The organism is Flagellimonas sp. CMM7 (genome assembly GCF_021390195.1).
Classification (GTDB): Bacteria; Bacteroidota; Bacteroidia; order Flavobacteriales; family Flavobacteriaceae; genus Flagellimonas.
Genome location: NZ_CP090003.1, coordinates 2,377,129 through 2,434,799 on the forward strand (window position 1 = coordinate 2,377,129; position 57,671 = coordinate 2,434,799).

The window sequence follows — 57,671 nt, forward strand, 5'->3', positions numbered from 1 at the left end:
CAAGGCTTCAACAGCATGCACAACATAGCCATCTTCTAAAAAAAGCCAAATAAAAACTTGACTAAAGAAAGCTAAGATTCCAATAATAAGCGCTTTTGTCTTAATACTTTTTAAACTGTCCCAGAAAACCTCACCTGTGGCAATCAATAAAAACCCATAGAAAAATAGAACTATGCTAAAGCTTATGTTGAACCAGTCATCAATTAGCGCGTGTGTAACATCAAAAAAAGGCTCAACAAAGGTTTCTAACAGATATAAAGGAATTACAAAAACGTAAAGTCGAGAAGGCCTTTTAATCAGATTTTTCAGCCATTGGATGAATTTTGTGTTGTTTTGACGTAAGTAAACCAAAATAGGAGAAAGCACCAATGAAAACAGAAAAAGGTACGGCAAAAACCAAAGGTGGTGCCAGCTAATGTTCCCTTCAGGATAGATTCCATCAAAAGCAACGGTTGTAAAATATTCTAAATAAGAGCCTATAAATTGTCCATTTGCCATACGTTCAAAATATACTTGAGGTGGAACAATGAGTAACATGCCTATTGCTAAAGGAATTCCCAAACGCAGATAACGTTCTAAATTAAATTTCCATATGTTTCTTTTGCCCAACGCGTAGTATGTTCCCATCCCTGAAATAACAAATAAGACGGGAAGTCGCCATTGGTTTAAGAACATCATTGGCCACCGTAACCAATCATAAATAACATTGTTTTTAACATGCCAGCCCCATGGCACAAAAAACATTCCTACGTGATAGAAAATGAGCAATCCAAAAACGATTACTCGCAACCAATCTAAATCGTAACGTCTAACCTTTGTTTCCATCTTAAAGTTATTTTAGTCAAAGATGAAACGTTGAGGATAAATTCTCATGTTTTTTGGATCTTGAAACGTCTTGAATTACAATTCTGGAGAAGAAAACGCGATTTAACCCGTTTTTTGTTTCATAAACATGGATGGTGAAGTACTCGTATGCTTTTTGAAAGCGGTGTAAAAGGCCGATTTAGATTTGAAGCCTACCGACAGACCAATAGCTTCAATAGTTAAATTGGAATATTTATGACTAATTAACCGGTCTTTTGCAATGACGATTCTTTTTTGGTTTAGATAGTCGTTAAAGTTCATTCCTGTTTCAGAATTGATTAGTTTGGAAACAAGATTCGTGTTGGAATTAAGCCTTTCCGCTAAATTCTTTAAAGATATGTTTTGGTTTAGAAAGCGGTCATCTTCGGAAATACATTTTTCAATATCATCAAATAGAATTGAGCTAGAAGTAAGTGTTTCGTACTTATCGGCAATCCAAGATTTTTCAAAAAACCTGGATTCTGAAATAATGAAAAACGAAGTTGAAAAGGTTATTATAGTTTGCAGAATTCCAATATAATGATCTCCCCCATCATCATCATAGTTGAGGAAAATCAGAAATATAAATACTAAAAGACAGCTAAAAATGACAACAGTGTTTCGTGAAAAAGCGTATTTATCGACTTTTATGTTTTTTGGTGAAAAGGTCTTCTTGCTATTAGCTTTGAAAACCAGTCTGGCGGCAAGAATGATATAAAAAAGAAGACTGAATAGAACCATCCACCTAAATTTATCCTTTATCTCCTGAAAAGAATAGCTGAAGGGGTCGGGAACGGATACATACCCTAAATTATCATAATAAGCTCCTAGATAGGCATTTAGCTTTACCTCGATAGGGGCCAAATAATAATTGATTTGTGATAGCCCATACAATAGCGGAAGCAAGAAATGAGGCCAATGTTTTTTAAAAGTAACCTGTTTTCTTTCAAGCAGGGCATAAATGAAGAAATAGATGGTCGGGGCAATCAAAAGGACAAAGACTTCTGTGGAATCATTAAAATGCAGGATATATTTTATTAATCCCGTGTAGCATAAATACGTGTCCGCAAAGACTAAACACTGTATTAATAAGGCCCACCCAAAAAGAATTGTAGCAGATTCCCTTTTTGAGCGAAAAAGAATAACAAAACTTAAAAAAATGCCTTGGACAACACCAAGAAACATTAAATGAGATGCAAGGTTATGTCTGATAGGAATTTGATCAAGTATATATTGCATACTTTCCATAGTTATTTATCTATGTATTCCACCAATTTTTCGGGACCTTCCAATAATATTCTTACTATTTGAAGCGTACCATCTGGTTTTGTGGCAATCTGCCATTTGATCAAAGAAATATTACCGCCTTCAATTTCCAGTCCGGTAATACTTCGAGGATGTACACAGCTACCATCATTAAAAAAAGGAATTTGCCCTGGTTCAGGAAAACGTGGGCGATGCGTATGTCCTGCAATTGTAATCTTTAAGTTATTTTTTAAAATCCAACGTTTAATGCGTCTTTCAATTCTGATTAGTTCTTTGTAGTTTTTTGCTGGACTTGTAGGATCTGCAATGCCAACTACTTGTAAAGGCTTCCAAAGAACTCGAACCAAAAAACGACCTATACGCCAGCAAACATAGTTCCACCAATCCGCTTGGTGGCCATGGGTACAAAATAGTTCCTGCTGTGTTTCCTTGTGCTTAAGAATCAACGCTTCATGGTAAGTTATGCCTTCAAAAAGTTCCTTGTCTGAGTCATCTATGGGCTCAAAATAGCTCGACAAGTGTTTGTCCACGTATGATTTATCTCTATAAACCATATCATGGTTGCCCCATACCATATACAGTCTATTTTCAAGATGAAATTTTCGTAATAATTGAAAAACATTTTTATGCGCTTCAAATATGGATTCAAAACTGATATTTTCCCATAACTCGTCTCCATCACCAAGTTCGCAATAACTGAAACCCTCTCGATAGTAATGGTTTAGTGCATGAAAATAGATGTTTCGATTGTTGGCAAAATCATCAGCAAAACTATTATCTCCTCTATGGCAGTCACTAAAAAGTATAAACTTATCTCTATCATCAAAAGAAATGATTTTGGCGTTTTGATAAGCACGGTCTAACCTGGTATAGGAGGACATTCAAGAAATTTTACTAAATATCCAAAAAATGCAGACAAATCCATAAAGATTCCATTAACAACTGCGCATTTTTTCTTTTTGTAACTTTACAGGCTAAACCTCGACTAACTCGTGTATGACGGAGAATTACAATGCTGAAAGCCCTATGTTGCAGTTTGTAAGTTTCAATAAGCTATTGGAACATTATGACGAGCAATTAAAAAGCAAGGATAAGTATCTTGCCAACAGGGCAAAATATGTGTTAGAATCCCAAGCTCCTTTTCCAGAGTTAAGAGAAGGATTTGATGATGTTACATTATTAGAGAAGCACAAGGATCTTATTAGTACAATTCTTGCGGATACCTTTTCTCCAGTTCTGACGAAAAATGAAATTAAAACGGCTTCTACACCTTTTGAAAATATAGTTTTTAATTCATCAGAGCGTTTTCAGAATATTTTAAAAAATGCAGGTGAAGGATTTGAATTGGAAATCCGTAACCTTCCCATGGATATAAATTACATTATGAAATGTACCGTGGTGTTAAACTTTTATTATGGTTTTAAAATGGACTTTAAGCGTCCGTTGTTTTATGATATTCCTGATGCCAATGGTGTTATGCGACACTATAGAATACTGTATAATGCAGATTTTATGGAAATAATACCAACTGAAAAATCAAAAGAGCTTAGTCAAGAGGATGTTGACGAACTTTTGGAGAATTTCGACAATGTGGAGCTTTGGAAAGAAAAGATTCCGCCAAACAGTTTTATTTCCAAAGGTTTTGTAATCTCCAATATGTTCGATGTTACTGCCGAACATTCTATTTCTGAAATTAAATCCACGCTTATAGGCAGTAATAAAAGAGGGACCGAAAACTTTATGGAGAGTTTTCAAGATACCTTTAGGTCTCTTTTTAATCTTAAAAAAATTAAAGTAGGTTTTGCGGGTTATGATAACCAAGCAAATCGCTTTTTAAAGATATACGGAAAAGGAATAGAGAGCTACATGCTCAAAGGAAAGGAAATGGAATCTTGCGACGATATGCTTTGTGGACACTCCCATGGCAAGTTGTTTGATGAGAACACTTATTTTGCCATTTCCAACGTTGAAAAATACTTTGAAAAATCTGGAGGCACCCAACAGCCATATAAGAATTTACATGAACAAGGCATTAAAAGTGCCATACTTGCGCCTATCGCTGATAATGGCAATCTTTTGGGTGTTTTGGAACTGGTTTCCTATACGGTAAATGAACTGAACAGCGTTAATGCCAATAAATTGGATGATGTAATGCCGTTTATTGTTTCTGCGGTTATTAGGTCAATTGAAGAAGAAGAAAACTTGGTAGATGCCATAATTCAGCATGAGTGTACAACAGTACATTCTTCTGTTTACTGGAAGTTTCAGGAAGAAGCAAAACGATTCATGGCTGATGAACTTGTGGGAAATCAACCAATATTTAAAGAAATTGTTTTTAAAGATGTCTATCCACTTTACGGTCAGATAGATATTAAAGATTCTTCAAAAGAGCGAAACCTTTCAATTCAGAGAGACTTGATGATACAACTTTCTGAAATTAATGGAGTACTTCAGAAAGCAGTAAAAAAATATGAACTCCCCATATACGAGGAGTTGATGTTTAGGGTTGACACTTATCTTGAAGAAGTTAAGGAAGCACTTTACACACATACAGAACAAGCAATCTTTGATTTTGTAAAAGAAGAAATAGTACCTGTTTTCAGACATTTAAAACAAGAAGATAAGGAACTAAGGAGTTTTATTGAAAATTATGAAGCTCAGATAGACCCCACTACGGAGTCGTATTATGATCATCGTCGTAATTATGATGATAGTGTAATGGAGGCCAATTTGCAGTTGGCATCTTTATTGGATAGAAAACAACTGGACGCTCAAAAAATGTTTCCGCATTATTTTGAACGTTATAAAACGGATGGGGTAGAGCACAATATATACATTGGCAGTTCTATAGCCAATGACAGGAATTTTGACCAACTTTATTTAAGCAATCTAAGGTTGTGGCAGCTTCAGGTCATGTGCGACATGGAGAATAAATATTACGCGTTAAAATCAAAACTGCCTGTTAAATTAGACGTGGCTTCTTTGATTTTGGTATACAGTACTTCTTTAGCTATTCGTTTTAGGATGGATGAAAAACGATTTGATGTTGATGGAACCTACAATGCTAGATATGAAATCATTAAAAAACGTATCGACAAGTCTTACATTAAAGGAACCAACGAAAGGTTGACCCAAAAAGGGAAGTTAGCTATTGTATACTCCCAAAGAAAAGATGAAAAGGAATATATGCGCTATATAAGATTCCTAAAGGCAAAAGGCTACTTTACCAATAATATAGAAATTGTAGAACTTGAGGGCCTTCAGGGAGTTACTGGACTTAAAGCAATCAGAGCTGAGATTTTGTATACCAAGGACACAAAATCTGAACGCACATATACCTATGAGGATTTAATGGAAGAGTTAAAATCTTAGTTAAAAACTCATTCTATCTGGCCCAAAAAATCGAAAAGCAATTCCGAATGCCACTACGGATATTACTATGCCTGTAATAAAAATAGTGTAAGTAAGTCGCAGAATTTTGTATTTCCTGTTAAGTACAAGACCTAAAAAATATAGGTCTTTGGTCAGTGATGAGTAAATATACTGGTTGTCCTTTACCAACTCCTGAATGGCCCATTCATAATCCTCTAGACTCATTTTATGAAAATTGCCAAAGAATAGGAGATTTACTTTTTTATTTTTTACATCATCTTTTGTGAATTGTCCGCTTGTGACATTAGGTCTTGTGGCCAACACCGCAAGCACCATTGAGATAACACTAAACGTAATAAAAATCAAGGTAGGATAAATAAGGTAGGCGTTGGACGGGTTATCTAATTTTGGGATTAGGTTAGATAATGCTACCGAAATTATGATTGCATTTACAGATAATAGAATATTGGCCTTGGTGTCCGCAATATCACTTAATGTCAAGTGATTTTTTAGGGTTACCCTAAAAAGTGTCTGTATACCCCGATCTGGACTTTCACTTTTGTATTTCGCTTTCAACGCTTCCTTTTTGGCAATTTCCTTTTCAGTCTTCTTTTCCTTGACTAATAGTTTTAGGTTACGTTCCTTTGCTTCATCCCAGTTTTCTTTAGCGTAATCAGTATAATACTGATGCTCGGTTCGGAACATCTTTATATTTTCATCTCGCCATTGCTTACCAGTATATTTAGCTATTCCAAGCTCTTGTAGCTCTTCTTTTAAATAATCTGTTGTTTCCCAATAACTCTTTTGAGCAAAATGCGATGCATCGGCGTCCCTGATAATTTCCTGATGCAGATTGCTTGGCTCATGGTATCTTTTTGTTGCCATGATACAGTTGCAAATCTTTTCAATATCAGCAGCGTTATAATTATTTTCCTTAAGAAACTCAGTAGCAATTTTGCAACTGGCTTCTTCATGGTTTTTTATGCTTTCTGTATAGCCCGTGTCGTGAAACCAAGCAGCCAATAGAAGCTTTTCACTTTCACTTTCACCAAGATTATAGAAATTGAGTAATTCTTTAGTACTTTTAACTACACGCTGGGTATGGCGCAAATTGTGGTATAAAAAATTTGGATCAAGTTTATTTTCCAGAATTTCTGATACAAAACGTTCAGCTTTTTCAACAATTTCCGACATATATAGTACTTTGAATTCTCCAAAATACAAAATTTTGGAATCAACCTCAGTTATATGAAAAAACATTACTTAGTTCTCCTTTTATTGGCCATTGTATCTAGCTGTGCCACTTACGAGGCAAAATATGCCGTTCCATTCAATAACAGCAAAAATTTGAACGCTAAAGAAGTGGAACATACCTTTTATTTAATTGGTGATGCGGGAAAATCTCCAGTAGGGGATTTAAATCCTGCTCTTAAAATATTCAAATCTAAATTGGGCAGTGCAGACAAGAATAGCACGGCCATTTTTTTAGGGGATAACATCTATCCAGCAGGCTTCCCCAGTAAAAAAGATGACCCATCTGGTCATGAGTTAGCAAAAAATCATTTGGATGCGCAATTGAGCACTGTAAAAGAATTTAAGGGGAAGACAGTTTTTATTCCTGGCAATCATGATTGGTATAGCAAAGGATTGGAAGGGTTGGAAAGAGAGGAAAAGTATATTCAAAAAGCGTTGGATAGCAAAAAGGTATTCTTTCCGGATAATGGATGCCCCATAGAAAAAATTGAAATAAGTGATAACATAGTTGTAATCGCTATTGATACAGAATGGTATTTGACCAATTGGGACAAGCACCCAACAATGAACGATGATTGTGAAATAAAGGACAGGGGTAGGTTCTTTGAAGAATTGGAAGGATTGATTAAAAAGAATTTGGACAAAACCACAATTATTGCCATGCATCATCCGGCGTTTACGTATGGTTCCCACGGAGGGCAGTTTTCATTCAAAGAACATATTTATCCCGTTGGCGGCAATGTGCCAATTCCTATTTTGGGAACAATAGGCAATCTTCTTAGAAAAACTTCAGGTGCTTCTATCACAGATGTGCATAACAAAATGTACAACCGGTTAAAGAATCGATTGGTCACTCTGGCTCAATATTCCGAAAAGGTAATTTTTGCTTCCGGCCATGAACATACGCTTCAATATATAATTGAAGAAAATATACCTCAGATAGTCAGTGGTTCAGGAGCCAATAAAGGTTATACCCGTCTGCTCAACGGAAGTGAATTTTCTTCCGGTCAAATGGGCTATGCCATTTTAAAAGTATATAAGGATGGTTCTTCAGGAGTGGATTTTTATGGTCTTGAGGATAATGGAGTTGAAAATTTACTATATAGTTCAGAAGTGTTGACTTCGGATAAAAAGAAGGTAAGCAATGGTTATAGTGATACGTTTCCTGCTGAAATGGAGGCATCTATCTATACAGATGAAGAGATAGATAGAAGTGGTTTTTATAAATGGCTTTGGGGAGATCGTTATAGAAAATATTATGCTACTAAGGTAAAAGCGCCAACGGTGCGTCTAGATACTTTATTCGGGGGCCTTAGTGTAGTAAGAAAAGGTGGTGGAAACCAGTCCAACTCTTTAAGGCTTCAACATAAAGATGGAAGGCAGTTTGTAATGCGTGCACTTAGAAAAAGTGCAGAACGATATTTACAGGCAATTGCCTTTCAAGAACAATATATTATAGGGGAATTTGAGGATTCTTATACAGAAAAACTGCTTATGGACTTTTACACGGGAGCTCACCCATATGCCCCATTCGCACTTGGTCCACTTTCAGACGCTGTGGGCATCTACCATACAAACCCAAAATTATATTACATACCCAAACAAAATACACTTGGTGACTACAATAATGATTTTGGAGATGGACTGTACATGATTGAGGAACATGTATCTGAGGGGCATGGAGAGCTGGCGAGTTTTGGGTATTCCAATAAGATAGAAAGTACATATGACCTAATCAATAAGTTGAGGGAAGATGAGGAGTATGGCATTGATAAAAAGGCATATGTAAAAGCTCGTTTGTTTGATATGTTGATTGGTGATTGGGATCGTCATGTGGATCAATGGCGCTGGGTGGAGTTTAAAGATGAATCTGGGAATAAGGTTTTTAAGCCTTTTCCAAGAGATAGAGATCAAGCCTTTTCAATATGGGGAGATGGTGCGTTGATGTCATTTGCCACAAGAACAGTTCCTTCTTTACGAATTTTTGAAGGCTTTAATGAGGAAATACGCAGTGTAAAAGGATTTAATGCATCACCAAGGACTTTTGCTTTGGATATGGCATTGCTATCTGAAACTGATAGGGACTTATGGATAGAACAGGCAAGGTTAATTCAGGAAAAAATAGATGAATCAGTAATTGATGATTCATTCTCCGCTTTCCCAAAAGAAGTTAATGATGAAACCGTTTCCAATTTTAAAACGATACTACTAAAAAGAAAGCAAAATCTTGTAAATACAGCACAAGAATATTTTAAGATAATAAATAAATACAGTGTAGTTACGGGTACGGACAAGGATGACCATTTCATTATCAATTCATTGAAAAATGGAAGTTTGGATGTTAGAGGGTATCGAATAAAGAATGGAAAGAAAAAGGATTTGTTTTTTGAAAAGATTTATTCTCCAGAATTTACCAAAGAAGTCTGGGTATACGGTTTAGATGACGACGATATTTTTGAGGTAAATACACAGTCTTCTAAGATAAAAGTTAGAATTGTAGGAGGACAAAACAATGATCAATATAAAATAGCTGAGAAGTCTAAAAAAGTACACACTTATGACTTTAAAGCAAAAAAGAACACCTATGATGAGGCGTTTGGCGGAGTAATTCACGAAGTAAATGATTATGACACCAATACCTATGAATTTTTAAAAGTAAAGGCTAGCAACAATCAATTGTTGCCATCACTTGGGTTTAATCCAGATGATGGATTTAGAATTGGACTGACCGACACGTATACTTTTAATGGATTTAGACAGAATCCTTTTACACAACAACACACGTTCAATGCGGCCTATTACTTTGCTACAAATGGGTTTGATTTTGCATATAACGGAGAGTTTGCAAACGTTTTTGAAAACGTAAATTTGGAGCTGAATGCCAAATTTACCAGTCCAAATTTTAGTATTAATTTCTTTGATTTTGGAAATGAAACCGTGAACAATGATGATGAAGAGGTTCTTGAGCTAGATTTTAATCGAGTAAAAATTAGAACCATTGCTTTTGCACCATCTCTGGTTTGGAGAGGTTATTTAGGATCAAAAGTGCGTTTGGGTGTTTCTTATGAAAACTATGATGTAGAAGAAACAGAAGGTCGTTTCATTGAAGGATTTTTTACCGATACAGGAAGAGATACCCAACAGGATTTTTTTGGAGTGGATGCTGAATACAGTTACTCCAATACGGACAATGAGGCTTTTCCAACAATGGGAATGAGCTTTTCTTTGCTTGGAGGGTATAAAACGAATTTGAGTGATTCAGGCAGGGCGTTTGGATTTATAGTGCCTAGCTTGTCCATAGATCATAAAATCTGTTCTGACGGTAGATTGGTTTTGGCCACAAAAATAAAAGGTCATTTTAATATTGGAGATGATTTTGAGTTTTATCAAGGTGCTAGTATAGGTGGGAACGATGGTTTGAGAGGATTTCGTTTCCAACGATTTACTGGGAAAACGGCCTATTATCAAAATACAGATTTACGATATAGTTTTAGAAAGCGTAAAACTGGTGTATTGCCTGTAACGCCTGGAATCTTTGGAGGATTTGATTATGGTAGAGTTTGGTTTCCGCGAGATTCTTCAGACAAGTGGCATAATTCTTATGGTGGCGGATTTTTCCTAAATGGGGCTGATATTCTGTCCGCTAACTTTGGATTCTTTAATAGTTCAGATGGCCCACGATTTGCTTTTGGAGTAGGCTTCGGGTTCTAATCAATCTGATAAGAATATAGATTACGTCCTTTAGTTTTAGATTGTTCATCCGCTATTAAAAGAGTACTGTTGTCAACAAAACAAATGGATTCTTGCTGGGTTCTGTGCTTTACATCTATGGTGCGCAGAGTGCCTTTTGTAAAATCATCCGAACTAAAATCAGTAAACAACCATATAAAACCAGAGCCCAGTAACACAACTTTCTTTCCATCAGGAGAGATATCAGCACCAGTGACAGAGCAGAATTGTTGGTCTGTACAGGCGGTAAATTCTCCTATCAATTTTGCTTCATGAGAGCCAACAACGGCTGGAATTTTATAAATAAGGGCCTTTCCAGTATAAGGCCTGGTTCTATTTTTTGTAATGAGATATAGGAAGTTGTCTTTATAAAAGAATGCTTCACAATCAAACATCAATTTTGATTTTTTTGGCGGAAACTTCTTCTGCTCAGGATAATGAAAGCTTATTTTTTCCGCTTTTATTTTTTTGCCAGTCTCATTTTCTGGATTTGGTAATTTATAGATGGAAAGATTTTTTCTGTCATTGGCATTATTTCCAAAATTCCCTATGTAAAGGTTTCCTTCTTTGTCATTCGCCAAATCCTCCCAATCATGGTTTTTAGCATTTTCTACCTTAAATTCCTTCACTAGATTTCCTTTAAGGTTTATGGCGTATAAATGATCTTTATTTCCATTGTCTTCTATTACCCAAGCTGAAGTATTACCAATAGAAACAATACCGGATACCTCACTGAGTTTTGAGGGAAGCTTTCCCAAGTACGTTAAGTCGCCATAGTAAGGTTTTTGGGCACATCCTTGAAGGAACACAAATACTAGGAAAATAGTCAGCTTATTCATTGAGATTCTTTAATTGGCATAAATATTTCTGCTTTCCATTCTAATTCATTTCCTCCTAGACTAGGATTATTATAAAAGACCTCTATCGGTGTATTGATAACTTCAATATCGTTCTTTTGAGCATAATCCAAAAGCTTATACCATGCACGATCAGAGGTTATGTAGTTTCCATTATAAATTGCCTTTATACCTTTTACGCCCTTAAAGTCTTTGTACCTTATTTCATCATTCTTGGGTAAAGAGTCTGACTTTCTTATGGGATAGCAAAAGTTGTATTCAACACTGTCAGTTTCAATATTCCACTTAGTAATTTCAACAAAAGGAGAGCCATTTAGCTCTAGGTTATTTTGTTTTACAAAACCACTTAAAAAAGGATGGTCTCTCATCATTTCAAATGCCTTTTGAGCTTGGAGGCCTCTAACGGTCAGATATGCGCAAAAAGTTGGTTTTATCTCATCCTCTCCAATTATGCTTACCTTAAAGCTTTTGATGTGATTGTTTAGATACTGATTAAAGTTGACAAGATTTTTTTTAGAGCGTTCTTCTATAACCGTTGAGGCAAAAGGAATCATGAGTTTGTTCATGAAACTATTGTTCAAATCCTTAACTCTTACCTTAATTTTTGAGGTAGAATCTGTAATAGGGATGATTTCCCAATCATATTGGACTATGGAATCACCAAATTTTAATTGTTGTTTGATGTTCAATAGTCCATCTTGTTCCAATGGAACACTGGATTGCATTCGTTTATCCCAACTTTTTATGGTTTGATTAATTGTACCAGGAAAAGAGTTGGCTGTAAACGTTATTAGATAATCATTGGGTTTTACAAAAAAGTACCATCCCAAAAAAGCAATAAGAATAGTAGCTGTTACCAAAGAAATTTTTCGTTTCATCAGTACTTAAATTAAATTTTAGGTTAAAGAATTATTGAATCATTTTAAGATTGTCCACAACAAATTTGCCTAAATCCCGTCCTTGCTTTACTCCTACATCCACAGCCTGGCGATAATGGATGCCACCATACATTCTACTTATGGCAGCTTCATCTGCTGCTTGTTTAAAGGAAGTGAAAGAACGCACAGGTAATCCGTAAGGCACTTCAGTATCGTCATCAAAAGCAAAATTTTCTCCAAAAATATTGGTTAGGGTTGTTGCCGCTGCACCAGACACTACACTATGGCCACTGGTATACTCAGGAAATGGAGGCGTTTGTAGAATGGGGACCCAATTCTCATCTATATGTTCGTTAATAAGTGTTTCTGGACGTATTAGATTACTTCTGTATTTTTCATCCCAGCAACTTATAAAAGCATCGACCATGGCAATTGATGCTTTGGTATAAGCGTAAACCGTTTTGTTTACGTCTGCATTTGATTTTCTACTTGCAATTTTTGTAATACCAATCCAATGCGCTCCAGGGGTTATTTTTTTGGTTGCAAACATTAAGTGCCCCCTAGTCACGGATACATAGGGATTGCAATCCCAAAATTGGGCAATCTCAACTTCTTCTGAATCATCCCCAGCGGAAGTTATTTGATTACTAATGTCATAGACCTCCTTTAGTTCTTTAAAGAAATCCGAATCTTCTTCCATGGAAAATGGAGGAGGAGGAGAAGGCTTAAACTGACTGGCAGAATCTATTACTAAAGGTCTTATTTTGTTCCAATGTGGCTCAATTCCGGCCATGTACGACGGTGGCGTAGGTTGCCATCTTGATGGATTATCAGTGTCAACTGTAAACTTTGGCATGGTTCGGGTTTGGTTGTAATTGTCACCGTTCATCCATTCTGCAATATGCTCCGCAACCTCCAGTCCGTATGTTTTTGAACTATTGAATTCTTTTGCATTTTTACGCTCCCATATAGTATAAAGACTATCGCGATAAGCTTCAATCCTATCTTCAGAAAAAATAAGGCGCTTACTTAATTCTATATGCGCTATTAATGCAGCCAATTCATGATTGATAACGTCTCCTTCTTTGGGAGCAGGGATAGCTTTTAAGTCTCTAACCTGATTGGCTAATGATAGGTATTCATTTTCTTGTGAGGCCAAGATTTCATAAGCAGCGATATTTGGATAAGCAAATATTCTACTTGCCACTGGCGGCGAAAAAATATCATGTATCATTACTTCTGTTACCTTGTCAACTGAACCATGAAAATCTTCAGGTGTTATAGTAATGGGTTTACTTTCTTCCGTGCAAGAAAAAAGAAACGTAGCGAATAGAAGTAGTAAGCCGATTTGTCCTTTCATCATCAAATAGTTTTAATTCTGTACCCTATATATCTGGGCTTTATCGTTATTAAGCGTTACCAATAGATAAGTTCCGCTATTGGTTGCGACTATATTTAGGTGTCTTATTGATTTTTGTGCAAGATCTAAGCCCAATCTATCACCCAAAATTATATCTTTTTCATTAGTTATCAATGCTCCCGGAAAAGAATCGAACCTTCCTTGAAAAGGTGTGACGCCGAAATAGTTTCCAGCTACTAAAACCTCATTTTTAGAATCGCCATTAAAATCATGGGATAAAAAGGATTTAATTGGAGAAACTTGTAGCTCCGCTTTAAAGGGTACAAAAGTGAATGTATTACCTACATTCTTCAAATAGCCAGAACGCAGCTCATGAACCTCTAAGACTTTTGCCTTGACAAGGACTTTTTTGTCAAAAAGTTGCTCCATGGTTTTCCCTGCAAACTCTTTATAGGTATTGAACTTTTTTCTAAGAAAGACCAATTGTCCTGATAATTCGTCCAGCCCCAGAATAGGATAGTATTTTCCATTTTTTTGCGTGGCAACAATAGTTTCCGTACTTCCGTTTTCATCAAAATCGGAGAAAAACATTTTCATAGGAGCTGTTTCAGACGCGCTAAATTTTGAGTTGGAACCCCAATTGCCAAGCAAGTAGTCCATATCTCCGTCGGAATCAATATCAAAAGGGTGAATAGCTTGCCAAAGACCTTTTAACGGACTATCCAGAAGGTCTACTGCACTAAAACTCCCATTGGAATTTTTATAGAATTTAGGAGCCATCCACCCTCCTATTAAGATCAAATCGTTTTGGCCATCATTGTCAAAATCCGTCCAAATAGCATCTGTGACCATTCCAGCATTTTGGAATGGGGCATTTTCCATTATTGAAAAATTGCCACCTTCATTTAGCAATATGTATGAATTGGGAATCTCTCCGAATTTGGATGTAACAGTACTGGCACCCACAAAAAGATCTAAATCACCATCGTGGTCAAAATCATTTGCTTTAACAACGGAAACATTTTCAAATAAATCTGGCAAATTGGATTTTCTAAAAGTAGAATCCTTTTTAGTAAAATAACTATCTAGTAAAGGTTTTGCCTTTCCTGAGAAATCTGCCCCGCCTGAACCTAAAAAAACATCATTCTTTCCGTCTCCATTCAAATCTTTTATTAGTGCAACCACATCTTCTTTAACCGAATCTTTTTGTAGCTCAAGAAAATTTTGCTCCACAAATGATGTATCCTGTTGCACATAAATTTTAGAAGGAAAGAACTTTGATCCCCCAAAGAAAATATCTTCTTTTTCATCCCCATTTAAATCTCCTATCGCAGTTGCCGGACCTAAATCGGATACACGGTAAGGAATGAGTTTTTCTCTATTAAAGTCGATATGATTGTCCTCTATATGTGTAAAATCTATCCCCAAATTATCATCTACTTTTTTGAAAAGCATTTTAGCTTTGGATTTAATCGATTTGTAACTAAATGGTTTGGGATTATCCAGCTTTACCTCTAAGGTTTGATTGGCGGCAATGTCTTTAAGAGTTTGATATGACTTATCTGGCCAAACAATTTTTATTGAGTCAACCTTTTGGGTATTTCCGTACCCAAAGTGTATTACCGGCTCTGAACTCGACTGAAACCCTCGACTGGTATAGAGCTCTTTATATTGCAGTATACCTTTGTGGTAAGAATAGACTTTTGTTCCAATAGCAAAAGGATTCTTTTCTTTAAACTTGGGTTGAATCTTAAGATAGTTTGCACTTGCGTTGGTCTTATTTATATAAATGGTGGCAGGTGAGTTTATGTTATTGGTAACCAAATCCAAATCTCCATCGTTATCCAAATCCCCGTATGCAGTAGCACCTGATATTAAGGTGTCCTTGGTAATCCAATGGTCAGATTTGTTTTCAAATTGAAGATTTGTACTGCCTTTAAAAACAACATTATTTATTGCTCCAGAAGGCATTAGATTAAGTGCCTCTTGGTCTACAAGTTTAGTGTTGTCCAGTTTCTTCTGAATCTGTTCGTTGGAAATAAAACGGATGTAATCTAAATCATTAGGACGTTTTGGAATTCCGTTGGAAACAAACAAGTCCTGTTCTCCATCTTGATTGTAATCTCCAAACAGTGCGCTCCAACTCCAGTCAGTGGCCGCAATCCCACTAAGCAATGCAGTCTCTAGATAGTTGCCGCTGGGTCGGTTTACATAAAGCATGTTTCTTGTAAATTGATAATGATATCCGTAACGCTCAATACGAAGTCGTTGAACTTGAATATTATCATCCCCTTCTGAAGATTTTAACGGGGTTTCATCTTCCGGAAGCATATCCAAAGAAATAAAATCCGGCAAGCCATCATGATTAATATCAGCAACATCGCTCCCCATAGAGAACCTGCTTGTATGTCCAAAGTGTTTTCTAAGACTTTCGGTAAACGTTCCATCACCATTATTTAAATAGTAATAATCATCTTCATGAAAGTCATTTCCAATATAAAGATCTGGATAACCGTCTAAGTTAAAATCGGAAACGGCTATACCCAACCCATATCCATTGATTCCGCCATAGATTCCTGCTTCTTCACTGACTTCAGTAAATTTCTCCCCATCATTTCTAAGCAGTTTATCTCCCGTTTCAAAATTCCGTGTATAGCGCAGATCAACTCTACCAAACGATTCTTGGGTATGCACTGCATGGTTTAATAAGTAAAGGTCCAAATCCCCATCTAGGTCATAGTCCAAGAAAGCAACAGAAGAACTGTACGAATCAAAATCCAATCCATATTTTGCAGCACTTTCTGAAAACGTATTGTCGCCATTATTAATGAACAGCTCATTATGGCCCTCAAACCCATTGATTCCAACTGCGGCACACACGTAAATATCCAAAAAACCATCTCCGTTTACGTCTCCCATTACGGTACCGGTATTCCATGAACTCTTCCCTTGAATACCTGCAGTTTCAGAAATATCCTCAAACTTTAGTCCACCTTTATTTAAATACAATGCGTTTTTTACCTGATTTCCTGAAAAGAAAATATCTGGCAGACCATCATTGTTGATATCGCCAATAGCAACTCCACCACCGTTATAAAAATAGAGGTAGTCCAAAATGTTTAGATCATCTGATTCCGTTAGGGTATTGGTAAATGTAACCCCAGTATCTTCGGCAGATGGGTTTGAGAAAAGCTCACCTTCTTTTTTTCCACAACCTATAACAACCAGGAAGAGGAGTGATAAAGAAATGTATTTATTCATTTTGAATTTTTTCTAAAAACAAAGGGGCGGAATTATTCATCCCAACCATATAATATTCCTTTTTATTGATCATTAGTTTTTTGATGCTCCTAGCTGGACCGGGAATGTTAACCCCCATATTTTTTGCCCATTGAAAACCATTTTCCCCAAAACGCAAAAGTATGCCATGTGATGCATCCATCCTACCTAGCTGAGTGCTAATTTCATAGTTGTTGCCAACGGCAAGAATATCTTTATGACCATCCTTGTCAAAATCATCTACAATCATGTCGTTGATTGTAGAAACCTGAGCCATGGTGGGTAATTTAATTTTTTTGAAAGTGTTACTTCCAATATTTTCAAAATAGCAACTAGAAAGTTCGTAAACCTTTTTCTGCAGCGCATTTTTAAGATTCTCAGAACCAAAGAGGTCTTCCAGGGAGGCTTTTGCAAAGCTTTCGTAAGAAAGGAACTTCTTGTTTAAAAAAGGCATTTGTTTTACCAGTTCATCTTTAGATGCAAAAGGTGTTTCTTTTTCATTATAGAAATAAGTGACTAATGGTTCTATAGAACCGTTATCATCAAAATCGCGACTGTAAAGGGTAATCGGATTTTCGGTAGATGCTTTTAACTTACTATTGTTCCCCCAGTTTCCTACTACCAAGTCCAAATCCCCATCATTGTCAAAATCTTCAGCAATGATAGAACTCCAAAGGCCATGGGTTTTGTTCAAACCGTTGTTTGAAACCAGTTCCATTTTTTTACCATCGTTCATGAAAACAGAAATTGGCATCCATTCCCCAACTGCTATAAGATCTTTAAACCCATTACCGTCCAAATCTGTCCAGATCATATCCTTCACATTACCTATGGATTTAAAACTAGGGCAAACACTTGCTGTAACATCTTCAAAAACCCCACTTCCATTATTTTTAAACAGATATTGTGTTGCGGTAGTTCCAAATTGCTGCGGTACTTGGTCAGAGCTAATACAGATGTCCGTATGGCCATCTCCATCAAAATCAACTGCGGTAACTTTAGAGGCATTGAGCTCAACTCCCTTAAATGCTTCTGGGTCTTTTAAAAATATTCCATTTTGATTAAGGTAAAGTCTTGGTTGTATTCTATTGGAGGATTTAAACTCATTACCCGCACTTACTACCACTAAATCTTGAAAGTCATCACCATTGGCATCAAAAAATACATGTGAAACGTCCTCATTGAATGCATCTGTGGAAAAAACATCGCTTTGTTCTTCTATAAATACCCTTTCAACAGTTTGGAGATAGAGTTTAGATGCCTGCGCTTTTGCTCCCGAAATAAAAATGTCCTGAATGCCATCATTGTTTACATCAGCTACCGAAATAGAAGGTCCTTCATTTGTATTGGCAAAAGGTGCCAAGGGAGCTCTGTCAAAATCATAAGTAGATTGTTCTTTATGAACAAAAGAAATGAGACTATCCTTTTTAATAAATATTGAAGGCTTAGCACTATTCCTTTCGGCATAAAAATTACCACTTGCATTCTTTTCTTCAACTTCTAGAGCTCCTGAGTTGACAAATTCAAGTTTTTGGTATTTTCCAGTGGGCCAAATAACTGTAAGTGATGCTAAAATGGAATCCTTGCCTATTCCCAGGTGGAGTGTATTGGGAACAGCAGATAAGTACCCTCTGCTCACATAGTTCTCTTGAGCTAAAGTCCCAGTTGTAGTCTGTGCAATAAGTTTGGCGCCAATGCCAAACGTATTTTCTTTATCCCCTTTAAAAGCTATTTTAATAGAGTTGTGATTTGGTTTTGAGTCAAGAGTATTTTCAAGAATAAAAGCTTCATCATTCACATTATTGACTACCAAATCCAAATCCCCATCATTATCCAAATCTACATAGACGCAACCATTGCTGTATGAATCCTCTTTGTTTGACCAAGAATCGGTGACATTTTGAAAGGTCAGGTCGCCATTATTTTTAAAGAAATAATTTGGGACCTTTTTTTCTGGCAGTTCATTGATAAAGGCCATTTCCTTTTCTGACATTCCCTCTTCAATCTGTTTCTGAATTTTATCATTGGCTATAAAACTGATAAAGTCCATGTCATTGGTTGCTCCCTTTATTCCATTGGAAATGAAGATGTCTTTGTAACCATCGTTATCAAAATCGGCAAAAAGAGATCCCCATGACCATTCTGAAGCGGAAATACCACTCAAATTGGCTATTTCACTAAAATTTGTATTCCCTAAATTAAGGTGTAGCGTGTTTTGCATGTATTGCGGAGCAAAACCGTTTTTCAAGTATTGTTGATATACCGGAAAAGCATATTCAAGGCCAGAGGTTTTGTAGGTCTCCAAATTCTCTGGTAGCATATCCAAAGAAATAATGTCAGTTAAACCATCATTATTAATATCCGCAATGTCGTTACCCATAGAGAAATGGGAAGTGTGCCCTAACTTGGTTTCATCCTCAGAAATCACCTCTTTAAAAGTTCCATTCTTTTGGTTGATGTAGAGGTAGTCATTTTCAAAAAAATCGTTGCCCACATATATGTCAGCATACCCATCATTATTAATGTCACTAACTCCCAACCCAAGACCATATCCAATACCACCTTGGAAAATTCCAGCTTCAGCTGAAACATCAACAAAATTTCCATTGTCATTTCTATACAGAATATCGCCGGAAAGCGGGTCTATTTGCTTTCTCTTTATTCCCTTTCCATACGATCTATTGGGACTTACGGAATGATTGAGCAGGTACATATCCAAATCTCCATCTATATCATAGTCAAAAAATGCCGCTTGTGTAGAGAATCCTGAGAAATCAAGATTGTATTTAGATGCTTCCTCTTTAAAAACAGGCACTCCTTTTTCATCAACGCCTTGATTAACATAAAGCAGATTCTTTCCTTTTATTTTTTTATAGTTGCCAACCTTGCATATGTAGATATCCAATAGGCCATCGTTGTTAACGTCAACATGGGTTACGCCTGTTGTCCACCCATCACTATTGTTAACGTTCGCAGCATTAGTGATATCTTCAAACTTAAAGTTCCCTTTGTTCATGTAGAACTTGTCCGCTCCTTGGTTTGATGTAAAATAAAGGTCAGTTAAACCGTCATTATTAAAATCACCAGCAGCAACCCCCGCACCATTATAGTAGTAGAGATACGTAAGAATATTGAGTTCTGGGGTGTCCCTGAGCTCGTTTTTGAAAGTTATACCAGTATGTGATGCAGGTAGTTTTTTAAAAAAGCTTTCTGAGCTGTTTTTAGAACAACCAACACCAAGCAAAATAGCACTAAAGAAAATCCAGTAGATTCTTCTCATTTCATCAAAATAGGGGGTAAGATAACCATTCCCCTAGTAACAAAGAAAACCGAATTAGTTAATGTTTTATAGAAACATATGTAACATATTTTGATGATTATATGGCATCTTAATATAGGAATTGCTGTTTTGATAAATAATCCAATATATTTATAAACTACAAACCAACTGAACAGACCAACATGTTAGGAATATTATCTTTTCTGGGCTTTACTATTTTGGTAGGGGTCATTGCCTATTTGGCTACTAGAAGTACTGATGAAAAATCATCTGATGGATATTTTTTGGGAGGAAGGAGTTTAACGGCAGGTGTCATTGCAGGATCTCTTTTGCTAACAAATTTATCAACCGAGCAAATAGTTGGTTTAAATGGAAGCGCCTACACAGATGGTTTGTCTGTTATGGCTTGGGAAACCTTGGCGGCCATTGCTATGGTGATTGCGGCCATATTCCTGTTGCCCAGATACTTAAAAGGTGGCCTAACTACTGTCCCACAGTTTTTGGCCGAAAGATTTGATGTTACTACCAAAACGATTACTTCGGGGTTGTTTTTAACGGGTTACGTTGTAGTATTATTACCTGTAATTCTGTATTCTGGATCCGTAGCCATTAGTGGTATGTTCAATGTTCCAGAATTATTAAATGTTTCAGATAAAACCGCCCTTGTAATTTGTATTTGGGGAATTGGAGTCATTGGTTCTATTTACGCTGTATTTGGCGGGTTAAAAGCGGTCGCTGTTTCAGATAGCATTAATGCTATTGGATTAATGATCGGGGGATATTGATACCTGTATTTGGATTGATGGCTATTGGTGATGGTAGCGTATTTTCTGGATTGGATACATTGATGTCCACAAATCCAGAACGATTTGATTCTACGGGTCAACATGGACAAGAAGTGCCTTTTGCAACTATTTTTACTGGGATGATGTTGGTTCAACTGTTTTATTGGGGAACCAATCAGCAGATCATTCAAAGAGCTCTTGGAGCAAAGAGTTTAGCCGAAGGACAAAAAGGGTTGTTATTGGCTTCCTTTTTAAAAATATTGGGTCCGCTAATTTTAGTATTACCAGGAATGATAGCGTATCATTACTTTGATGGAAGTCTGGAATCTAGCGATATGGCATATCCTGCACTCGTAGGGGCTGTATTGCCCAAATATTTGGTTGGTTTTTTTGCTGCTGTACTGTTCGGTGCCATTCTAAGTTCGTTCAATAGTGTATTGAACAGTTCTGTAACTCTTTTTGGAATCGATATTTATAAACAGCATATCAATAAAGAAGCTTCAGAAATTAAGGTGGTTAAGTATGGAAAGGTATTTGGAGTTTGTCTGGCTTTGGCAGCCATGTTTATAGCACCTTTGATTGCTAAGGCGGGCAGTTTGTTCAACTATTTGCAAGAAATAAACGGAATCTATAACATTCCTATACTCACCATCATAGTTGTTGGCTATTTGACCAAACGGGTTCCTGCGATAGCGGCTAAAATTGCCATATTTTTAGGCTCTGGACTTTATATTATCAGTCAATTTATAGTTGGGCCTACTATGGTAGATAAAGCATTGGAAACTGCAAAAGCTTCAGGAATAACGGATGAAGCTGCCTTAAAAATTGTTGAAGCTGATGCCTATCCTCATTTTTTACATGTAATGGCCATACTCTTCTTGTTAAATGCTGGAATTATGCTGATAATTGGTAAGTTCTATCCTAGAAAGGAAGCCTTTGTTCAGAAGTATACCAAACAAGTAGAAATAACGCCGTACAAGTATGTAAAACAAGCGGGAGCGATTGTTTGTCTTATCGTGATCGGAATCTATATTTATTTTGCTAAATAAGCTAGATAAAGGGTTATTTTTCCAAGGAATACCATTCAATATCCGTGAGCACCTCGCGACGACCTTTCTTCTGAGGAGCGTAGTTAATTGCAAGATAATTGACAATGGCTTCCTCTTGATTGCCCAAGTCCCATAAATTCTGGGTTTCCTGCATCCAACGAATGGTAGCAACCCAACCTTCTTTGGTCATTCTATTTTGCGTGACCAGTTTGGCAGAATGACAATTGGTGCAATTTTGAATTACCTCGGTAAGTCCTTCTGCATCCACAAAACCTGTGGCAACGTGAATCCCGTTTTCAATCTTTCCTTCAACTTCAGGGATGGTTATTATTGCTGTTTCTTCTGGTTCATTTTGAAGAATAGAAGGATTCAAAGCCACGTAAATAAATATAAAAACAGCAAAGGCAATCAAACCAAAAGCGGCGATGAGTTTTTGGTAAAGGCCGCGTACTTGTTTTTTAAATTCGTTTTCGGAGGACATGACTAAATTACCTTAATTGCAATTCTATGACAGGCATTGTTTAGATACCCTTTTGGATTCCATCCAGGTAGAAGCATAGGTTGGCCAACGCCTTGGGAATCCGTGGCCCTTGCCCAAACTTCATAATATCCTTTTTTAGGAAAACCACTGATTTTTGCTGAAAAATGCTGCCATGCCAAACGATTAACCGGTTCTTCAATGGTGCAGCTGTTCCAAGTAGATCCAAAATCTATGGAATACTCCATTTTAGAAACATTCAATTCACCTGCCCAGGCATGACCTCTAATATTTAAGGATTGCCCTTCTTTGATCATAGCCCCAGATTTGGGGTAAGTAATCAATGACTTTACAGGCATAGACTCAATAATGCACATATCCTCATCTGCAACTTTTTCGCCGGGAGCAACAGGTTCACATGGAACGCGGTAGGAAGTGCCGGTCATCTTGGCACCATCGTGTTCCTTGTTCCTGATGCTAATCCTGTTGACCCATTTTCCTGAAGTAGATGCGGGCCAACCACCTGAAACTAACCTTAGTGGATAACCGTGCGCCAATGGAATATCTTCACCATTCATTTTAAATGCCAACAATGTTTCATCTTGCTGGGCTTTGGCAATGGGAACACCTCTAGAAATAGGTTCTTTTTCTGGATTTCTGCTTAAATGTATATCCGCAGCATGGTATCCAATGTATACAGCATCACTTTTAATACCAACATCTTCCAGCACATCTCTTAGACGAACCCCAGTCCAATTTGCACAGGATACAGCACCAATAGTCCATTGATTCCCCTTTGCTGGTGGATTGAACTCACTACGGCCATTTCCGCCGCACTCTAAAGTAAGTTGGTAGGTGTATTGTTGAAACTTGGATTTTAATTCTGATAAGGAATAGGTTTTACTTTTTTGAACAGATTCACCATCAATGGTCAATGACCAGTTATTTGCATCTATATTTTCCGGAATCAACCCATTGTTCCTAATAAACATGAACTTATTTGGCGTGATTTTGTCATCTAAAAGATGCGCTTTTGCTTCAATGTTCCATGGCTTGGTGTTAAGAACCGTCATGTCAGAGTCCTTTTGAAACAGTTTGAAAGGGTCTGGATCTTGAAGCGCCAATGGTTTATATCCTAAAGGAATTGTACTCCCAAAGACGATTTCGGTTCCTAGGATAGCACTAAAAGTGCCCAAGGTTCCTTTACTAATGAAACTACGTCTTTTCATTATCTATTTTAGTGAAATATGATGTGTAATGCGATTAATGATAATGCCATTCCAATACCTGCTTTGGCAAGCATGGGCGAAGCTGGTTCAGGCTTTAATTTGTCTTTAATAAATCCAGTTCTTGATCCTAACCAAATAATTACAAATCCAATTATAATGACCCACATGGCTCTAACAAAATAGTTCATGTCTGGGAAATATTCTAAAAAGAAGAATTGTAAAGGAACTGTGGCCGCAAATCCGAACAGGGCAATTCTGTGTTTTGGAAAGGCCAGGAATGCAGCAGCACTTATTAAGACCACGATACCACAATTAATAAAATACCTTAATTGATTAAGTGTGTGGGTAAAGGCTGCGCCAGGATCCTGGAACTTTAGGTACAGCAATACAACACCAATGATTGAACCAGAAATAAAAGCTATTAAAATAGCGTTTTTGCCAGATCTAACCACTTGTTGGTCAGATGCTTTTTTGTTTACATATACTTTGTAAATATCTATGGACCACAAAGTAGCCAATGAGTTAAATGTGGAATCCACTGTACTCATTAATGAGGCGAACAAAGCACATAAAATAAGACCTTTGACTCCTACCGGAAGGTAAGTGTTCACTAAATATGGAAAAGCGGCATCTGGTTCCGGTAATCCGTTTTCTCCTAAAATGCCAACCAATGCAATTCCAGGTAAAATAATAATGGCAGCCATAAAATATTTCATAAGCCCTCCTACCATTAATCCAATTTGAACATCTTTCAAGCTTTTGGCAGCCAATGAACGTTGTACAACTGACTGGTTTGCACACCAATAATTAATATTTAATAGGAAAGCGCCAAAAATATGTGTCCAAGGTAACGTATCATGGTCCGCAGGTAAGTGAAGGTGCATTAAATCACCTGTTTTGGTATAGAGTTCAGACCAACCTCCTAGATGATATATTGCGATGAACAATACTACGACACCACCTGTCAAAAGAATTGCAAATTGAATGACATCTGTTCTAACTACAGCAGCTAACCCTCCAAAATAGGTATAAGTCGCTGAAAAAAGACCCAAGAAAACAATCAGTATTGCTATTCTTATTAATCTATCTTGATGTATAAAGGATAGGAAATCTCCAAAGACCAAATCTACCGAGTAAGCACCCCAAAATAATGCGGCACCCAATGTTATGGTTGAGAACAAAAGTATGTTTGAAGCTGAATATAATAGAGCAACCGTACTGCCCAATCTTGTTTTGATAAATTGGGTAATTGTGATAATCTTTTCCCTTAAATACATGGGGACAAAGATGAATGCGGCCAAAAGTAAGCCTTGTATCGCGTTGATTTCAAAATTTGCCTGCGCTAATCCATACAAATAGGCGGAACCCATAAAACCAAGGAACTGATATCCTTGGACATTGGTGGCAATAGTTGAGAATGCAATTGAAGGCCAACGGAGGTTTCTTCCACTAAGAAAGTATTCTTCTGTAGTTGCTTCTTTTGAAGTTCTTCCTGTAATCGCCGTAACGAATACAATAATGAAATAAGCACTGACAATTAGTAAATCAATCATAGACTATGCAATTAGATGAGTTAATTCCACAGCACAAGAATCCAAGTTGTAATCTAACATAATTGGTTTGGTATTAGTGGTTGGTTATGGAATAATTCTTAATTATGTAATATACTATTTTGTTTCTAAAATCAGCACTTAAGTGGCTGTTAAATACGTACTCCGCCAGCTAACGGACTCATTGGTTCTTCTTCTGTTACCTTTCCTTGTGCTATTGGCATAGAAAATGTCTTCAGGCGCGGCAAAACCAATTTGGCAAATCGCTCACATTCTTCTTTATGTGGATATCCTGAGAAAATAAATGCTCTAATTCCCATATCCATGTAGCGATTTAATTTTTCTACAATTTGATCAGGGTTGCCAACAAGTGCCGCTCCACATCCAGAACGTCCTCTACCTATTCCTGTCCACATATTAGGCTCCACATAGCCATCATCTTCTGCAATTTCACGCATTTCTGCCTGTCTGCTAACACCATATGACTTTGCATCCAAAGCTCTTTCACGCATTTCCTTTCCTTGTTCTACACCTAATTTTGAAACAATACTGTCAGCATATTCCCTTGCTTCTTCTTCGGTTTCCCTTACCACCACATGAACACGAAGACCAAAATCTACTTTACGTCCGTAGGCGGCGGCTTTGGCACTCATATTTTCCATTAGTTTTCTGAGATTTCCTTCTGTTTCGGGCCACATGAGGTATACATCACAATGCTCGGCACACAAATCAACTGCAGCTGGGGAGTAGCCTCCAAAGTACAGTAGAGGCCCTCCATTTTGATAGGTTTTTGCTGGTGAGGAAGATATTTTCATTTTATAAAATTGACCGTGATAATCAATTTCATCCTGAGTCCATGCTTGTTTTAAAATTTCAATGACTTCTCTGGATCTTTGGTAACGATCTTCGGATGACATTTCTTCCCCAGGTAGTGGAGAGGAGATAATATTTATGGTAAATCTTCCCTTAAGGATGTGATCAATAGTAGCTAAGGTTCTACCTAACATGGCCGGATGAACTTCACCACATCTCACCGCAGCTAACAAGTTAATTTGCTCGGTCATGGGAGCGACGGCAGAAACAAATGGAAGGGTATCCTGCCCAACCTGATAAGAAGATGGACACAAAATGTTTCGGAATCCATTTTTGTCGGCAGTTAACAAAATTTCAGATGTATTTTCAAATGTACTCTTGTGATCCATGCTGCGCTCACCCAAATAGCGATCATCACCATTACAAATGGGGGCAAACCATGATACTTCTGCTCCTTCTAAATGTGGAGACCTAATTTCTATTTTGGAATTTTCCATTACTCGTTCTTTATATTTTGTTTAATCTATTTCTCTTCCTAAGGCAGCTTCCCAGAGCATATACCATTCTTCATGAGTCAGCGATATGTCCAATGCTTTGTACGCCGCCTGAATACGTTCAATTTTTGAAGTTCCCAAAACAGGAACTATACCTGCAGGATGTTTTCTAAGCCAAGCGTAAAGAACCTGATCCATAGCTGCATTATATTTTTTGGCTAGCACCGCCAAGGTTTTTTGAATATTCTTGACTTTACTGTCCGTACTGTCTTTAAAAAGCAACCCTCCACCCAATGGAGACCAAGCGGCCGGGATCACTTTAAGTTTTTGACATTGATCTAAAGTACCATCTTCAAAAGCGTTTCGTTGTAAAAGTGAAATTTCAACTTGATTGGTAACTAATGGAGTCAATGAGTTTAGTAAATCAAATTGTGAAGGTGAAAAATTAGAAACGCCAAAAGCCAACACTTTTCCTTCTTTTTTTAACTTGGAAAATACTTCAGCAATTTCGTAAGGATCAATGAGATAATCTGGTCTGTGCAACAGCATTACATCTATATAATCCGTTTGTAAACTAGCTAACGATTTCTCTACTGATGCTTCTATATGATCTGTAGTTAAATCGTATGATTTTATTTTATGTTCTGGACGATTCTCAGAAACCAATTTTATACCACACTTAGTGGTAATTCTCATTTTTTGCCTTAGGTCTTTTCTTGATTTAAGCACATGGCCAAAGTCTTTTTCGGTAGTGTAATGACCATAGATATCTGCATGGTCAAAATCTATAAATCCTAAATCCAAACACCCTTCAATAAAGTGTTCATATTCGGGAGTGGAAAGATTACTTCCCCATGTTCCCAAACGCATGGTGCCAATTATATATGGGGAAATACTGTCTTTTGTCAGTTTCATGTCTATTAAATGATGGGTGTGAACGTCCAAATTTAAATAAATTAATGATAAATGTAAACGTTTACATTGTAAAAATTCATAATTTTACCCCTTAAATATTAAGTTTAATTTCTTTTATCATTTGAATGATTACAATTATCTCAGGATCGAATAGGAAAAACAATAAAACTTTGCACTTTGCCAAGTATGCTTTTGAGAAGCTTCAGTTGGAGTTTGAAGGTGAGGTCAGATTTTTAGATTTATCAGAACTTGAAGGAAATGTTGTCTATGATAACATGTACAAAGACTCAGATCAGCCAAAGATGATTCAGCACATACAGGATACTTACTTTATACCATCTACTAAGTTTTGGTTTTTTATTCCAGAATATAATGGCAGTTATCCGGGTATTGTCAAGTTACTTTTGGATGCGATGTCGACTCGGGAATACAAACCGAGCTTTGCGGATAAAAAGGCCTGTATTACGGGAATAGCATCTGGAAGAGCTGGTAACTTAAGAGGAATGGATCATTTGGCGGAAGTATTAAACCATTTGGGAATTCATGTGCATCCCAATAAAAATCCTATTTCTTCAATTTTCAAACTACTGAATTCGGAGGATAATTCCCTTAACCAAGACACCGAGGAAACTATTCAAAAACAGATAAAACAGATTTTGGAATTTTAAATCTATTTGGTAGAATCACGTATTATTAATCTGGGGAATAGCACTTTGGTTTCAGGGCTAATATTTTCCTCCTGCAGATTTTTAAGGACCAAATTGGCGGCCAATTCCCCCATTTGTGAGCATTCCTGATCTATTGTGCTAATTTTCGGCTCCGTTAGATTGGTAAAATCAGCATTTCCAAAGGCTATAAGCTTGATGCTCTCAGGGACTGCTATGTCTAGTGTTTTAAAAAGGTTTAAAGCATGCAGTCCAATTTCATCGCCAAAGGCAAAAACCCCATCGATGTTTGGGTTGGCTTTAAGTGTTTTTTGAAGAATCTCTATATCATTTTTAACATCGGTGGTAAGCTCAATAGTAGCAGACTTGGTAGCTTTATTTTTTGAAATAGCATCCATAAACCCTTTTCTTCTTTTGTTGAAGATTGAAACGTTTGCGTCACCGGCAATATGAACAAGGTTCTTGCAGCCTTGAGTTATTAAATGCTCCGTTGCAAGAAAGGCGCCTCTATAATCATCTAGGGTTACGGAATTTATTTGCTTTAGGTTTGGGACCCTATCAAAAAAGATTACCGGTACCTTACTGTCCAATATTTTTTGAATAAGAGAAAAGTCGGTTGTTTCTTTAGAAATGGATATCAATATGCCTTCAACTTTCAATTTTAAAAATGAATTTAACGCTTCATTTTCCTTTTCTTGTGATTCATGGGACTGTGAGATAATAATGTTGTACCCAGAATCACTGACAATTTTCTCTATTCCATTAATAATCCCACTAAAAAAGAAATTGTTTACCTCAGGAACGATTACCCCAATGATTTTACTTTTTCCACTGCGTAATGCAGCTGCCATAATATTGGGTTGGTAATCCAAATCTTTAGCGGCTTTTAGTACTTTTTCCCGCGTCTTTGGTGATACCAAATGGCTTTCATTGAAAACTCTAGAAACAGTTGCCAATGATAGTCCAGTAATTTTGGCGATTTCTTTTATTCCGGCCATATAAATCAACCATTAAGATTGTTCATCGTCTTTTCAACAGAATGTTAAAAAAGATCAGATGTAATTTAAAACATAAAGTAAGGATACAACACCTAAAACGATCCAAGTAAAAATACCAACAATTAAAATATTGAAGCCAAGTTTTTTTAGCTGTGCTATATTAATCTGTAGGCCAATTAAAAAAAGTGTGAAAATCAATGCTTTTCTGGCAACCCAAACAATTTGCTCACTAAAGAGTTCTGCAGATGGTACGTAGGAGTTGATGAGCATGGCCCCAATGAAACCAAAAATAAACCATGGAAAGGCAAATTTTTCTTTGGAATTTGAACCAAAGGATATAATCAACACCAATGGGATTATCCATAAAGTCCTTACCAATTTGGTAGTAGTGGCAACATTTAATGCTATTTCTCCGTAAACTTCTGCAGCACCTACAACTGAACTTGTATCGTGTATTGCTATGGCACTCCAGGTTCCAAATTGTACTTGGCTTAACTCAAAATAATGGCCTATGTATGGGAAAATGAACAATGCTATTGCATTGAGTAAAAATACAATTGCAAGTGAGATTGAAGTCTGGGAAGAGTCTGCCTTTAAACTTGGACTAACGGCAGCAATAGCACTACCTCCACAAATAGCTGTACCTGAGGCTACTAATATGGTCGTTATTCTTTCTGATTTTAGAATTTTTCCGATTGCAAAGGCAATTATAAAAGTACAGACAATGGTAATGAGGGTAATAAAAAAACTATTTGAACCTACTTCTATGGCTTGTTTCATATGAATTCCAAAACCCAGACCCACAACAGATAATTGTAAAAGGGTTTTTTGAAACTTCTTGCTTTTTAGAATAATATCTTGGTCAGCGATTTTGAAGATTCCGCAAATCATACCAACTGCCAATGCTAGAGCGGGAGATATAAACCCAAGTAGGGTTCCAATCAGCACTAAGGCAATTAATATGTATGTGGCTGTTTTTGAAAGCATTCTGAACGAACGCAAAACTACAAATAAAAATGAAAACGTTTACATTTTATTTGAACCCTCCAAATTATTGATTGTAGCTATAAATTTTTGGCTTTTCATTATTAATGCCAACAAAAAGGAATTCTTTACCATTCTTGTCCTTAAAAGGAAGAAGGTGTTTGATCTCGCCTCGCACATAAAACCCGGATTCGCTATAGGGTACCCACTCAAAATCTCCATTTTCTTTTGATAACAGTACACTACCATAACTAGCATCAAGCCTGCTATATTGGGGTTTAAAATCGTAGTTATTACCTCCCAGTATTATATCTGTCCTACCATCGTTATTTACATCTGTGCAATTGATATCGCAGACACATGAGAATTGGGTCTCTTTTGGGAGTCGTTGTATCTCAAAATTTCCATTTCCATCATTTAATGCTATTACACTTTCTGTGGTATTAACTTCTTTGATAATGGAATTTTTTAGAATGTCAGAATCTAGAAGCTCATCAATGCTCTTTGTGGCATAATCTGAAAATTTGAGGTTTTGTTTCTTTAGGGAAACAAGTTGGTTAGTCAGTTCTCGTTTCATTGAAACAGGAACATCTCTATTTTCAACACTTCTTGTCACGATTTGTTCAATAGTTCCATTATCATCAAAATCATTGATGAACATTTTAGAGGGGCTTTCCGTAGTTGCATTATATACCGAATTGCTTCCTTGGTTGCCGAGTATTAAATCAATATCTCCATCATTATCCAGATCTTTAGAGTAAACTGTATTCCACCAACCCAGTAAACTGTCCAAGGAACTCGCTAGTGGACTAAGTCTTCTTCCATTGTTCTTGAAAATTTTAGGGGACCCCCAATCAGTAGTTAGAACAAGGTCTTTTTTAGAATCTCCATCTATATCCGCCCATTGGGCGTCTGTAAGCATTCCAACATTTTTTAAATGGAAGGCTTTACTTTCTGTTACATCTGAAAAATTACCACTTCCATCATTTTCTAAGAACAAATGCTCAGGATTTACGCCATAGATACCAGGAACACTTCTACTTCCTATGAATAAGTCATCATCGCCATCCGCATCAAAATCGTATGGAGCTATTATTGAAACATTGGTATTAAGACTCTTTAAGTTATTCGGACTTTTCGAGAAATTTCCTTTTCCATCGTTTATATACATTCGGTTAGTATAATTCTTGGCATCACCAGGGATATTGCCCCCAGAACCAACTGCCAAATCCATATCGCCATCTCCATCAATATCCAAGAATGCTGAAGTGGTATCTTCAAAAAGGCGGTCAGCTCTAAACACGTCTTGTACATAGGCTGACTTAAGTATTCCATTTCCAGTATGTAAATAGATTTTTGCAGGTTCTCCCTTTGCGCCTCCTATAAATATGTCTTCATTTCCATCATTATTAACATCAGCTATAGCCACTGTTGGGCCTTCTTGGGATAGCATTTTTGATATTAGGCCTTCATAATCAAAATCGATATGCTTGTCTTCAACATGCGAAGCAATAGATGAACTTATTTCACTTAAAAAAGGCTGTTTGTCTTCTGAATTATTTTGAAATATGGAGGTAGCATCAACTTGTTTAAGAATTAGAGTGGTATTTGCGTCAACGCTTTTAAGGGTTTGTGTTTTGTCATTGGGCCAAATTACTCTTAGAGAATCTATCTGTGCTTTTTGACCAAGACCTATCGTCATTTCATAAGCAACGGAAGATTGAAAACCTCTTGAGGGAATTAATTCTTGTCTAAGGATTTCGTCAGCTATAAAAAGTTCAACAACACTTCCTATCCCGAAGGTATTGGGAGCATCTCCCTTTAAATTCACTTTAAGGTAGTTGTTTGCGTTCTTTTCAGCATTATTTCTATATACAAAGAGTTCCTGGTTTACATTGTTCACTATGATATCCAAATCTCCGTCATTGTCCAAATCCCCATACGCCGCCCCATTGGAAAAACTTGGTGTGTTTAGTCCCCAGTCCTCTGATGAATTTGAAAAAGTTAAATCTCCATTGTTTTTAAATGCATAATTAGGGATAGGGGTAGAGGGCATTGCATTGATGACTTCATTCTTTTGATCCTTGCTTCCATAAACGGCCGTTTGTTGTCTTGTAACATCTTCAAAAAAGTCAATAAAGTCTTGATTGGTCAAATCATGATAAATACCATTACATACATAAATATCTCGATAGCCATCATTATCCATGTCAAATAGAAGTGCCCCCCAGCTCCAGTCTGTCCCTGAGACACCACTGTAATTGGCAATTTCTGAGAAAGAACTTCCTTGGTTTAGTTGAAGGGTATTCTGCATGTATTGATAGTAGTAATCATTTTGAAGCTTACGTTGATGAGTGTCAAAGGTTTCAAAAGTAGTAGTGTTTTTAAGGCGTTCATCTCCTTCGGGAAGCATGTCGGTCACAAAAATATCCGATTTTCCATCGTTATTGATATCAGCCATATCTGCACCCATTGAAAAAAGACTCAAGTGATTGGCCCAATCCTTAATACTTTCCGTAAAAGTTCCATCTTGATTATTGATATATAGATAATCGTGCTCAAAGAAATCATTGGAAACGTAAATATCTGGGTATAGATCGTTATTGATATCACCAATGGTAACCCCTAGTCCAAAACCAACTAGGCTTCCATAAATATTTGCTTCTTCACTTACATTTGTAAATACGCCATTATCATTTCTCAAAAGTTTGTCACCACCTCCTTTTATTTCTTCAATAACGTTCCAATCTTCAGCTCTTATATCACGTTTGTTTTCATATCCCAAACTAGCAACGGGTATAAAACTGTTATTGAGCATGTAGACATCAAGATCTCCATCTTTATCATAGTCAAAAAAAGCAGCATGGGTAGTAAACCCGCTATCTGCTAAATTGTACTGTTCCGCTTTCTCGGTAAAAGTTAAATCGCCATTATTAATGAAGAGTTCATTTTTCTGGTCATCTCCCTTAATATTGCCTGCATTACATACATAAACGTCTAGCAGCCCATCTGCATTAAGATCAACCAATACAACTCCAGTGGACCAAGCTTTGGTTCCGGAAACCCCGGCTGACTCCGTAATATCTTCAAAAGTGAAATCACCTTTATTAAGAAAGAGTTTGTTTTTTTTACGGTTGGCCGTTAAATAAATATCTGGGAGACCATCGTTATTGATGTCACCTATGGCAACGCCGCCGCCGTTATAAAAATTACGATATAGAAAAATATTAAAATCCTCTTCGTTTTCTATAGTGTTGATAAATGATATGCCTGTTTGGGTACTATCCAATGCGGTAAAAAGATAATTGTGAGAATCAACATTTTCTTCTGTTTTCTTTTTTGAACAGGAAATAGAGGTCAAAATGATGAGGAATAGAAAATAACCAAGAAGTCTATTTAGCATCGGATTTAGAATAAGTTTGATTGTTTTTATTATGCCGTTTAAAATTTACGGTTAAGAAGAGATCTAAATATATTTATGTCAATTCGAATGTAATTAATTAGCATCTATTTTCATAACAGTTGACTCAAATTAACTAAAGGGCATAAAGAAAAAAGAGGGCTTAATTGCCCTCTTTTAAAATTAAATATATTGATAAACTACTAGTAACCGTCGTTTTGCACCAAATTTGGATTAGTAGCCAAAGCAGCTGCTGGAATAGGAAATTTAACCCTAAATGCATCTGTAACGTTTTTCATCTCCCAAGTACCTGACGCAAAGGTTCCGAAACGTAATTGAACTGCTCTTCTACCCCCTAATACTCCTTCGGCATTCAGTTCTCTGGCGATAATATCAGGCATGTCGTCTAAAGCAACACTTCCTAGCGGTGCAGCACCTGCTCGCTCTCGTATGGCGTTTACATCGGCAAGAGCTGACGGCCCACCAGTACCACCTCTTAGGGTGGCTTCAGCACGCATTAACATGGCATCGGTAAAACGCATCCAAGTAAAATCCCTAAAGGTATCTCCAGGTAGATTTCCATCTGCAGCTCGTTGAGGATTTTTAACAATTCGAATACCGTTACGTTCATTGTTCACTTCCAAATTTGTGAGAATAACATCCTCATAAACCAGAGGATTCTCTTGTCTATCCGTAAGGTTATCGCCGGAAACATTTCGTTGTTGCCCCCTGATATAACCGGTAGATACACCAGCTACTTCCTCACCTGGAAGTCCAAGTCGTGCATCTTGAGCTATATCATCTGTACCAAAAAGTCTAAAGGTTTCTGTAAGCGTAACAAAACCGTTCCAACCCCCTTGATTAGGGTGTAGTTGATTATACATACGGGTTCTTATATCACCTTCAAGCATAAAAATTACTTCTTGATTGGTATTATTGGCAGGATCCCATATATCAAAATAACTTTCATCATTATCAGGATCGGCAGCTCCAATACCGTCTAGCTGGAAGCCCAATGCCTCTATTGCAGTGACGTCTGAAATGACCTGATTCATATCTCCTTCTGAGCCTACAAGATGAATAGCATTTAACTGCACCCTAGCTCTTAAGAAACGCGCGAATGCCTCTCCTACTCCAGACAAAGTTCCAAATCTATCTGCTCCTGAATCTGCAGGCCTCAAAGGTACATTGGGGCCATTGGCGGAAAGGTTTCCGCTGGAAATGGCTGTATTCAAATCGTCTAAAATAAAGGCAAAAGCCTCTTGAGCGGATAACACTGTAGGATCCACATCTGGACCATCATCCACTCCTCTGACTGGTACTTGGCCAAAGAAATCCAGTATAGAATATACATGAAAAGCACGTATAACTTGAGCTTGAGCTAATTCACTAGGATTGGGGTTGGAACGTGAATCTATTAACTGATTTGCGCGAAATGCTGCTGCATTATGCCTATTCCAAGCTTGTAGTACGTAAAAGTGATTTGGATCCCAGGTATGGTTGTGCAACGCACGCCAAACCCCATTATCGCCCCAGTCGGCACCCCTGGTCAATACGGCTATATTTTCTGCGGATACCTCCATTAGCGCATATGAGCTTTCTTGGGAATCTTGACGGAAAAGCCCTATCCCATCACTGTCACCACTGGTGTAAAGGGCCTCAAGACTCGCTGAGGCACTTGATACTCCACTGAAACTACCACCGTCTGATTCAACGGAAACGGAATCTTGAAAGTTGGGTTCCAGGTCTGTACATGCTTGGGAAGTCACTAAAAGTAAACTGACACCAAGTGTTTTAATCAATTTGTTCTGTTTAAAATCTTTTTTCATCATTTCTTTTTTTTAAAAACTTGCATTAACACCTAGTGAAAAGGTAGTAGGTCTTGGGTAGGCAGTCAAATCGATTCCTAAGGAAGGTAAGTTATTCAAGGTTCGATCTGTTGATATCTCAGGGTCTTGTCCTGTGTAATCCGTAATCACAAACAAATTCTGTGCATTAAGGAACAATCTTAAGCTACTAAATACACTACTTTCTCCCATATTAAAATTGTGGCCCAACGTTACGTTTTGTAATCTTAAGAACGAACCGTCCTCTACAAACCTTGAAGAGACCGATTGAGGATTAAAAGGATCTTCAACGCCAACTAATGGCAATGTGTCCGCATATACATTTCTACCTTGGGATAGGTTAGGAATAGTGGAGAACGCATTTCTGGTATTATTGTATATGGATTGACCAAACTGCCCGTTGAAGAACAAGCTCAAATCCCAATTTTTATAGTTAAAATTATGGGTGAAGCCTAAAGAAAAATCAGGTAAAGCACTCTCTCCAATAAAAATTTGAGCACCTTCACTTCCAAAAATATTACCTCCATTCTCATCCAAGCCTTGCCAATCCCTTGTAAAGAAGCTAAACAAAGGTTGGTCGTTAGCCAGACGTTGTGCAAAAGCTCTAGACAGCCCAGGCCCATTAATTTGCCCTGCATCGATATCCGGTCCTGTATAATTTTCAAGAATGTTATCTGTGTAGGTAATGTTAAAGTTCAAATCCCAAGAAAAATCTTCGGTCTGTACTGGAATGGCATTAATAGTAAATTCTACACCTTCGTTCACAATATCCCCATCTACATTAGCAAAAACAAAGGGCTGTGGAGCAGGTTGTGCGCTGTTCACTTGCAATAGGAATTGTGAAGTCGTTCTTTTAAAGTAGTTCACAGAACCTGTAATTCTATTATCAAGAAAACCATAGTCAACCCCAATACTTAATTGCTCGTTTTCTTCCCATTGTAGATCAGGGTTGTTAAAAGCCACAGTACTTAAGGCCCCGGGATCGTTCTGGTTTCCAACATTAAAACGTTGTCTTTCAGTAAATTGATTTGAACCTAAACCTTCTTGGTTACCGGTTACACCCCAGTTGGCACGTAGTTTGAAAGTGTCAAAAAACTCAGGGAACCAGTCTTCTTGATCAAGAGCCCAAGAAGCTCCAATAGCGCCAAAAGTACCATATTGATTGTTGTTACCAAATCGTGATGAACCATCTATTCGTACGGTTCCTGAGAAATTGAATTTACCATTCAGAGAGTAATTGGTACGTAAAAAGAATGATTGTAATTCATCCCGCTCTAAAGAAGTATTTGCGGCAAATTGTTGCCCTCTAGCAATATTGTTAATCATTTGAAACAAATCATTAGTTTCAAAATTAAAGGCACGGAGGGTAATGGCCTCGTTTACAAACTCTTGGTATGAATGTCCAAGTACAACATCCAACACATCATCCCCAAATTCTTTGTTATAATTTAAATAGGATTCCCAGGTGGTATTGGTCAAGTCAATTTCATCCAAGTTGGCTCTACCATTATCTAAAGTTCCATTAGCAGCGAAATCCCTGGATTCTGCAGACGCGGCGGAAGATGTAGATTTATCAAGACCTATCAAGGTGTTGAAAGTCAAGTTATCCGTTATTTTATATTGGGCTGACACATTAATAAGAGCCCGTAATGTACTAGAGGTTGCGCGAGTTAACCCTAGAAGTGCCAATGGATTCCTTCTTTCATTGGATGGCTGGTTGAATCCAGCTATAAAACCTTGGTCTCTCGTGCCACTACCTGTTAGAGGTTGAGTAGGGTCCCAACCTATGGAAGCGGAAAGCAAATCACCCCTTGCATTTGGATTATTTGTTATTGGGGGTCTTTGGGACTCAATATTAGAAATGGTAGCTTGTGTGCTCAATTTTAACTTATTATCAAAAAAGCGTTGTGTTGCATTAAATCGAGCGGTCAACCTATCGAAGGTACTGTTTTCCACTTCACCTTCTTGGTCTTGATAACCCATGGAAATCCTATAGTTTCCATTCTCACCGCCACCTCCATAAGCAAGGTTATAATTTTGGGTAAAGGATGTACGATATATTACATCGTAAGTATCAACATCACCACCACCGGGAACAAAAGAACCACCAGAAATGGTGTTTTGGGCAGCCAAGAATTGTTCTGTGGAAGCTATTTCTGGACGATTACCAACGTATCCTACTGAGAAAGTAGAGGAAAATTCCAATACATCCCGTCCAGAGCTACCAGATTTTGTGGTGATGAGAACAACCCCATTTGCACCTCTGGAACCATAGATAGCTGTAGAAGCGGCATCTTGAAGAATGTCAATACTGGCAATATCATTTGGGTTCAAGAAACTTAATGGATCCAAAGAACCAGAGCTTCCAATATCAGAACCTCCACCAGTATTAGGATCAGAACCTCCACCAGTAGCAGCACTGGTATTGGCTCCGTTTAATGGTACACCGTCAACTACAAAAAGTGGATTGTTATTAGAACGCACTGAAGCGGTACCCCTAACCCTTACGTTAACAGCAGCACCTGGCTCACCACTAGTAGTGGAAATCTGTACACCGGCCGTTTTACCTTGTATCAATTGTTGCGGATTTACAATGACACCCTTGTTAAACTCTTCTGCTTTGACGCTTTCCACAGCACCGACAGTACTTCTTTTGGTAGTTGTACCATAACCTACAACCACCACTTCATCCAATTCATTGGCATCTTCTTGCAAAACAACATTAATAGTTGTTTGTCCATTTACAGCAATCTCTTGCGAAGAGAAACCAATGTAACTAAAAACGATAACTGCATCAGCAGCAACGTCATTTATGGTATAGTTACCGTCAAAATCAGTCTGAGTACCATTAGTTGTTCCTTTGACAACAACACTAGCTCCTGGTAAAGGGCCGTTTGCATCCGAAACAGTACCAGATACTGTCTGAGCCTTCGCCAAACCAAAGCACACGAATGCACCCAATAGCAAAAAGCTTTTTAGTAGCGTAATCTTCATAAATAATTAATTTTAAGTTTAGTTAATTTTAATTCAAGTGTTAAACATATATAAAAAAAATGTTAATCTAAATTTAAGTATAACGCAAGATCAAACGAAAACGGTTTCGTGTTGATAACTTTGAAATTGTGAAAGGTTGACAAAACTAAAAGAGTTAATTTATATAAATCACAATATAATCATCAAGAACTGATGAAATTCACAATATGTGGACTAATATACTATTTTTATTTTTGAAGGAATGTTAACTTCTTTGTAAGAGTTTTTGTAAACTTTTAAGCTTGTTTTTGTTAAAAAGATACATTTGGATAACTTGCTTGTCATTATTGAGTAATTTCCGAAGCAAAAATTAACTAGACTAAATCTTCAATATACTTGAAAGCAAAGATTACATTAAAGGATATAGCCAGAGAACTTGAAGTCTCTATTTCCACTGTTTCTAAGGCTTTAAAGAATAGTGAAGAGATAAGTAGGGATACAAAAGAAAAAATTCAGGCATTTGCCAAATTATATAACTATAAGCCAAATAATATCGCCATTAGTCTTAAAAACAAAAGGACTAAAAATATTGGCGTGGTTATTCCTGCTATTGTGCATCATTTTTTTACTACGGTGATTAGAGGAATTGAAAAGTATGCTAATGCCAAAGGGTACAATGTTATTGTTTGCCTTTCTGAGGAATCTTTTGATAAAGAGGTCATTAACATGGAAATGCTTGCAAATGGCAGTATTGATGGCTTTATTATGTCCTTGTCTTCCGAAACACAACAAAAAGGGGATTATAATCATTTGAAAGAAGTTACGGAGCAAGGCATACCAGTTGTGCTTTTTGACCGTATTACAAATGAAGTTGATTGCGATAAGGTAATTATCGATGATCAGTTGGGCGCATATCTGGCCACTAAGAAGCTAATAGAGCAAGGGAGAAAAAAAATAGCATTGATCACGACCGATGATTATTTAAGTGTAAGCAAGGCAAGAACTGAAGGATATAGAAAAGCCCTTTCCGAAAGCGCCTTAGATGTAGATGAATCTAGAATATTGAAATTATCATCAATGGAGATGGATGCGAAAAGCATTGGAGACTTTTTTGATACACATGAGGTAGACGCTGTCCTTTGTGTAAATGAAATCTTCACGGTTTTCAGTATGAAATTGGTCCAAGAAAAAGGGCTTAACATTCCTGAAGACATATCATTTATTGGTTTTACAGATGGATTGCTTTCTAAATATGCAAATCCTAGCCTTACCGTAGTAGCCCAACATGGTGAAAAAATGGGTGAGGTTTCTGCACAAATGCTAATTGATAAAGTGGAAAGCGAAAACGAAGAGGAAACGTTCCACACTAAAATTTTGGAACCTACTTTGGTGGTCAGGGATTCTACAATTAACTAAATTTGTCAAAACCTTTACAGGGAAAGGGGATATCTAAAATTACTCACCAAGTTTTACTTTTTTTCAATGAATCAGGATTATATAAAATCGGACCTGTGGTCCATTATAGAAGAAGGTTTTGATGCTGAACAGGTCAAATCCTCCGAAAGTCTTTTTAGCATAGGTAATGGAGCCATGGGGCAACGTGCCAATTTTGAAGAAGAATACTCAGGAGAAACTTTTCAGGGGAGCTACATAGCCGGAGTTTACTATCCTGATAAGACTAGAGTGGGATGGTGGAAAAACGGATATCCAGAATACTTTGCCAAAGTGCTAAATGCTCCAAATTGGATAGGAGTCAATGTTTTTATTGATGGCGTTTCTCTGGATTTGAATAGGTGTACAAGCGTTTCCAATTTTAGAAGAGAACTTAACATGAAGGAGGGTTGGTACCAACGAAGCTTTCAAGCGACCTTATCTAATAAAATACAGGTTGAAGCAAAGATTACCCGTTTTTTAAGTTTAGAGGTTGATGAAGTAGGCGCTATTAAAATGGAGTTAGAGCTATTAAATTCCAATGCAAAAGTAAAGTTTGTTCCTTACATAGATAGCGGAATCACCAATGAAGACAGTAACTGGGACGATAAATTTTGGAATACAACGAGTGTGGACTATAATAAGGATAGAGCTTATATAGAGGCCCATACGATGAAAACCAATTTTGCTACATGCACCTTTATGCATGCAGATGTCCAATTCAATGGGGTTTCAATACCCGCACAATTAGGAAATAAAACGGACTCTTTCATAGGACTTGAATTTGAAAAAAGTATTTCCAAGGGAGAAAAAATTTCTCTAACAAAGTTTGGCGGATACACAGTTTCTAGAAATCATAAAGCTTCGGAATTAGTAGATGTTGCCAATGCTGTTATAGATAAGGCAACTACCCTTGGCTTTGATGCGCTTTTGGAAAAACAAAAAGAAGCTTGGGCCAATATTTGGGAAATGAGCGATATCACTATAGAAGGTGACGTGAAAGCACAACAAGGTATCCGTTTTAATATTTTTCAATTAAACCAGACTTACTTAGGAAAAGACTCTCGATTGAATATTGGTCCAAAGGGATTTACGGGAGAGAAGTATGGTGGAAGTACCTATTGGGATACAGAAGCATATTGTTTGCCTTTTTACATGGCCACCAAAAACCAAGAAGTAGCTTGGAGTTTGTTGGAGTATCGCTATAACCATTTGGAAAAAGCGATTGAGAATGCACAGAAATTAGGCTTCACCAAAGGAGCGGCACTTTACCCAATGGTGACCATGAACGGAGAAGAGTGCCATAACGAATGGGAAATCACCTTTGAAGAAATCCATAGGAATGGAGCTATTTCTTTTGCAATCTTCAATTACCATCGATTCACGGGAGATTATAGTTTCATTCCAAAAATGGGATTGGAAGTTTTAATAGGTATTGCAAGATTTTGGCATCAACGAGTCAATTTTTCTCAGGATAAACAAAAGTATGTGATGCTGGGCATTACGGGCCCTAATGAATATGAAAACAATGTCAACAACAATTGGTACACAAACTATTTGGCCAAATGGTGTATAGAATATGCCTTGGACCAATTGGAAATAGTTAAGGATAAGTACCCAGAAGACTACAAAAGAATTATCTCTAAAACAAGTTTAACTTCTTCAGAAACTGAGGACTGGGGCAAGGTTGCCAATAACATGTACTTTCCATATTCTGAAAAACATGAAGTATTCTTGCAGCAAGATGGCTTTTTAGATAAAGAGTTGATCAAGGTTGAGGATTTAGATAAATCAAATAGACCAATCAACCAAAAGTGGAGTTGGGATAGGATTTTACGATCTCCTTATATCAAACAAGCTGATGTATTGCAGGGATTCTATTTTTTTGAAGATCACTTCAATAAGGAAGCTTTAGAAAAACATTTTGAGTTTTACGAACCATTCACAGTGCATGAATCTTCCCTTTCGCCTTGCGTGCATAGTATACAGGCAGCTAAATTGGGCAGAATGGAACAAGCGTACACTTTTTATCTAAGAACCTCACGGTTAGATTTGGATGATTACAACAAAGAAGTGGAAGAGGGTCTACATATAACATCCATGGCTGGTACATGGATGAGCATTGTGGAAGGTTTTGGAGGTATGAGGGTATTGAATGATCAGCTCCACTTTACTCCGCAGATACCAGAACAATGGAAATCGTATTCTTTCAAAATTAATTTCAGGAACCAAATAATAACTATTACTGTTTCAGGACAACAAACAAGTTTTGAAATAACTGGGAATAAGGATTTAACAATTCAGGTAAATAATAAATTATTGATACTGACTCCTGGAAAAAGTGTTCAGGCATGAAAAGAAATCTCTACATTACCTTTTTGGTAATCTTGGGGATATTGCATTCATGCGAGCAGAAGGCCGAAAGAAAATCAGTTCAACCAACAATGAAAAAGAAAGCTGTAGTTTATCAGGTTTTTACCAGACTTTTTGGAAACACAAACACTACCAATGAACCTTGGGGTACCATTGAAGAAAATGGAGTTGGGAAGTTTGCTGATTTTACGGATGATGCCCTTACGGAAATTAGGGAATTGGGAATAACACATGTTTGGTATACTGGAGTTCCCCATCATGCATTGATCAATGATTATTCCGCTTACGGAATTTCAAATGATGATGCAGATGTGGTCAAAGGTCGCGCCGGATCACCCTATGCTGTTAAAGATTATTATAATGTAAATCCAGATTTGGCTGTTGACCCTTCCAAAAGATTGGAGGAATTTAAAGCATTGATCCAAAGAACGCATAAGTCCCGGATGAAGGTCATTATTGACATTGTCCCCAATCATGTGGCCAGAAATTATGAAGGATTAACCAATCCCGATGGAGTTTCGGATTTTGGAGCAAACGATGATATTTCCTTGGAGTACCATGTCAATAACAATTTCTACTATATCCCCGAAACAGAATTCAAGGTTCCGGAATGGCAAGATGGATATCTTCCACTTGGTGGAGAAGAAAACAAATTTTCAGATGCTAAGTTTAAAGAACATCCAGCGAAATGGACAGGCAATGGTTCGCGATTATCACAACCTCATTTCAATGATTGGTACGAAACCGTAAAAGTAAACTACGGCATAAGACCAGATGGCACAAAAGATTTTGCGGAATTACCTGAAGGTTTTGATACAAAGGATTACAAAGCCCATTTTGAATTTTGGAGTACCAAAACAGTTCCCGATTCTTGGAATAAGTTTAGAGATATTGCTTTGTATTGGCTTGACTTTGGAGTGGACGGATTTCGTTTTGATATGGCCGAAATGGTGCCTGTGGAATTTTGGAGCTATTTAAATTCCAACATCAAAATGAAAAACCCTGAAGCCTTTTTATTGGCTGAGGTATATAATCCAGACCTTTATAGAGATTACATCCATAGAGGGAAAATGGATTATTTGTACGATAAGGTTGAGCTTTATGATAGCATAAAACACATTATGAAAGGATATGGTTGGACAGATCATATTCCGGTTGTCCAGAAAGGAATGGCAGATATAGAACATCATATGCTCCATTTTTTGGAAAACCATGATGAACAGCGTATTGCTAGTCCAGATTTTGTAGGCAGTGCAGAGCTCGCAAAACCTGCTATGGTAGTTTCAGCAACGCTGAGTACATCACCAACCATGATTTATTTTGGACAGGAAGTAGGAGAACCTGGAGCCGAAGATGCTGGATTTGGCAAACCTACTCGCACCTCAATTTTTGATTATATAGGAGTACCCAATCATCAACGATGGATGAACAATAAAAAGTTTGATGGAGGTCAACTAACAGAAGATGAACTAAAGCTTCGAGATTTTTACAAACGCTTGTTGAACTTTACTATTAATAGCGATGCCTTGATGGGGGAGTATCAAGAAATCCATTTTTTCAACAAGGATCATACAGCTAATTATGACCATAGAGTGCTTTCTTATGTTAGATGGTCCAATGACGAAAAATTGATAATAGTGTCAAACTTTGATGCTGAAAAAAGTTATGCTTTTGAATTAAAAATTCCTGAAGAGATTATTGCTAAATGGAATTTGGGGAGTCAAGAATATGATTTAAAAGAAGAGCTTTACGGAGAAACAAATAAAGCCCTTTCCGTGAAAAATGGACAGGGAAAAGTTGAGGTTGAACTTCAACCACTTGAGTCTTTTATTTTTAGGATTAATGAATAAAAAAAGCGGATTGCATAACAATCCGCCCAAGTTCAAGGTCGGTTAATTTCCTTTAAGCTTTTGGTGCAGTTTTTTGGTACACCAACCCTATCACCATTCCAATTATTCCATAGAACACAATCTGCACAACTGCATCAACCAAAGTTCCCGTCATGTCCATAAGTCCCATAACGGCATAATTTAGTATACCCATACCAAATCCATTGAAGATGCCAATCCATGCACCAAATTGAAAACCTTCTTTGGCACTATGGTGTCCTCTGGCCCATTTGCTATACAATGAGCATAATACGAAAGCCATAATTACATTACCTGCAGCAATCAACCCCATGTTCATATCTTCATTCAAAAAATTCTTAAGGGTATGTTCCTCATAAAAATCGGCTAGTAAAAACTGCCAAATTCCGTATCCTAACAAAAACATTGTTACGAAAGCGGCTAGTGTCGCTAGTAAATTTGATTTTGAAAACATGTAAGTTTGTTTATTGGTTAATAATGTGCTAAAAGTATTAAATAAAATTTAACAAATTGATAAAAATACACACCTTATTATGAGAATATCTCTGTTTTGAGGTGTTTTTACCAATATAGCTGTTTCTATTTTAACGCTGTCGATTTCAATTTCATGTTGTATTTTTAGCGGTACAAATGAATCAAAATGAAAAAAAGCTTACTGTTGGCATTGATTACTGTTTTGTTATTTAATAGTTGCGATATGATGGATTCTAAACCTCTGGTTATTGGGCATAGGGGTGCAATGGGACATGAAACCGAAAATACCTTGGCATCAGTCCAAAAAGCAATGGATTTAGGAGTGGATATGATTGAAATAGATGTGTTTAACATTTATAGTGGAGAAACGGTTGTATTTCATGATGAACGTGTGGAAAGACTTTCAAATAGCGGAGGTAAGGTAGAAGATTATAATATAGTAGACCTTAAGCAACTTATTTTGGATGGAAACCATAAAATACCAATGTTGCAAGATGTGCTAAAGCTTATTGATAACAAGGTAGCTCTTAATATTGAGCTTAAAGGATCAGACACTGCGGATAGGGTAAACTTTATTACCAATGTGTATATAAGAGATAGAGGTTGGTCTCCTGAAAACTTCATCATTTCAAGTTTTAAATGGGATGAGCTGAGAAAAATGCGCGAGCTTAATAAGGATGTTCAAATTGCCGTTTTGACCGAAGAAGATCCTTTAGCAGCAATTGCAGTAGCCAAAGAGCTAAATGCCGTAGCCATAAATCCCAACTATAAAACATTGAATGAAGAAAATACAGCTAAAATTCAAGAAGAGGGATTTAAAATTTACACATGGACCGTTAATGAACCTGAAGATATTCAAAAGATGAAGGATTATGGAGTGGACGGAATTATCACAAATTACCCTGAACGGGTAAATTAATGTTTGATGTAGTTATTGTTGGGGGTGGAGCTGCCGGGTTTTATGCTGCGATTCAAGTCGCTGAACAAGCTCCACATCTAAAAGTTGCCATTTTTGAGAGAGGCAAAACCGTACTTTCTAAGGTTAAAGTTTCTGGAGGTGGTCGATGTAATGTTACCCACGGAGAATTTTCTGCACATGACTTGGTCACTAACTATCCCAGAGGGCAAAAAGAACTTTTGGGGCCTTTTCATACCTATGCCCCAGGGGATGTAATGTCTTTTTTTGAAGAAAGGGGAGTTCCATTAAAAATAGAAGCGGACGGGAGGGTGTTTCCGAAAAGCAATTCCTCACAATCCATTATTGATTGTCTTGTTGGTGAAGCAGAACAGTTAGGAGTCAAGATTCTTAAAAATAGTTCTGTAAAACAATTCAGCAAAAACGAAAATGGAGAAGGCTGGCAGATAACAACAATGAACAAGCATTACCAATGTAAAAAACTATTGCTGGCTACAGGGAGTAATCCAAAAATTTGGCAACAGTTGGAAACAGTTGGACATAAAGTTGTTTCTCCGGTGCCATCTCTATTTACTTTCAATATTAATGATGAACGAATAGCGGGCATTCAAGGAGTAAGTGCCTATGCGACTGTAGAAGTTCCACCAAAAAAAATCTTTTCATCTAAAATTGGAGTCAAACTAAAAAGTGCTCCAAAAGAAGAACCTGTCCTCCAATCTGAAGGCCCTGTTTTAATCACACATTGGGGATTGAGCGGCCCTGCCATTTTGAAACTTTCTGCTTGGGGAGCCAATATTTTGCATGACTATCATTATGTTTTTAGAGTCAAGATCAATTGGGTACCTGAATATACAACAGGTTCCATGGAACTTTTGTTGAGAGAAATTAAGGAAGTTGAAGCAAAAAAAACGGTTTTACGCACTAACGCTACCGATATGCCTAGGAGACTATGGGTGAATTTGGTGAAAGCTTCTGGGATTGAAAAGGATTTGAAATGGGCTGATCTCACCAAAGAAAAACTTCAAAATTTGGCCGAACAGTTAACAGCGTGTTCTTTTAGAGTTGAAGGAAAAAGCACTTTTAAAGAAGAATTTGTTACTGCTGGCGGAGTGGATTTAAAGGAAATCAACTTTAAAACGTTTGAAAGCAAAATACATCCAAACCTTTATTTTGCTGGAGAAATCATCAATGTGGATGCCATAACCGGAGGTTTTAATTTTCAAAATGCATGGACCGGGGCTTACATAGCGGCAAAGTCTATTGCCTCAAGCTAATTTATTGCAAAACCATGGCAATTCCTGCAGCCAATGCAGCACCTAATATTGGACCCACAACGGGAATCCAAGAATATCCCCAACCATTTGATCCTTTATTTTTAATTGGGACCAAGGCATGCACTATTCGGGGTCCTAAATCCCGAGCAGGGTTAATGGCATAGCCAGTGGTACCTCCCAAAGACAGACCAATTCCCCAAACAATAAGGGCAACAGGTAAAGCACCCAAAGAACCTAGACCAATAATGCTATTGTCCTTAGTGGCAACGGCATCAGTAAAATATAGCACGGCAAATACCAAAACAAAGGTTCCTAAAATTTCTGTCAAAAGATTTAAAAAAGTATTTGGTATTGCAGGAGCGTTGCAAAAAACACCTCTTTTGCTGTTCCCATCCTCTGTGGCATCAAAATGGTCTTTGTTCATTAACCAAACAAAGAAAGCTCCAAGCATAGCGCCCATAAATTGAGCCATGATATAGTTTGGAACATCATAAATTGAAAATTCTCCTGCCAGTGCCAAACCAATGGTGACTGCGGGGTTTAGATGAGCTCCGCTGTGAGGTCCTGCGACCACAACACCGGTGTATACGGCAAAAGCCCAGCCTGTTGTAATCACAATCCAACCAGAACCACTTCCATAGGTTTTTTGTAGTGAAACGTTTGCGTTTACGCCACAACCCAATAAAATCAAAAGAAAAGTGCCAACAATTTCAGCAATAAAAGGAGTCATGATAGGTTTTGGTTAAAGGTTATTAGTTTCAGCTAGTTTAAGATTCTCCTGTCCAAAATTCCAATGCTTTAATTGCTCTGTACCATCCTTGAATGTCTTTTTCAATGGGTTCCCTTTCCGTGGATGGATTAAAATGTACATCGGTTTGCCATATATCCTGGATTTCCTCTTGACTTTCCCAATAGCCCACAGCCAATCCCGCCAAGTATGCTGCACCCATAACGGTTGTTTCCACAATTTTGGGACGCACCGTTACTGTATTTAATACATCAGACTGAAACTGCATAAGCATATTGTTTACCGTTGCACCTCCATCAACCCTCAATTCTTTTATGGAAATTCCGGAATCTGCTTCCATTGCTTTTAGAATATCCATGGTCTGGTATGCAATGGACTCCAGGGCTGCTCGTGCAATATGGGCATCAGTGCTTCCTCTTGTCAACCCAAAAATAGTTCCTTGGGCATATTGGTTCCAGTGCGGAGCGCCTAATCCTGCAAATGCAGGAACAAAATAAACACCTTCCGAGCTATCTACTGAACTGGCCAGTTGTTCCACTTCAGAAGAAGTTTTTATAATTTTTAAACTATCACGTAACCACTGTACCACAGCGCCCGCTATAAAAATACTTCCTTCAAGTGCGTAGGTGGTTTTCCCGTTGATTTTCCAGGCCACGGTAGTAAGCAAATTGTTTTTGGAAACAATAGGTTTATCACCAATGTTCATAAGCATAAAACAACCTGTGCCATAGGTGTTTTTTACCATACCCTGATTGGTGCACATTTGACCAAATAAAGCAGCTTGTTGGTCACCTGCAATTCCAGCTATTGGAATTTTGGCAGCAAAGAAGTTCGGACTTGTATGGCCATAAACCTCGCTAGATTGTTTTACTTCTGGCAACATGCTTTTTGGTATGGTTAAAAGCTCCAAAAGTTCATCATCCCAATCCATAGTGTTGATGTTAAAGATCAGAGAACGACAAGCGTTCGTAACATCTGTAATATGAAGCTTTCCTTCTGTCATCTTCCAAATAAGCCATGTATCAATGGTTCCAAGAACTAAATCACCGGCTTCTGCTTTTTCTCTAGCTCCTTCCACATTGTCCAGAATCCATTTTACCTTTGTGCCAGAGAAGTAGGAATCAATGACCAATCCGGTTTTTTCACGAATCATCTCAGATTTCCCTTGACTTTTAAGTTCATCACAGTATTCAGAAGTTCGTTTGTCTTGCCAAACAATGGCATTGTAAACGGGTTCTCCCGTATTTCTGTCCCAAACTACAACCGTTTCACGCTGATTTGTAATTCCAATAGCAGCCAATTGTTCACCTTTTAGTCCTTTTTTGCTTACCGCTTCGGCAGCCATTCCAGCTTGAGTTGCCCAAATTTCATTGGCGTCATGTTCTACCCATCCCGGTTTTGGAAAAATTTGAGTAAATTCTTTTTGTGCTACAGAGATTATGGTTCCTTTTTCATCAAAAACTACAGCTCTTGAACTTGTTGTGCCCTGGTCTAAGGCAAGGATATATTGATTCATTTGGATTGATTTAATGCGTTTGAATTTACTAAAATAAATCGGAGTAGTTTTATTCATCAAGATTATTAATTATGAAAACATACATCGCACTCTTGAGAGGAATCAATGTAAGCGGCCAAAAGAAAATTAAAATGGCCGATTTAAAGCAGACTCTGGAAAATAGTGGACTACAAAATGTAAAAACCTATATCCAAAGTGGGAATATAGTTTTTGATAGCGAGATTGGTGAAACAGACGTACTTCAAGATAAAATTCAACATGCAATTTTAAACGATTTTACTTTTGAAGTACCTGTATTAGTGAAAACAAGAAATCAATTGGAAAAGATTTTAAAGGCAAACCCGTTTGCGGATGAAGCGGAAGAAAATAGACTATACTTTGTGCTACTTAAAAAAGCTCCAGAACAAAGTTTAGTAAATGAATTCAATGAAGTAATTTTTGTCAACGAGGATTTCAATATAACCAGTACATGTGTTTATTTGTGTTGCAAAAAAGGATATGGTAATGCTAAACTCAACAATAATCTTGTAGAAAGAAAGCTAAAAGTGCAAGCCACTACACGCAACTTAAAGACAATACAAAAATTGGTTGAAATGACGAAAGAAACATAGACGCCTGGATATTGAATTTCTTGAACCTGAATAATTAGTTCAGTTCCCAGATTTTATAATTAAGTACGGAGGCAAATAGGACCCAAAGCAAATAAGGGACAAGCAAAAAGGCAGCTGTTTTACTCACAACCTTAAACCATTTTATGGTTAAAATAATTAAAGTCAAGAGAAGTAAGATGACCAAAAGTGCCCATGACGGACTTTTAAATCCAAAGAAAACAATACTCCAAAGAGCATTAAAAAGAAGCTGAAAACCAAAGTGATAGAGGGCGGTCTTTACCCAGATATGATGAAAACCTTTAGACCAGACTATTCCAGCAGCAACCCCCATTAATATGTATAGTGATGTCCATACAGGAGCAAAAATCCAATTGGGTGGATTAAAACTTGGTTTGTTCAAAGTGAGGTACCAATCATTCACAGAGCTCTGGGTAGCAAAGCTGGATAGAAAACCTATTAAAAGGCAAATTGTAACAGCAATTAGGATGTAAACAACCTTTTTCTTCATGATCGGCACAATTCCCCCTAAAATAAGAATTTATTTGTACCCATATCCCCTCAAGCGCAATGCATCTTTTATATTTGCTCAAATATTTTTCTAATGACAGAAAAAGACTTTGTACCCAATCCATATACTAATTTACCTTCAGGAGGAAAGGTGACTTGGAAAGCCCCCAGTAATATTGCTTTGGTTAAGTATTGGGGAAAAAAAGCAAATCAGATTCCGGCTAACCCTTCAATCAGTTTTACATTGGATGCTTGTGCAACGACAACATCGGTTTCTTATACTAAAAAGGAGGATATATCACAATTGTCTTTTGATTTGTTCTTTGAAGGCAAGCCTAAAGAAGATTTTAAACCTAAAATTCTAACCTTTTTTGAACGAATTGAAGCCTACCTGCCATTTTTAAAAGCCTATCACTTTAAAATTGAAACCTCAAACTCTTTTCCCCATAGCAGTGGTATTGCTTCTTCTGCCAGTGGAATGGCAGCTTTGGCGCTATGTTTAGTAGAGATTGAAAGGACTATAAATAGAGATATTACAGATACTTTTTTCAAGAAAAAAGCATCTTTCTTAGCTCGTTTGGGCTCTGGAAGTGCTTGTAGAAGTATTGAAGGTGATTTAATTCAGTGGGGGGAGTATGCAGGTATTTCTGAAAGCTCCAATTTATATGGAATAAATTACCCATTTAACGTAAATGCAATTTTCAAAAACTTTCATGATAGTATTTTGTTGGTACACAAAGGCCAAAAACAGGTTAGTAGTACGGTTGGTCATGATTTAATGCACGACCACCCTTATGCGGAAAGACGTTTTACCCAGGCACATGAGAATTTGGACAAGCTTAAAAAAGTCTTTGAATCTGGTAATTTGGATGATTTTATAAAGATTGTTGAAAGTGAAGCATTGACATTGCATGCTATGATGATGACCAGTATGCCCTACTTTGTTTTGATGAAACCAGATACGTTGGAAATCATCAATAAGATTTGGGCTTTTAGGGAAACAACCAAAGTACCCATCTGCTTTACATTGGATGCAGGTGCAAATGTACATGTGTTATATCCAGAGTCGGTAAAGGAAAAAGCAATCCAATTTATTCAGGATGAATTGGTTGCGCATTGTGAGAATGGTCATTATATTTGCGACCGAATTGGAAGCGGAGCAAGAAAATTAATTGCACATGAAGGGTAATGAAGAATGATAAACAACGTTAATTAAAGTCAATTGACGTTTTAAAGTAAGGAATTGGTGTTTAAACATGAATATTGTTTACCTTTAAATTGTTCTGCATTAAACAAAACGGATTTATATCTTTGTAATACTAAATGAAAGGACCTCTATTTTATTCTAAAATTCTACTTTTTGGGGAGTATGGAATTATCAAAGATTCCAAAGGTCTTTCCATTCCCTATAATTTTTTTAAAGGTGCTTTAAAGACAGATGAAAACCCATCTACTTTAGCTAAAAAATCAAACGAAAGTTTGAAGGCATATGTTCAATATCTTTCAAAACTGGAAAGAGAAGAGCAAGGCTTGGTTTCTTTTGATTTGAAAACGTTGGAGAATGATGTGGAAAGAGGTATGTATTTTGATAGCTCTATTCCGCAAGGTTACGGTATTGGCAGTAGTGGTGCTTTGGTAGCAGCTATTTATGATAAATATGCTACGGATAAAATTACGGTTCTTGAGAATTTAACGCGAGAAAAGTTATTGAAGTTAAAAGAGATTTTCGGAAAGATGGAATCGTTCTTTCATGGAAAGTCTTCTGGGCTTGACCCATTGAACAGTTACCTAAGTTTGCCAATTCTTATCAATTCCAAGGATAACATAGAATCCACTAGTATCCCATCACAGAATAAGGAGGGAAAAGGCGCAGTTTTTTTGTTGGATAGTGGAATTACAGGAGAGACTGCACCTATGGTACAGATTTTCATGGAAAAAATGAAGCAAGAAGGGTTTCGTAGTATGATCAAGAATCAATTCATCAAGCATACAGATGCTTGTGTGGAGGATTTTTTGAACGGAAACATGAAATCACTTTTTGGGAACCTAAAAGAGCTTTCCCATGTAGTTTTTGATAATTTCAAACCCATGATTCCTTCCAAGTTTCATCAGCTTTGGCAACAGGGTATAGAGACCAATGATTACTACTTAAAACTTTGCGGTTCAGGTGGTGGAGGTTATATTTTAGGCTTTACACAAGATTTTGATAAGGTCAAAAAAGCACTCAAGGGACACAATTTGGAAGTGGTCTACAACTTCTAAAACAATCAAATGCTTAATAGAAAAAATAAACTCCTGCTGTTTAAGCTATTGAGTTTATTTTCCGTTGTTCGCGGGTATAATATATTAGTGATTACGCTTGCGCAATACTTAGCATCCATCTATATCCTATCTCCCAATTTACCTTTAAGAGATGTGGTTTTGGACATTAACCTTTTTCTCATTGTAACAGCTTCGGCCTTGGTAATTGCAAGCGGTTATATCATTAATAATTTTTACGATGCGGAAAAAGATTTAATCAATAAACCAACAAAAACCATGTTGGATAGGTTGGTAAGTCAGCGGTTTAAATTAACTACCTACTTTATTCTTAATTTTTTGGCGGCTTTAGCAGCAAGTTATATTTCGTTTAAGGCGGTATTGTTTTTTTCATCCTATATTTTCGGAATTTGGTTGTATTCCCACAAATTAAAGCGTGTTCCTTTTATTGGCAATCTGGTATCAGCATCATTGGCCATAACACCGTTTTTTGTTGTTTTTGTGTATTACGGAAATTTTGAGAGGGTGATCTTTGTGCATGCGCTTTTTCTTTTTTTATTGATTTTGGCTCGTGAGATGATCAAGGATTTAGAAAATATGGCCGGAGATATGGCTCAAAACTATAGAACCATACCAATAATTTACGGGGCCAAGGTTTCAAAAGTGCTCATTGGCCTATTAATAGTTTTAACCCTGGTTCCTTCACTTTTATTGATCAATACCTTTGATGTTGGTTATATGTATGTGTATTTCTTGGCCTGTATTGGACTGTTGGGACTTTTTATCATTTTGTTATGGAGAGCCACGGGCAAAAAGCACTATGTTTGGTTACATAATATTCTAAAATTCATCATTGTTGCTGGTGTGTTTAGTATTTTATTGATTGATGTTGATTTGGTTCTAAATCGGATTTTATAATGGAAAATTTATTGAAAGTGGCAATGGCTCAAATTGCCCCTGTTTGGTTGAATAAACAAGCAACCTTGGAAAAGATTGAAAATACCATACAAGAGGCAGCCAAGGAGAAAGCTGAACTGATTGTTTTTGGCGAAGCCTTCTTACCGGGATATCCTTTTTGGTTAGCGCATACTGAGGGAGCAGCATGGGATTTAAAGGTTAACAAAGAACTACATGCCCATTACACCAGAAATTCCATTCAAATTGAGGCAGGTGAATTGGATGCAATTTGCAAATTGGCTCAGGAAAATAAGATGGCAATATATTTAGGGATGATGGAACGTGCCAAAGATCGCGGCGGTCATAGTTTATATTGTTCTTTGGTGTATATCAATCAAAATGGAGAGATAAAATCAGTGCATAGAAAGTTACAGCCTACCTATGATGAGCGTCTTACATGGGCTCCTGGAGATGGCAATGGACTGCAAGTACACCCATTAAAACAGTTCACGGTTGGTGGCCTCAATTGTTGGGAGAATTGGATGCCTTTACCACGTGCAGCCTTATATGGGCAAGGAGAAAATTTACATGTGGCTGTTTGGCCGGGAGGATTACATAATACCAAAGACATCACTAGGTTTGTGGCCCGTGAGTCTAGGAGTTTTGTGATTTCTGTTTCCTCATTAATGAAGACGTCAGATTTCCCAAAAGATACACCGCATTTGGACAAAATTTTGGGAAAAGCACCAAATGTGCTTGCAGATGGAGGTTCAGCTATTGCAGGGCCTGATGGGGAATGGATTGTTGAACCCATTGTAGGCTCTGAAGGATTGATCTATGAGACCCTGGATTTTAATCGAGTATACGAAGAAAGACAAAATTTTGACCCTGTTGGGCACTACTCAAGACCAGATGTGACCAAATTACATGTAAATAGGGAAAGACAATCTACGGTAGATTTTAAAGATTAGTTTTTTGTCATCACGAGCTTGTCAAAATGATTTTCTATGTGAAATTTTTTGCCATTTCACTTATCGCGCAGTATAAGAAACGTAGGGCAGTTAATAAGCGATACGTTTCGGATTGGCGACTTTGCAAATAAACGCGAACCTTTAAATTAAGCAGAAGAGCCCTATGTTTTCTTACACATTGTTAGACACAGGCTTTCCCGTTCTGTTGTTCAGGAATGCTTTTATATATCCAATATTTTTTTTCGACTCCGCTCCGACCCAAATTAAATGCCCCCATTTGTTGTCCAGCCAAACAATTTGAGAATTTTCTATTTTCTGTTTAGCGTATTTCGGATGTTCGATAGAAACCGATTTGTCATTTTTACTATGAATAATTAAAGTAGGGGTTTTTATTTTGGCTATAATTTCATTGTTCAATTCTTGGTCTAAATCCGTTACAAATCCTTTTTTAGACCGCTGATTCAAAAGCATCATTTTCATATCCGAAATTTCTGCTTCGTCCAATTTCTTAATTCTTTTATTCGTCAATTCGGTTGCCATTGTTTTGATTATGGTTTTGGGAAAAAAAATTATTCCCAAACGTAATACCCGCCAAGTGAATCCCTCTATTTTTGGATTGAACATTATTTTTGCCTTTTTATAAAGCCCATCGGTATGCTTCAACCATTTTTTGCTAATGGAAGACGCTAAAACAAATTTTAAAATTCTATGTTGATTTAGGCTTACCAATGCAATTGCTGTCAATCCACCTGCTGAAATTCCAATAACATTAAATTGGTCAAATCCTAATTTGTCCATTAATTCGATTATTTGCTTAGAAGCATTAATAGGCGATTCGTTGTTTCCCAAAGTTGTCCGTCCGTAACCCGCTCTGGATGGCGTTATTAAAATGAATTTTTTAGTGTCAATATGTTTGTGTGTCAATATTTCCTTTGCGTTGGAATGTCCTCCGTGCAGAAACAAAATTGGTTCTCCAGTTCCATACATACTGTATTCCATAACTCCGTATGTTGTATTCTCAATTCTGGTTTGCATTTTTATTAGTTTGCACAGAGTGTTCTGTGTATGGTGCGTATCCCTCAGGGAATGCACTATACACCTTGTTAGGGACAGGTTTTATTTCTTTTCTTCTCGCAAAATTTTCTCCATTTTACGACCTTTTGCCAATTCATCAATCAGCTTTTCCATACGCCTACATTGTTTGTACACTTCAAATTCATCTTCTATTTCTTCAATGCGATAACCACAAACAACTCCTTTGATGATGTGCGCATTGGGATGGATTTTTGCTTTTTCAAAAAACGTTCTAAATGTTACTTTCTCTGCAATAAGGGATTGTAATTTATCTTCATCAAAACCAGTAAACCATTCTATTACTTGATGGAACTCTTCTTTTGTTCTACCATTTTTTTCCAATCTATTCCAGTAAAGGGGATAAATAGATGCAAAAATCATATTAGCAACTTTCTCATTTTTTTCAGCTGTAACCTTCATTTTTTGCGATTTTAAATTGGAGCTAACGATTGATAAGTGAAGTTCGGGAATTTTGTTGTAAAAATCCAGTTCCAATTAATACCTCCAAGCTACAGAATAATAAGGATAGATATTTTTCGATAGAATTAAAATTATGGATTCTAACACCAAACATTATGTTTACACTCTTATATCCTTTTCCCTGTCATTCTGAGCTTGTAGAAGGATTTTTCATTGTGAAACTTTTTACCATTTCACTTATAGTCATTGTTGTGCAACGTTTTATTCACTTTTCCAATTATGATTTGCTAGTACAATAGATGTCTCTACTTGTCTTTCAGGTATTGACCAATATTTTTTTAATAAACTATTCTTTTCCTTTTCCGATAATAATGTAAATCCGTTTTTTTTATAAAAAGATATTGCCCATGATGCGTCTGCCCAAGTACCTATCAAAACAGGATTGTTAGTCAATGTTGTCAAGTGATTTAGGAGTTTTCCCCCAATACCTTTTTGTCTGGCAATGGTTCTCACATAGGCATGTCTAATCAGGGTAACATCTTGCTTGTGCTGAATTCCCATAACTCCAAGAATTTTATTGTTTTCCTGAAAGTTCCAAAATTCTACTCCCTCTGAAATTTGGGTCTCCAATTCAGCTTTTGACATATAAGGCTTTTTCCATCTGTCTTTAGGTATTATTCCCTTATAAGCAATAGAAGCATCATTGATTATTTCATAAATCGTATCAAAATCTTTGGAAATATTACTTTTAGTTATCATTTATCATAATGTTGCATAACGGTTAAGATATGGAAAGTTTCAATTGACTATATCGAACGATAAGTGAAGTTCGGGAATTTTGTTGTAAAAATCCAGTTCCAATTAATACCTCCAAGCTACAGAATATTACGTTTACACTTTCATATCCTTTTCCCTGTCATCCTAAGCTTATCGAAGGATAAGACATTAGTGTTTTTAGGCAACAGAAAACACTACCTTTGCAAAAAATTAATGACTGATGGCGAAATCAGACTACAACCGCGAGCGGAAACCTTCCAACAGAGCGGCAGGAAGTGATAAAAGAAAACAATTTTCCAAAGGAAAACCACCCAGAAAAAAAGTGGCACCACAAAAACCATCCAATCCAGATGAAATTCGGTTGAACAAGTATGTGGCAAATGCAGGCGTATGTTCCAGACGAGAAGCAGATACTTACATCGCTGCCGGAAGTGTTTCGGTAAACGGAAAGGTGATTTCTGAAATGGGCTATAAAGTAAAGCGAACAGATGATGTTCGTTTTGATGGCCGAAAGCTAAACCCAGAAAAGAAGGAATATATACTGCTTAACAAGCCCAAAAATTTTATCACCACTACCAATGATGAAAAGGGCAGGCGCACAGTAATGGAACTCATTTCCAGTGCTACTAATTCACGTTTGTTGCCAGTGGGCCGTTTGGATAGAAATACTACCGGCCTTTTGCTCTTTACAAACGATGGCGATATGACCAAAAAATTGACGCACCCAACACATGGGGTTCGCAAGATTTACCATGCGTATCTAGATAAAAACTTAGCGCTATCAGATTTACGTAAAATAGAGGAAGGTTTGGAGTTGGAAGACGGTTTGGTGAAAGTAGACGATATCAGTTATATTCAAGGATCTCCCAAAAAAGAAATAGGCATCGAAATCCATAGTGGACGCAATCGTATTGTCCGCCGTATTTTTGAGCATTTAGGCTATACAGTAACCAAATTGGATCGGGTCATTTTTGCGGGATTAACAAAAAAAGATTTACCACGAGGTCATTGGCGCCCTTTAACAGAACAAGAGGTTATTAATTTAGGCATGATTAAGTAACTTAGAGGCACCAAGTATTCACCTCTAAATACACAAAATGCAAAAAGTTGCTGTAGGGCTGCAAATCTTTGCCAAAGACACATTGCTGCAACAACAGTTTAAAGGTAATGTAGCCTTATTGTGCCACAATGCCTCAATAGATGGTTCATGTAACCACGCTACCTTTATCTTTAAATCCATCTTTGGAAATCGTTTTA

Annotated in this window: 41 protein-coding genes and 1 pseudogene (2 of these 42 only partly in view); 16 read left to right on the plus strand and 26 right to left on the minus strand. The window is 37.1% G+C overall.

Annotated features, from left to right (window positions below; all coding sequences use genetic code 11):
- The 3 genes from LV704_RS10890 to LV704_RS10900 all read right to left on the minus strand — a co-directional run.
- Positions 1–825 carry the 5' portion of an acyltransferase family protein gene (locus tag LV704_RS10890; RefSeq protein ID WP_163420192.1) on the minus strand. 321 nt of this gene lie to the left of the window's left edge, so the window shows 825 of its 1,146 coding nt (coding positions 1–825); it begins with the start codon at positions 823–825; its stop codon lies off the left edge, out of view.
- Between the two features lie 102 nt (positions 826–927).
- Positions 928–2,082, minus strand: coding sequence for an AraC family transcriptional regulator (locus tag LV704_RS10895; protein WP_163420190.1), 1,155 nt, complete (start codon positions 2,080–2,082; stop codon positions 928–930).
- An 11-nt stretch (positions 2,083–2,093) separates the two neighbouring features.
- Entirely contained in the window at positions 2,094–2,990 is an 897-nt protein-coding gene (locus LV704_RS10900) for a metallophosphoesterase (RefSeq protein ID WP_163420189.1), read from the minus strand.
- A 115-nt stretch (positions 2,991–3,105) separates the two neighbouring features.
- Between LV704_RS10900 and LV704_RS10905 the strand changes: the two genes are divergently transcribed.
- Positions 3,106–5,481 (plus strand): GAF domain-containing protein, encoded by a 2,376-nt coding sequence (locus LV704_RS10905; protein WP_163420187.1) that lies wholly within the window; start codon positions 3,106–3,108, stop codon positions 5,479–5,481.
- Here the strand turns inward: LV704_RS10905 and LV704_RS10910 are convergent, their stop codons facing one another.
- Positions 5,482–6,675, minus strand: coding sequence for a Pycsar system effector family protein (locus LV704_RS10910; protein ID WP_163420185.1), 1,194 nt, complete (start codon positions 6,673–6,675; stop codon positions 5,482–5,484).
- Between the two features lie 54 nt (positions 6,676–6,729).
- Between LV704_RS10910 and LV704_RS10915 the strand changes: the two genes are divergently transcribed.
- Positions 6,730–10,446: a metallophosphoesterase gene (locus LV704_RS10915; RefSeq protein WP_163420183.1), complete on the plus strand. Its 3,717-nt coding sequence runs from the start codon at positions 6,730–6,732 to the stop codon at positions 10,444–10,446.
- On the opposite strand, the gene LV704_RS10920 is transcribed toward LV704_RS10915, so the two are convergent.
- Genes LV704_RS10920 through LV704_RS10940 form a run of 5 tightly spaced genes read right to left on the minus strand, consistent with a single transcriptional unit; the run spans position 10,443 to position 20,118 of the window.
- The gene (locus LV704_RS10920; RefSeq protein WP_163420181.1) at positions 10,443–11,303 is read right to left on the minus strand and encodes a hypothetical protein; all 861 of its coding nucleotides are present in this window, start codon (positions 11,301–11,303) and stop codon (positions 10,443–10,445) included. The genes LV704_RS10915 and LV704_RS10920 overlap by 4 nt on opposite strands.
- A complete protein-coding gene (locus LV704_RS10925) occupies positions 11,300–12,199 on the minus strand; it encodes a GyrI-like domain-containing protein (RefSeq protein WP_163420179.1) in 900 nt (299 codons plus the stop codon). The genes LV704_RS10920 and LV704_RS10925 overlap by 4 nt, the downstream gene beginning before the upstream one ends.
- A gap of 31 nt (positions 12,200–12,230) precedes the next feature.
- Entirely contained in the window at positions 12,231–13,559 is a 1,329-nt protein-coding gene (locus LV704_RS10930) for a vanadium-dependent haloperoxidase (RefSeq protein ID WP_163421822.1), read from the minus strand.
- 12 nt (positions 13,560–13,571) lie between these two features.
- Positions 13,572–16,820: a VCBS repeat-containing protein gene (locus LV704_RS10935; RefSeq protein WP_163420177.1), complete on the minus strand. Its 3,249-nt coding sequence runs from the start codon at positions 16,818–16,820 to the stop codon at positions 13,572–13,574.
- Positions 16,813–20,118 carry a VCBS repeat-containing protein gene (locus LV704_RS10940; RefSeq protein ID WP_163420175.1) on the minus strand — a complete coding sequence of 1,102 codons (3,306 nt, stop codon included), beginning with the start codon at positions 20,116–20,118 and terminating at the stop codon, positions 16,813–16,815. The genes LV704_RS10935 and LV704_RS10940 overlap by 8 nt, the downstream gene beginning before the upstream one ends.
- A gap of 182 nt (positions 20,119–20,300) precedes the next feature.
- Between LV704_RS10940 and LV704_RS10945 the strand changes: the two are divergent.
- Positions 20,301–21,952, plus strand: a pseudogene (locus tag LV704_RS10945) (solute:sodium symporter family transporter).
- A gap of 13 nt (positions 21,953–21,965) precedes the next feature.
- Here LV704_RS10945 and LV704_RS10950 read toward each other — a convergent pair.
- From LV704_RS10950 to LV704_RS10970, 5 genes are all read right to left on the minus strand, one after another.
- Positions 21,966–22,433 carry a monoheme cytochrome C gene (locus tag LV704_RS10950; RefSeq protein ID WP_163420171.1) on the minus strand — a complete coding sequence of 156 codons (468 nt, stop codon included), beginning with the start codon at positions 22,431–22,433 and terminating at the stop codon, positions 21,966–21,968.
- A 2-nt stretch (positions 22,434–22,435) separates the two neighbouring features.
- Positions 22,436–23,659 (minus strand): sulfite oxidase, encoded by a 1,224-nt coding sequence (locus LV704_RS10955; RefSeq protein ID WP_163420170.1) that lies wholly within the window; start codon positions 23,657–23,659, stop codon positions 22,436–22,438.
- A gap of 8 nt (positions 23,660–23,667) precedes the next feature.
- Complete coding sequence (locus LV704_RS10960) at positions 23,668–25,212, minus strand: SLC5 family protein (protein ID WP_163420168.1); 1,545 nt, start codon at positions 25,210–25,212, stop codon at positions 23,668–23,670.
- 149 nt (positions 25,213–25,361) lie between these two features.
- Positions 25,362–26,519 (minus strand): LLM class flavin-dependent oxidoreductase, encoded by a 1,158-nt coding sequence (locus tag LV704_RS10965; protein ID WP_163420166.1) that lies wholly within the window; start codon positions 26,517–26,519, stop codon positions 25,362–25,364.
- Positions 26,520–26,540: 21 nt separating this feature from the next.
- Complete coding sequence (locus tag LV704_RS10970; RefSeq protein WP_163420164.1) at positions 26,541–27,431, minus strand: aldo/keto reductase family oxidoreductase; 891 nt, start codon at positions 27,429–27,431, stop codon at positions 26,541–26,543.
- A gap of 125 nt (positions 27,432–27,556) precedes the next feature.
- Between LV704_RS10970 and LV704_RS10975 the strand changes: the two genes are divergently transcribed.
- Positions 27,557–28,099: an NADPH-dependent FMN reductase gene (locus tag LV704_RS10975; protein ID WP_163420162.1), complete on the plus strand. Its 543-nt coding sequence runs from the start codon at positions 27,557–27,559 to the stop codon at positions 28,097–28,099.
- Positions 28,100–28,101: 2 nt separating this feature from the next.
- On the opposite strand, the gene LV704_RS10980 is transcribed toward LV704_RS10975, so the two are convergent.
- From LV704_RS10980 to LV704_RS11000, 5 genes are all read right to left on the minus strand, one after another.
- The gene (locus LV704_RS10980) at positions 28,102–29,094 is read right to left on the minus strand and encodes a LacI family DNA-binding transcriptional regulator (protein WP_163420159.1); all 993 of its coding nucleotides are present in this window, start codon (positions 29,092–29,094) and stop codon (positions 28,102–28,104) included.
- A gap of 54 nt (positions 29,095–29,148) precedes the next feature.
- Positions 29,149–30,081 carry a YeiH family protein gene (locus LV704_RS10985; RefSeq protein ID WP_163420157.1) on the minus strand — a complete coding sequence of 311 codons (933 nt, stop codon included), beginning with the start codon at positions 30,079–30,081 and terminating at the stop codon, positions 29,149–29,151.
- A 64-nt stretch (positions 30,082–30,145) separates the two neighbouring features.
- The gene (locus tag LV704_RS10990) at positions 30,146–33,481 is read right to left on the minus strand and encodes a VCBS repeat-containing protein (protein ID WP_163420155.1); all 3,336 of its coding nucleotides are present in this window, start codon (positions 33,479–33,481) and stop codon (positions 30,146–30,148) included.
- A 200-nt stretch (positions 33,482–33,681) separates the two neighbouring features.
- Positions 33,682–35,310, minus strand: coding sequence for a RagB/SusD family nutrient uptake outer membrane protein (locus LV704_RS10995; protein ID WP_163420153.1), 1,629 nt, complete (start codon positions 35,308–35,310; stop codon positions 33,682–33,684).
- A gap of 9 nt (positions 35,311–35,319) precedes the next feature.
- Entirely contained in the window at positions 35,320–38,319 is a 3,000-nt protein-coding gene (locus LV704_RS11000; RefSeq protein ID WP_163420151.1) for a SusC/RagA family TonB-linked outer membrane protein, read from the minus strand.
- Positions 38,320–38,694: 375 nt separating this feature from the next.
- Between LV704_RS11000 and LV704_RS11005 the strand changes: the two genes are divergently transcribed.
- The 3 genes from LV704_RS11005 to LV704_RS11015 all read left to right on the plus strand — a co-directional run bounded on the left by LV704_RS11005 (position 38,695) and on the right by LV704_RS11015 (position 43,952).
- Positions 38,695–39,714, plus strand: a complete 1,020-nt coding sequence (locus LV704_RS11005) for a LacI family DNA-binding transcriptional regulator (RefSeq protein WP_163420149.1) — start codon at positions 38,695–38,697, stop codon at positions 39,712–39,714.
- Between the two features lie 66 nt (positions 39,715–39,780).
- Positions 39,781–42,084 (plus strand): glycoside hydrolase family 65 protein, encoded by a 2,304-nt coding sequence (locus LV704_RS11010; protein WP_163420148.1) that lies wholly within the window; start codon positions 39,781–39,783, stop codon positions 42,082–42,084.
- Positions 42,081–43,952, plus strand: a complete 1,872-nt coding sequence (locus LV704_RS11015) for an alpha-amylase family protein (RefSeq protein WP_163420146.1) — start codon at positions 42,081–42,083, stop codon at positions 43,950–43,952. Before LV704_RS11010 ends, LV704_RS11015 begins: the two co-directional genes overlap by 4 nt.
- 52 nt (positions 43,953–44,004) lie before the next feature.
- Here LV704_RS11015 and LV704_RS11020 read toward each other — a convergent pair whose 3' ends face one another.
- On the minus strand, positions 44,005–44,376 hold the full coding sequence (locus tag LV704_RS11020) for a hypothetical protein (RefSeq protein WP_233782021.1): 372 nt from the start codon (positions 44,374–44,376) through the stop codon (positions 44,005–44,007).
- A gap of 234 nt (positions 44,377–44,610) precedes the next feature.
- On the opposite strand from LV704_RS11020, the gene LV704_RS11025 reads away from it, so the two are divergent.
- Together LV704_RS11025 and LV704_RS11030 are read left to right on the plus strand one after the other, a co-directional pair.
- A complete protein-coding gene (locus LV704_RS11025) occupies positions 44,611–45,363 on the plus strand; it encodes a glycerophosphodiester phosphodiesterase family protein (RefSeq protein ID WP_233782022.1) in 753 nt (250 codons plus the stop codon).
- On the plus strand, positions 45,363–46,634 hold the full coding sequence (locus LV704_RS11030) for an NAD(P)/FAD-dependent oxidoreductase (protein WP_163420142.1): 1,272 nt from the start codon (positions 45,363–45,365) through the stop codon (positions 46,632–46,634). The genes LV704_RS11025 and LV704_RS11030 overlap by 1 nt, the downstream gene beginning before the upstream one ends.
- Position 46,635: 1 nt before the next feature.
- Here LV704_RS11030 and LV704_RS11035 read toward each other — a convergent pair whose 3' ends face one another.
- Both LV704_RS11035 and glpK read right to left on the minus strand, forming a co-directional pair.
- Positions 46,636–47,364: an MIP/aquaporin family protein gene (locus LV704_RS11035; protein WP_163420140.1), complete on the minus strand. Its 729-nt coding sequence runs from the start codon at positions 47,362–47,364 to the stop codon at positions 46,636–46,638.
- Positions 47,365–47,401: 37 nt separating this feature from the next.
- Entirely contained in the window at positions 47,402–48,898 is a 1,497-nt protein-coding gene (gene glpK / locus LV704_RS11040) for a glycerol kinase GlpK (protein ID WP_163420139.1), read from the minus strand.
- A 71-nt stretch (positions 48,899–48,969) separates the two neighbouring features.
- Here glpK and LV704_RS11045 point away from each other — a divergent pair, with 71 nt between their 5' ends.
- On the plus strand, positions 48,970–49,509 hold the full coding sequence (locus LV704_RS11045; RefSeq protein WP_163420137.1) for a DUF1697 domain-containing protein: 540 nt from the start codon (positions 48,970–48,972) through the stop codon (positions 49,507–49,509).
- 34 nt (positions 49,510–49,543) lie between these two features.
- Here LV704_RS11045 and LV704_RS11050 read toward each other — a convergent pair whose 3' ends face one another.
- The gene (locus LV704_RS11050; RefSeq protein WP_163420135.1) at positions 49,544–50,017 is read right to left on the minus strand and encodes a TspO/MBR family protein; all 474 of its coding nucleotides are present in this window, start codon (positions 50,015–50,017) and stop codon (positions 49,544–49,546) included.
- Positions 50,018–50,110: 93 nt separating this feature from the next.
- Between LV704_RS11050 and LV704_RS11055 the strand changes: the two genes are divergently transcribed.
- From LV704_RS11055 to LV704_RS11070, 4 genes are all read left to right on the plus strand, one after another.
- A complete protein-coding gene (locus LV704_RS11055) occupies positions 50,111–51,205 on the plus strand; it encodes a diphosphomevalonate/mevalonate 3,5-bisphosphate decarboxylase family protein (RefSeq protein ID WP_163420133.1) in 1,095 nt (364 codons plus the stop codon).
- A 134-nt stretch (positions 51,206–51,339) separates the two neighbouring features.
- Positions 51,340–52,278, plus strand: a complete 939-nt coding sequence (locus LV704_RS11060; RefSeq protein ID WP_163420131.1) for a mevalonate kinase — start codon at positions 51,340–51,342, stop codon at positions 52,276–52,278.
- A gap of 9 nt (positions 52,279–52,287) precedes the next feature.
- Entirely contained in the window at positions 52,288–53,193 is a 906-nt protein-coding gene (locus tag LV704_RS11065) for a geranylgeranylglycerol-phosphate geranylgeranyltransferase (RefSeq protein WP_163420129.1), read from the plus strand.
- Positions 53,193–54,143: a carbon-nitrogen hydrolase family protein gene (locus LV704_RS11070; RefSeq protein ID WP_163420127.1), complete on the plus strand. Its 951-nt coding sequence runs from the start codon at positions 53,193–53,195 to the stop codon at positions 54,141–54,143. The genes LV704_RS11065 and LV704_RS11070 overlap by 1 nt, the downstream gene beginning before the upstream one ends.
- A gap of 171 nt (positions 54,144–54,314) precedes the next feature.
- Here the strand turns inward: LV704_RS11070 and LV704_RS11075 are convergent, their stop codons facing one another.
- The 3 genes from LV704_RS11075 to LV704_RS11085 all read right to left on the minus strand — a co-directional run bounded on the left by LV704_RS11075 (position 54,315) and on the right by LV704_RS11085 (position 56,396).
- Positions 54,315–55,178 (minus strand): alpha/beta fold hydrolase, encoded by an 864-nt coding sequence (locus tag LV704_RS11075; RefSeq protein WP_163420126.1) that lies wholly within the window; start codon positions 55,176–55,178, stop codon positions 54,315–54,317.
- Between the two features lie 81 nt (positions 55,179–55,259).
- The gene (locus tag LV704_RS11080) at positions 55,260–55,637 is read right to left on the minus strand and encodes a DUF2200 domain-containing protein (protein ID WP_163420124.1); all 378 of its coding nucleotides are present in this window, start codon (positions 55,635–55,637) and stop codon (positions 55,260–55,262) included.
- A gap of 261 nt (positions 55,638–55,898) precedes the next feature.
- Entirely contained in the window at positions 55,899–56,396 is a 498-nt protein-coding gene (locus LV704_RS11085; protein WP_163420122.1) for a GNAT family N-acetyltransferase, read from the minus strand.
- Positions 56,397–56,634: 238 nt separating this feature from the next.
- Here LV704_RS11085 and LV704_RS11090 point away from each other — a divergent pair, with 238 nt between their 5' ends.
- Entirely contained in the window at positions 56,635–57,474 is an 840-nt protein-coding gene (locus LV704_RS11090) for a pseudouridine synthase (RefSeq protein WP_163420121.1), read from the plus strand.
- A gap of 37 nt (positions 57,475–57,511) precedes the next feature.
- Positions 57,512–57,671: the 5' end (the start) of an exo-beta-N-acetylmuramidase NamZ domain-containing protein gene (locus tag LV704_RS11095; protein ID WP_163420119.1), read on the plus strand. 1,028 nt of this gene lie beyond the right edge of the window; only the first 160 of its 1,188 coding nucleotides appear in the window; it begins with the start codon at positions 57,512–57,514; its stop codon lies off the right edge, out of view.

Bases quoted from the DNA above. Each gene is read 5' to 3' on its own strand.
- LV704_RS11000 (WP_163420151.1), bottom strand. From the start codon at position 38,319: ATGAAGATTACGCTACTAAAAAGCTTTTTGCTATTGGGTGCATTCGTG.
- LV704_RS11070 (WP_163420127.1), top strand. From the start codon at position 53,193: ATGGAAAATTTATTGAAAGTGGCAATGGCTCAAATTGCCCCTGTTTGG.
- LV704_RS10980 (WP_163420159.1), bottom strand. From the start codon at position 29,094: ATGGCCGGAATAAAAGAAATCGCCAAAATTACTGGACTATCATTGGCA.
- LV704_RS11090 (WP_163420121.1), top strand. From the start codon at position 56,635: ATGGCGAAATCAGACTACAACCGCGAGCGGAAACCTTCCAACAGAGCG.
- LV704_RS10935 (WP_163420177.1), bottom strand. From the start codon at position 16,820: ATGAATAAATACATTTCTTTATCACTCCTCTTCCTGGTTGTTATAGGT.
- LV704_RS11085 (WP_163420122.1), bottom strand. From the start codon at position 56,396: ATGATAACTAAAAGTAATATTTCCAAAGATTTTGATACGATTTATGAA.
- LV704_RS11060 (WP_163420131.1), top strand. From the start codon at position 51,340: ATGAAAGGACCTCTATTTTATTCTAAAATTCTACTTTTTGGGGAGTAT.
- LV704_RS11020 (WP_233782021.1), bottom strand. From the start codon at position 44,376: ATGTTTTTGTTAGGATACGGAATTTGGCAGTTTTTACTAGCCGATTTT.
- LV704_RS11035 (WP_163420140.1), bottom strand. From the start codon at position 47,364: ATGACTCCTTTTATTGCTGAAATTGTTGGCACTTTTCTTTTGATTTTA.
- LV704_RS10925 (WP_163420179.1), bottom strand. From the start codon at position 12,199: ATGAAACGAAAAATTTCTTTGGTAACAGCTACTATTCTTATTGCTTTT.
- LV704_RS10895 (WP_163420190.1), bottom strand. From the start codon at position 2,082: ATGCAATATATACTTGATCAAATTCCTATCAGACATAACCTTGCATCT.
- LV704_RS10930 (WP_163421822.1), bottom strand. From the start codon at position 13,559: ATGAAAGGACAAATCGGCTTACTACTTCTATTCGCTACGTTTCTTTTT.
- LV704_RS11010 (WP_163420148.1), top strand. From the start codon at position 39,781: ATGAATCAGGATTATATAAAATCGGACCTGTGGTCCATTATAGAAGAA.
- LV704_RS10905 (WP_163420187.1), top strand. From the start codon at position 3,106: ATGACGGAGAATTACAATGCTGAAAGCCCTATGTTGCAGTTTGTAAGT.
- LV704_RS10920 (WP_163420181.1), bottom strand. From the start codon at position 11,303: ATGAATAAGCTGACTATTTTCCTAGTATTTGTGTTCCTTCAAGGATGT.
- LV704_RS10965 (WP_163420166.1), bottom strand. From the start codon at position 26,519: ATGGAAAATTCCAAAATAGAAATTAGGTCTCCACATTTAGAAGGAGCA.
- LV704_RS11075 (WP_163420126.1), bottom strand. From the start codon at position 55,178: ATGCAAACCAGAATTGAGAATACAACATACGGAGTTATGGAATACAGT.
- LV704_RS11015 (WP_163420146.1), top strand. From the start codon at position 42,081: ATGAAAAGAAATCTCTACATTACCTTTTTGGTAATCTTGGGGATATTG.
- LV704_RS10990 (WP_163420155.1), bottom strand. From the start codon at position 33,481: ATGCTAAATAGACTTCTTGGTTATTTTCTATTCCTCATCATTTTGACC.
- LV704_RS11030 (WP_163420142.1), top strand. From the start codon at position 45,363: ATGTTTGATGTAGTTATTGTTGGGGGTGGAGCTGCCGGGTTTTATGCT.
- LV704_RS10915 (WP_163420183.1), top strand. From the start codon at position 6,730: ATGAAAAAACATTACTTAGTTCTCCTTTTATTGGCCATTGTATCTAGC.
- LV704_RS10940 (WP_163420175.1), bottom strand. From the start codon at position 20,118: ATGAGAAGAATCTACTGGATTTTCTTTAGTGCTATTTTGCTTGGTGTT.
- LV704_RS10950 (WP_163420171.1), bottom strand. From the start codon at position 22,433: ATGTCCTCCGAAAACGAATTTAAAAAACAAGTACGCGGCCTTTACCAA.
- LV704_RS11050 (WP_163420135.1), bottom strand. From the start codon at position 50,017: ATGAAGAAAAAGGTTGTTTACATCCTAATTGCTGTTACAATTTGCCTT.
- LV704_RS10900 (WP_163420189.1), bottom strand. From the start codon at position 2,990: ATGTCCTCCTATACCAGGTTAGACCGTGCTTATCAAAACGCCAAAATC.
- LV704_RS10995 (WP_163420153.1), bottom strand. From the start codon at position 35,310: ATGATGAAAAAAGATTTTAAACAGAACAAATTGATTAAAACACTTGGT.
- LV704_RS11045 (WP_163420137.1), top strand. From the start codon at position 48,970: ATGAAAACATACATCGCACTCTTGAGAGGAATCAATGTAAGCGGCCAA.
- LV704_RS10985 (WP_163420157.1), bottom strand. From the start codon at position 30,081: ATGCTTTCAAAAACAGCCACATACATATTAATTGCCTTAGTGCTGATT.
- LV704_RS11025 (WP_233782022.1), top strand. From the start codon at position 44,611: ATGAAAAAAAGCTTACTGTTGGCATTGATTACTGTTTTGTTATTTAAT.
- glpK (WP_163420139.1), bottom strand. From the start codon at position 48,898: ATGAATCAATATATCCTTGCCTTAGACCAGGGCACAACAAGTTCAAGA.
- LV704_RS10970 (WP_163420164.1), bottom strand. From the start codon at position 27,431: ATGAAACTGACAAAAGACAGTATTTCCCCATATATAATTGGCACCATG.
- LV704_RS11065 (WP_163420129.1), top strand. From the start codon at position 52,288: ATGCTTAATAGAAAAAATAAACTCCTGCTGTTTAAGCTATTGAGTTTA.
- LV704_RS10960 (WP_163420168.1), bottom strand. From the start codon at position 25,212: ATGATTGATTTACTAATTGTCAGTGCTTATTTCATTATTGTATTCGTT.
- LV704_RS11080 (WP_163420124.1), bottom strand. From the start codon at position 55,637: ATGAAGGTTACAGCTGAAAAAAATGAGAAAGTTGCTAATATGATTTTT.
- LV704_RS10910 (WP_163420185.1), bottom strand. From the start codon at position 6,675: ATGTCGGAAATTGTTGAAAAAGCTGAACGTTTTGTATCAGAAATTCTG.
- LV704_RS11055 (WP_163420133.1), top strand. From the start codon at position 50,111: ATGACAGAAAAAGACTTTGTACCCAATCCATATACTAATTTACCTTCA.
- LV704_RS10955 (WP_163420170.1), bottom strand. From the start codon at position 23,659: ATGAAAAGACGTAGTTTCATTAGTAAAGGAACCTTGGGCACTTTTAGT.
- LV704_RS10975 (WP_163420162.1), top strand. From the start codon at position 27,557: ATGATTACAATTATCTCAGGATCGAATAGGAAAAACAATAAAACTTTG.